The sequence below is a fragment of the Micromonospora sp. DSM 43699 genome (assembly GCF_055517075.1).
Genome location: NZ_JBTMMT010000038.1, coordinates 1 through 57,289, shown reverse-complemented (window position 1 = coordinate 57,289; position 57,289 = coordinate 1). Strand labels below are relative to the sequence as shown.

The window sequence follows — 57,289 nt, the reverse complement described above, 5'->3', positions numbered from 1 at the left end:
ACCGGGAGGTGCGTTCCGGGCCGTACCCGCCGGTGCTGCGGGTGGTGACGTCCCACCTCTCGCCGTCGACCGGCTCCACCCGGACCACCTCGGTGCCGAACCAGATGTGCCGGCGCAGGTCGAAGTGGTCGGCGTACCGCTCGAAGTAGGACAGCAGCTGGCTGTGGTGCGGGTAGTCCGGCCAGGAGTCCGGCATCGGGAAGTCGGGGAACTGGGTGAACGGCCGCGACGAGATGAGGTGGGTGCTGGCGTACACCGGGCTACGGTCGTGCCGCCAGTTCCAGCCGCCGCCGACGCCGGTCTCCCGTTCGTAGCAGTCGACGCCGAAGCCGTGCTCGGTGAGGTTCTTGACCGCGGTGAGGCCGCTGGCCCCGGCACCGATCACGCAGACCGTGTCGCCCCGGTCGGAGACCGGACGGCCGTCCCGGCTCGGGGCGAGCGTGCTGCTCTCCGGATCGGGCCGGCCGTGCTCGGTGGAGGGGGGCACCGGAATCTCCTTTTGTGCGGCCAGGTACGCCGGTTCGACGGGCATCCTCCCCGGACCCGCGGCCCGTTGTCCAGCCCGGCTCGCGGGGGCCGTCGCGGGTCGGCGTGGACCCGGCCCGGCGGGCCGACCGGAGCATGCCGGTCGGCGAGCCGGTGCCTCGCCGACGGTTCAGCCGGCGGCCGGTAGCAGCAGGTCCACCAGGACCGGGAAGTGGTCGCTGGCCCGGCGGGTCGTAGGGGTGTCCACCACGTCGTAGCCGACCACCTCGACCCGGGGGTCGACGAAGAGCGCGTCGATGCGGCGACGCGGGTTGGCGCACGAGTAGGTGTGCCGGTCCGCCGCGTCGGCGGCGATCGCCGCGTCGGTCAACCCGGCCGCGACGGTACCCCAGGCCGGGCCGTCCGGCCCCTCGTTGAGGTCGGCCCCGAAGACCACCGGCAGGTCGCTGGCGGACAGTTCCCGCTTGAGCAGGGCGGCCTGGCCGGGGCGTTCGACCGGGTCGGTGGCCAGGTGCGAGCCGGCCAGCAGGAACCGGGCCCTGCCCACCTCACAACGGGCGTACGCCGCGCCGCGCAGGTGCCGGCCCGGGGTGAGCGGGAACCGCTGGCAGTGCGTCCCGGTCACCCGGACCCGCAGGCTGGTCAGCAGCAGGTTGCCCAGCGAGGGCAGGCCACCGGCGGCCACCACCAGCCCGAACGAGTCGGCCAGCGCGGCGGACTTCTGCCGCCACCGGAACCGGCGCGGCGCCTCCTGCACGATCACCACGTCCGGGGCGGCCTCGCGGACCACGCTGGCCAGCGCCGCCGTGTCGTCGCGCTGACTGTGGATGTTGTACGAGACCACCCGCAGCGGCACCCGCCTGCCGTCGCCCGCCGGGCCCGGGGTTCCCGCGTCGGTGTCGGCGGATGCGGCAGCGGCCGGGCGGGGAGCCGTCGATCCGGCGCTCACCGGCGGCGGGCCAGGTCGGCGGCGCCGATGACGCCGGCGCTGTTGCCCAGCTCGGCGGGGCGCACCTCGGCCACCGGGAGCCGGCTGCGTTGGGCCAGCGCGTCGGTGAAGGACCGCCGGGTCGGGCCGAGCAGCAGGTCGCCGGCGTCGATCACGCCACCGCCGACCACAAGCACCTGCGGGTCGAGGATCTGGGCCATGTCGGCGAGGCTGGTGCCCAGCCAGCGGCCGATCTGGGCGAACGCCTCGGCCGAGATCGGATCGCCGGCCTGCGCGGCGGTGGTGACCATCGGGCCGGTGATCGCCTCGGCCTCGCCGCCGGCCAACTCCAGCAGGGCGGTGGCGCGCTGCGGCTCCTGCCGGGCACCGGCGCGGGCGAACCGGACCAGGGCGCTGCCGCTGGCGTACTGCTCGATGCAGCCGAGCCGGCCGCAACCGCACTGGTGGCCGTCGGGGACGGTGAGCATGTGGCCCAGCTCGGCGGCGATGCCGTGGGCGCCGCGGACCAGCTCACCGCCGAGCACGATGCCGCCGCCGACCCCGGTGCCGATGGTGAACATGACCATGGAGTCGTCGGCGTCCCGGGCCGCGCCGTGCCGGAACTCGGCCCACGCCGCCACGTTGCCGTCGTTCTCCACGATCACCGGCAGCCCGGTGGCGGTGCTGACGTAGTCGCGCAGCGGCTCGTCGCGCCAGGCCAGGTTCGGGGCGAAGAGCACGGTGGAGCGGGAGGCGTCGATCCAGCCGGCCGCGCCGATCCCCACCGCGTCGACCTGGTGGCCGGTGGCCAGCTCGGTGACCAGCTCGATGATGACGTCGCGGGTCTTGCCGACGTCGTCCGCGGGGGTGTCCCGCCGGGCCTGCACGAGCACCCTGCCGGTGTCGTCCACGACACCGCCGGCCACCTTCGTGCCACCGACGTCGACTCCGATGGTCAGCGTCACCGCGGCCACTCCCCTCTGCATGTGCGTCCCGACATCGGCCGATCCGGCCGTACGCCGCCGGGATGTCCGGTGGTCAGGCCCCGTCGCCTGGTGCGTCCCCGCCCGCGCCGCCCGGCGCTCGCGAGGCGGGCACCACGGGGCCGTCGGCCGTGGGCCGGACCTGCTGGGCCGGCGCGGCCGGCCCGGCGTCGTCGACGGGCGGTGCGGCGACGGTCGGTGCGGCCGCGTCCTCCGCCCGGGTGGCGGCGGACCAGACGTCCCGCTCCGGCGCCGACGCAGAATCATGCCCGGTACGGGTGGCCTCGCGCCACACATGATCGGCGTCGGAATCGGAAGGTCCGTCCCCGCCGGTCGTCGCGCTGGCGTCAGCGGGCGTCGCGTGGGATGCTTCCCCACCTCCGGGCGTACCGAACGCACGCATCAGGCTGGCGACGCCGGCTGCCAGATCTCCCGCACCGGTGGCGAGCCGCTCGGCGAACTCCGGACTCGGGTCACGCAACGCGGCGATAGCCCGGCAGACCGGACAGATGCAGCACTCGGGCGATGCGGTGCCGAAACCGTCGACCCGGTGGGCGCCGCCGGTCGGGCGGGACGGACCGGCACTGTGACCGAGGACACCCGAGACGATCCCACCGAGCGGACCCCACGGTCCCGCCCCCGGGCCGGTGCCTGCGGACGCCAGTCTGGCCGTCGCGAGCAGCGTGGCGACCAGCCGTTCCGCTTCCTCCCGGGCCGAACCCGGTTCCGTTGCGCCCATGGTCGGCTCCTCCGTCGTGTCGCCGGCCGCCGCGCCGCTACGCCGCACCGGTTGCTTCTACCCGGTGCTTGAGCTGCTTCAACGCCGTATCCATGATCATTTTCTCGGCCTTGCGGCGGAACATGCCGAGCATGCCCACCGACAGCTCGACCTCCAGGGTGTAGGTCACCGTGCAGGTGCCGTCCGGGTTGCCGGCCAGGTCGTACGAGCCGCGCTGGGCCTTCTGCATCTTCGACGGCGCCACCAGGTGCCACTCGACCCGGGACAGGTCCTCGGCGTACTCGTAGGCCAACACGTACTCGTCGGCCATCACCCCGGCGTCGATGGTGAACCGGACCTGGCTGGCGTAGCCGTCCTCGTACTCCTCGACGATCTCGGTCCGACGCACCGCCTCGGTCCACTCCGGGTAGCTCGCGAAGTCGCAGATGACCGCGGCCACCCGGTCCGGTGACGCGCCGATGATGATCGACTGGGTGGAGGAGTCCGCCATGGGGGGAGGCTACCCGCCGCAGCCGGCGGACGCCCCGCTCCACCCCCGAAGGGCGGTCCGGGCCGGTGGGCGGGCAACCTGCCTGGCGCATCCGCCGGGGTGGGCGGGTAGGTTTCGACAATGCCGGTCCGTGGTCGGCCCGGCCAGTGCGAGCACGAGGGAGTGCAGGTGCGCGAGTTCTCCGTTCCGCCGATCGTCAGCATCGGCGACGCGGCAAGCCTGACCGACCCGGTCTGGGACAACGCCGAGGCTGCACCGGACGCGGTGCAGTTCGTCCGGCCCGCCGCCGAGGGCCGCGCCGGGGTCGACGTCACCTGCCGGCAGTTCCGCGACGAGGTGGTCGCGGTCGCCCGGGGCCTGGCCGGCGCGGGGATCAACCCCGGCGACCGGGTCGCCCTGATGAGCCGCACCCGGTACGAGTGGACCCTGCTCGACTACGCCATCTGGGCCGCCGGCGCGGTCACCGTGCCGATCTACGAGACCTCCAGCGCCGAACAGGCCGCCTGGATCCTCGCCGACTCCGGCGCGGTCGCGGTGGTGGTGGAGACCAACAGCCACGCCACCCTGGTCGCCGGGATCCGGGACCGGCTGCCCGAGCTGCGCGAGGTGTGGCAGATCGAGCTGGGCGGGGTGGACGAGATCGTCGCCGGCGGCACGTCGGTCGACCGGGACGAGATCGAGCGCCGGCGCACCTCGGTCCGCGCCGCCGACGTCGCCACGATCATCTACACCAGCGGCACCACCGGCCGCCCCAAGGGCTGCGTGCTGACCCACCGCAACATGTACGCCGACATCGCCAACGCGGTGCCGGTGCTGCCGAACCTGTTCCGCCCGGGGGCCTCGACCCTGCTGTTCCTCCCGCTGGCGCACGCCTTCGCCCGGCTCATCCAGATCGGGGTGGTGCAGGCGCGGACCACCATGGCGCACTGCGCCGACACCCGGGACCTGGTCGCCGAGCTCCAGGAGTTCCGGCCCACCTTCGTGCTCTCCGTACCCCGGGTCTTCGAGAAGGTCTACAACGGCGCCCGGCAGAAGGCCGAGGCCGACGGCAAGGGCGCGATCTTCGACCGGGCAGAGAAGGTCGCCATCGCCTGGAGCGAGGCGCAGGAGACCCCGCAGGGTCCGGGGCTGGCGCTGCGCGCCCAGCACGCCGTCTTCGACAGGCTGGTCTACCGCAAGCTCCGGGCCGCCCTCGGTGGCCGCTGCCGGGATGCGATCTCCGGCGGCGCGCCGCTCGGCGCCCGGCTCGGGCACTTCTTCCGGGGCATCGGGGTGACCATCTGCGAGGGGTACGGCCTCACCGAGACCTCCCCCGCCGCCGCGGCCAACCTGCCCACCGGCACCAAGATCGGCACCGTCGGCCGACCACTGCCCGGCGTGACCATCCGGATCGCCGACGACGGCGAGATCCTGATCGCCGGCGACCTGATCTTCCAGGGCTACTGGAAGAACGACGCGGCCACCGCCGAGGCGCTCGCCGACGGCTGGTTCCGCACCGGCGACCTGGGGCACCTCGACGACGACGGGTTCCTCAGCATCACCGGCCGCAAGAAGGAGATCATCGTGACGGCCGCCGGCAAGAACGTCGCCCCGGCCGTGCTGGAGGACCAGGTCCGGTCGCACCCGCTGGTCAGCCAGTGCGTGGTGGTCGGCGACCGGCAGCCGTTCATCGCCGCCCTGGTCACCATCGACGAGGAGGCGCTGCCGAAGTGGCTGGCCGGGCACGGGCTGCCCGCTGACACCCCGGTCGACCAGCTGCTTACCCACGACGGGCTGCGGGCCGAGATCCAGGGCGCGGTGGACACCGCCAACCTGGCCGTCTCCAAGGCCGAGGCGATCAAGGTGTTCCGCATCCTGCCGCACGACTTCACCGAGGCGACAGGCGAGTTGACCCCCTCCCTCAAGGTCAAACGGCAGGTCGTGCACAAGACGTACGCGGCCGAGATCGCGGACATCTACCAAGGCTGACTACGATCCGTCACGTGTCCGCCTCCACAGCCGTCCGCCCCCAGACGCGTCCCCTCGCCGCCGCCGCGCGTGCGGTGATGCTCGCGCTGGTCGGCGTCCTGACCCTGATCGCCACCCGCGATCCCGCCCAGCTCTGGTGGATCGCCCTGCTGGCCGCCGCCGGAGCACCCGCCCTGCTGGCCCCCGAACACCGGCTGCTCGGCCCGCTGAGCCGGCTCGCCGAGGCGCTGGTGATCGGGCTGGCCGCCAGCCAGGTCGCCGTCGCCTCCGCCCTCGGCTCGTCGGTCGGCGGGCTGGGCGCGTCGGCGGTGCTGCCGTACCTGGCGGTGCCGGTGACCGTCACCGCGCTGCGCCGGCAGTTCCGCGAGGGCGCGGTGCTGCTCGGCGTCACCGCGGCCACCCTGCTGGTGGCCGGTGGATTCACCGAGGTCGACGGCGGACGGCAGCTCGGCCAACCGGGCTACCTGGCGGTCTGCGCGCAGTGGCTGATCCTCGCCGGGCTCGGCCTCTACGCCGCCGGCACGTTGCACCAGGTGATGCAGGTCCGGGCCGAGAGCAAGCCCCAGCCGTACGCCGAGGCGACCCGGCTGCTGACCCAGCTGCGGACGGTCGCCCGGCAGCTGCCCGGGGCCACCCTCGACCCGGGCGGCATCTCCGAGCACCTGCTGGAGGAGCTGCGGACGGTCGCCCCCGGCAACCGGGGCGCGGTGCTGTCGGCAAGCGGCGGCGGGCGGCTGGTGGTGCTCGCCCAGGTCGGCGTGGACCGGGTCGACTGGGAGACGACGCTGGACGCCGACTCGGCGATCGCCGACGCCTGGGCCAGCCAGCAACCGCAGACCTCGGCCCGCTCGCAGGCCCGCTCGCACACCGGCGGCGACGTCTCGGCGCTGATCGTGCCGTTGGTCGCCGGGGTCCGTACCGTCGGCCTGGTGGTGCTGGAGGCGGACGCGGCGCACGCCTACCCACCGCCTGTGGTGTCCCGGGTGACCGCGTTGACCGGCCCGGCCGCGCTGCGGCTGGAGGCGGCGCTCCTCTTCGACGACGTACGCTCGCTGGCGACCAACGAGGAGCGGCAGCGGCTGGCCCGGGAGATCCACGACGGGGTGGCACAGGAGCTGGTGATGGTCGGTTACGGCATCGACAACGCCCTGGCCTACGTCGACGAGGACCCGAAGGAGACCGCCGAGGCGCTGCGCACCCTGCGCGGCGAGGTGACCCGGGTGATCACCGAGCTGCGGTTGAGCCTGTTCGAGCTGCGCAGCGAGGTGGACCGGCACGGCGGCCTGGCGGCGGCGATCGCCGAGTACGCCCGCACCGTGGGCGCGTCCGGCGGGCTGCGGGTGCACCTGTCGCTCGACGAGTCGACCGCCCGGCTGCCCGCCGCCACCGAGGCCGAGTTGCTGCGCATCGCGCAGGAGGCGGTGACCAACGCCCGCAAGCACGCCGGGGCGTCGAATCTCTGGGTCACCTGTGAGGTGGACCCCCCGTACGCCCAAATTGAAGTGTCGGATGACGGTCACGGCATCGGTGACCAGCGCACCGACGGTCACTACGGTCTTGCGATCATGGCAGAGAGGGCGGAACGTATCCGGGGCCGGCTGGAGATCAGTCCCCGGCAACCCAGCGGAACGACCGTGGCGGTGGTGGTGGGTTCGTCGCCCCGGCGCGATAACGTGCGTGGCAGCGCAGCAGCAGAAGTGGAGTAATTCGAGGATGACCACAAGCCCGACACCGGCCACCCGTACCAAGGTCCTCCTTGTCGACGATCACGACCTGATCCGCAAGGGGCTGCGGCACGCCTTCGAGCGTGACCGTCAGTTCGAGGTCGTCGGCGAGGCCGCCACGGCGGCGGAGGGCGTGCGCCAGGCCGGCGCGCTGCAACCGGACGTCGTGATCATGGATCTGCGGCTGCCCGACGGCAGCGGCCTGGAGGCCACCCGGGCGCTGCGCAAGTCCAGCGCCTCGATGGGCATCGTGGTGCTCACCATGTACGCCGGTGACGACCAGCTCTTCGGCGCGTTGGAGGCCGGGGCGAGCGCCTTCGTGCCGAAGACCGCGCCGGCCGACGAGGTGGTCGCCGCCGCCCGGCACGCCGCCTCCTCCCCCAGCGCGTTCACCGCCGCCGACCTGGCCGAGGCGATGAAGCGCCGGCTGGCCCCGTCCGGCCCGCAGTTGTCCCCCCGCGAGGGTCAGGTGCTGCGGCTGCTCGCCGACGGCATGAGCGTGGCCGGCATCGCCAAGCAGCTCTTCGTCAGCGAGTCCACCGCCAAGACCCACATCTCCAAGCTCTACGAGAAGCTGGGCGCGGCCAACCGGGCGCAGGCGCTGATGACCGCCCTGCGGCTGGGCCTGCTCGAGGCGCCGGACGCCCCGAAGTTCTGAAGGCGGGTCGCACCCGCCGGGCCACAGGCCCGGGTCCACCGCCGGACCCGGGCCTGACCACCCCAACCGCCGGCTCCGACTGCGCGCGGTGAGGGGACGATCGCGCACTGATCACTCTCTTTGCACCTGCGCAGCGGAGGGGCACAATACCCGGGTGAACCGCGCAGGTGACGACCCTCGTGGTGCTACTCGACAAAGGGGTTGGGGATGCAGCGACCGGACTGGGCACCCGACGACATCGACATCGAGCGCCCCAGCGTCGCCCGCATGTACGACTACTATCTCGGCGGTTCGCACAACTTCGCCGCCGACCGGGTGGCCGCCCGCGCGATGGTGGAGGCGGTGCCCGACGCGCCGCTGATGGCCCAGGCCAACCGGGCGTTCCTGCGCCGGGTGGTGCAGCACCTGGTCGACTCCGGCATCCGCCAGTTCCTCGACATCGGCTCCGGCATCCCCACCGTCGGCAACGTGCACGAGATCGCGCAGCGGGCCGCCCCGGACACCCGGGTGGTCTACGTCGACGTCGACCCGGTCGCCGTGGCGCACAGCCAGGAGATCCTCGCCGGCAACCGCAACGCCACAGTCGTCCGGGAGGACCTGCGCCGCCCGGAGGCGATCCTGCGGCACCCCGAGGTCAACCGGATGATCGACTTCTCCCAACCGGTGGCCGTGATGGTGGTGGCGGTGCTGCACTTCATCCCGCACGCAGACCATCCCGAGGAGACCCTGCGCATCCTGCGCGCGGCGCTGGCCCCGGGCAGTTACCTGGTCCTCTCCCAGGCCAGCGACGACAGCCGCAGCGGCGCGGAACGGACCGAGGCGGAACGGGTCTACCGCCGCACCGACAATCCGCTGTGCATCCGCAGCCGGGCCGAGCTGACCGCCTTCTTCGACGGTTTCACCCTGGTCGATCCGGGGGTGGTCTGGGTGCCGCAGTGGCGGCCCGAGACGCCGGAGAGCGCCGAGGACGCCGAGCAGGCCGTCTTCCTCGGCGGCGTCGGGCGTCTCGATGGGTGAGCCGGCGACCCCCGGCGCGTCCCGCCCGGGCACCTTCGCCCGTGCCTGGGCCAAGGCGGTCTCCGGCACCAGCTACCTGCCGATGACCCAGGCCCAGCTGGAGGCGCTGCTGCAACGGCTCACCGTGCGGCTGTCCGCCGCGCTGCGCGCCGAGCCGTTCGACCCGCGCGTCGGCCACCAGGTGGGCGCCGAACTGGTGGCCGCGCACATCGCCTCGGCCGAGGGCCTGGGCCGTACCGTCGAGGTCATCCAGCTCCGGCTGCTGCGCGACCTGGGCCTCGTCGGCGACGACGTCTCCGACCGGCTGGCCCGGCTCCTCGCCACCGTCACCACCGGATACGCCCGCGCGCTGCGCGACCGGACGCTCGACGAGCAGGAGTCGATCCGCCGGGCCGCCATGGTGGCCCGCGCGCAGGCCGAACGGGCACTACGCGACAGCGAGTCCCGGTTCCGCCACCAGGCCACCCACGACCCCCTCACCGACCTGCCCAACCGCACCCTGTTCACCGAGCGGCTCGCCGCCGCCATCGCCGAGCCGGCGCGGGGGGCCGACCGGGTGGGCGTCTGCTTCCTCGATCTCGACCGGTTCAAGGTGGTCAACGACTCCCTCGGCCACCAGCTCGGCGACGCGCTGCTGGTGCAGGTCGCCCGGCGGCTGCGCCGGGCGCTCGGCGAGCACCTGGTGGCCCGGCTCGGCGGCGACGAGTTCGTCATCCTGGTCGAGCGGACCGACGGCACCGACGACGTGGTCAAGGCGGCCGAGGCGGCGCTGGCGGCGGTCGGCGAGCCGGTCCTGGTCGACGGGCACGAGCTGAGCGTCACGGCCAGCGTCGGCATCGTGGAGCGGCCGGTGGCCGGCACCACCCCGGGCGAGCTGATGCGGGCCGCCGACAGCACCCTGCACTGGGCCAAGGCGGCCGGTGGTGCCCGCTGGGCGCTGTTCGACCCGGCCCGGCACCGCACCGAGCTGGCCCGGTACGCCCTGTCGGCGGCGATCCCCGCCGCCCTGGACCGGGGCGAGTTCTTCCTGGACTACCAGCCGTTGACGTCGTTGCGCGACGGCACCCTGCTCGGGGTGGAGGCGCTGGTCCGCTGGCGGCACCCCGAGCTGGGGGTGCTCGGCCCGGACAGCTTCATCGGGCTGGCCGAGGAGACCGGGCTGATCGTACGACTCGGCGGCTGGGTGCTCGCCGAGGCGTGCCGGGAGGCGGAGAGCTGGGCGGCCGGCGGCCGGCCGGCGCCGTTCGTCAGCGTCAACCTCGCCGTCCGGCAGGTGAACCGCCCGGATCTGGTGCAGGAGGTACGCGGGCTGCTCGCGCAGACCGGCCTGCCGCCGGAACGGCTCCAGCTGGAGATCACCGAGAGCACCATGATGAGCGCCGGCGCGGAGGACCCGGTGCGTGCCCTGCGGGTGCTCAACGACCTGGGGGTCCGGATCGCCATCGACGACTTCGGCACCGGCTACAGCAACCTGGCCTACCTGCGGGATCTGCCGGTGACCGAGCTGAAGATGGCAGGCGAGTTCGTGACCGGGCTGCGTACCCCGCAGGTCGACCCGGCCAGCCGCACCGACGAACGGATTCTGGCCTCGCTGGTGTCGCTGGCCCACGCGCTGGACCTGACCGTCACCGCCGAGGGGGTGGAGACCGCCGACCAGGCGGACCTGCTCCGGGCCATCGGCTGCGACGCCGGCCAGGGCTGGCACTTCGGCCGACCCGCCCCCGCCGCCCGCATCCTCGAGCAGATCCGCTGATCCGCCGACCGGGCTGACCGGCACGGCACCGGACGCTGTGGGGACGCATGCCGGGGCGGTGCCGCCCGGCGAGGTCGGGTCAGCGGCCGCTCAGCCGGATGAGGTGGTGCCGGCGAGCAGGTCGGTCAGCCGTCGGGCCTGGGTCTCCCAGCGCCATTCCTTCTCCACCCAGGCCCGCCCGGCCGCGCCGAGCTGCCGGGCCAGGTCCCGGTCGGCGAGCAGGGTGGCCACCCGGTCGGCGAGCAGGGCGACGTCGCGGCCCGGCACGACGTACCCGGTCTCGCCCTCGCGGACCGCATCGGGTGCGCCGCCGGAGTCGCCGGCCACCACGGGCAGCCCGGTCGCCGACGCCTCCAGGTAGACGATGCCCAGCCCCTCGACGTCCAGGCCCCGGTTGCGGGTGCGGCACGGCATCGCGTAGACGTCACCGGCGGCGTAGTGGGCCGGCAGCTCGGACCACGGCACCGAACCGGTGAACACCACGTCCCGTTCGACGTCGGTCTGCCGGGCCAGCTTCTCCAGCGTCGCCCGGTAGGGACCACCGCCGACCACCAGCAGCGCCGCGTCGGGCACCCGACGGCGGATCGTCGGCAGCGCCCGGATCAGCATGTCCTGGCCCTTGCGCGGGACCAGCCGGGAGACGCAGACCACCACCGGCCGGTCGGTCAGCCCGAGCCGGGCCCGCACCGGTGCGCCGTCCACCGACGGGTGGTAGATGTCCACGTCGACCCCGGGGGCGAGCCGGTGCAGTTCGGTGACGCCGTGCAGGGCGCGTTCCAGCCGTACCCGGGTGTAGTCGCCCAGGTAGGTGACCACGTCGGTGTCCCGGCCGATCCGGCGCAACGCGGCGCGGGCCCCGGGCAGGGCCGCCCAGCCGGCCTCGTGGCCGTGGGTCAGCGCGACCGCGCGGCGGATGCCGGCGCGCCGCCGCAGCCCACCGGCGAGCAGACCCAGCGGGGCTGCGGCACCGAACCAGACGGTGTCGCAGCCGTGCTCGCGGGCCAGCCGGGCGGCCCGGCGGGCGACCCGCGGGGTGGGCAGCAACACCCGGGTGGCGTCCCGGACCACCGGGAAGGGCTGCGCGGCGTCGAACTCGGCGGCGTCCCGCCAGCTGGAGGCGTAGACGACCACCGACCCGGGCGGCTGGCGGACGGCGAGCTGGTGCACGAACGACTGGATGCCGCCGGGGCGCGGCGGGAAGTCGTTGGTGACCAGCAGGGTACGACTCACCGGCCCGCCTCCCGGGCGTACGCGCGGGCGGCGGCCATCCGCTCCACCGTGGACGGATGCGACGCCGCCCAGAGGTATTCCCAGCGGGGCGGGTCCGGGTCGGCCAGGTTGACCCCGGCGAGCCGGCGTTGCATCGCCTCGAAGGTGGCCGGGTCACCGGTGAGCGCCATCGCGTGTGCGTCGGCACGCGCCTCGACCCGGCGCGACATCAGCGCCTGCACCGGACCGGCGACCAGCCCGACGACAGTCACCAGGGCGATCAGCAGCGCGAACGCCCGGGGCTCGGCTATCGAGTCGACGCCGGCCCGGCGCAACAGCGGCGTCCAGGAGCCGAGCAGGTAGAGCGCCACGACCGCGGCGGCGGCACCGAGCGCGCCGGTCACCGTGCCGGTCCAGACGTCCCGGTCCTTGGCGTGGCCCAGCTCGTGCGCGACGACGCTCGTCACCTCGGCAGGGGTGGCCTCGCGCAGCAGGGTGTCGTAGACCACCACCCGCCGGGTCGGCCCCAGACCGGAGACGTACGCGTTGACCGCCGTGGTCCGCCGGGAGGCGTCCGCGACCAGCACGTCTCGCACCGGTACGCCGTCGCGGGCAGCCAGCGCGGTCAGCTCGGTGCGCAGCGGGCCCTGCTCCATCGGGGTGAACCTGTTGAACACCGGCTCCACCAGCACCGGCAGCACGAAGGAGAGCAGCACGACCAGCCCGGCCGCGCCGACCGCCCCGAACGCCCACCACCAGCGTGGGGCGAGCCGGGTGACTGTGTAGAAGCCGAGCAGCACCACTGCGGCGACGACCGCGCTGAGCGCGTACGACTTGAGCAGGTCGACCGTCCAGCCGCCCCAGCCCTGGGTGCTCAGCCCGTAGCGGGTCAGCACCGACTGCCGCCAGGCGGCGAAGGGCAGGGTGAGCAGGTCGGCGACGAGCACCACGGCGATCCCGCCGAGCACGGCGCGGGCGATCCAGTGGTCGCCGAAGGGCCGCCCGGCCAACTCGACCAGCCGGGCGCCGAGCGGGGTCAGCCCGAGCAGCAGGGCCACCAGCAGCCCGACGGCCAGCCCGGTGTAGCGGCCGGGGCGCAGGGCCGCCTGCAACGCCCGCCCCCTGGCCACCTGGTCGGTGGGCAGGTCACGCAGCGCGGCGAGCTGATCGGCCCGGGGCGCCGGGGGGCGGTGCCACGGGACCAGCAGGACCCCGACCACGAGCAGGGCCAGCACCAACGCCGTCAGGGTGAGCACCGCCCAGCCGCGCGGGGTCACCTCGACGCCCCGCGAGCGGGCCTGCGGGTGTGGCGTCGTACCCGTGTCATGCCGCCGCTCCTCCCGCCGTGAGCGCCCATCCTATGGCCCGCCGACGTGGCTCCGGCGCGGTGTGTGCCCCGGGCCCACCCGAAATGACCGTCGACTCCCAGGCCCCGGCCGGTGGGCTCCCGGGCCGGGGCCTGGGGGCCGGGCCGGCGGGCTCCCGGACCGCAGACCGGCAGCCGGCGGGCCAGCGGGCCGGCGGGCGCGGCGGCCCGCGGCGCGGCCTCCTCCGGCGGACGGCGGCGGTCAGGCGACCCGGCGGTGGGTGGGCCGGGCGCGGTGGGTCTCGTGGGCCAGCACCTCCACCTCGAAGCCGGAGCGGGTGAGCACCTCGATCGCCCGGTGCTCGGCGACACCCAGGCCGGCGGCCGGCGAGTCGGTGTCGAGCAGGGCCGTCACCAGGCAGCCGGCGCAGCCCGCGCCCCGGACCCGGCAACCGTCGCAGTCGATGAGCATCGTGCCTCCTGACGCAGTGCGGCGTCAGGCGGAAGACCCTCGTCACCACCCGAGCACCGTCGGTCAGGTCGGACACTAGCCATCGGGTACGACACAATCGGACAACCGGTGATCAACTCCTCGGGACCGACCGTCCCCATGCCGCGCGCACCGACAGCTCGCAGATGGCGAAGGCCCACTGCCGGGGGCCCTCCCCGCCCGGCTCGGCCTGCCGGGAGACCTGACCCCGCCTGCCGGCCGCGGCGGCGCGGCGGCGCGGCGCGCGGCGGCGATGACCCACCACTTCGAGAGGGTGGTATGCCTGTCAGGCATATTTATGCCCGACAGGCATACCGGTACGCGCGGGTATCACCCTCCCCGAGGCAGCGGCACGGTTCGCCATCGTCGGAAGCACCAGCGCCCCGGCCCGACACCGTCGCTCCTGACCGGCCCGCACCACCCTGACCTTCGCAGGAACCACACCGCAGGTGGTTCCATGCGATCGGTGATGCGGCCTCAGGAGCGGGACAGCCGGCGCAGCAGCGAGTCGGCGCCCAGCGGGTACGCCCCGTGCCGGCGTACCCCGTCGGCGACCTCGCGGTCGGAGGAGACCACCACCACCGGGCGGCCAGGTGGCTCGGCCCGGACCAGCCGGCGGATCAGCTCGTCGGCGGTCTCGCCCTTGCGGGAGAAGAGCACCCGCACCCCACGCGGGGTGGGCGGCAGGCCGTGCATCCGCTCCGCCCCGTCGAAGACCACCGTCACCTCGTCACCGGTCTGCGCGGCGATCCCGCCCAACCCGGTGATCAGCCGCTTCCGCTGCTGTTCCAGGGACATCTCGCCGAATCCGCGCTTGGTGACGTTGTAACCGTCGACGACCAGGTGCGCCCGGGGCAGGGCGAGCAGCTGGTCGAGTCGGGCCGGGTCGTCGGTGTCCCGGGCGCGCGTCGCCGGCCCGCTCTGGGCGGTGACCGGGGCATCGGTGAAGGCGTCGGCCACGAAGTCGGCGGGGAGCTTGTCCACCGGGTCCAGGGCCAGTTCCCGGCGCAACCCCACGGCGGCCTGGCCGATCGTCTCCAGCAGCAGCCACAGCCGGGCGTCGTCGACCGAGCGGGCCTCCTTGGCGCTGGCCTTGGCCACCCCGGCCGCCGCCTCGGCCTCGGCCAGTCGGGCCCGGGCCCGGCGCAGCTCGGCGTCGCTGTCGGCGGCGGCCCGGGTGGCCCGGCCGCGTTCGGTGGCGAGCAGCTCGTTGGCCCGGCGTTCCCGGGCCTGGGTCTCCCGCAGGTTGCGCTGGAGCTGACGGCTCTCCTCCCGGAGCTGGCCCAGCTCCTCGCGGACCCGGGCCAGTTCGTCGCGGAGTTTCTCCGCCTCCACCCGGGCCACCGCCCGGTCGTGCTCGGCCCGGGTGGCCCGCTGCTCTGCCTCCCGGACCAGCTCGGCGACGACCGCGCTGTCCGCCTCGGCGCGGACCGCCGCGCCACTGGCGTCGATCAGCTCCCGCCAGCCCCGGGGGCGGACCAGGTAGGCCAGGGCGGCCACCTCGACCGGGTCGGCGGCGGCCGGCGCGGTGCCCTCGACCACTGCCGCGCCGAGGTCACCGGCGTCGGCCAGCACCCGGGCGGTGACCCGCTGCCGGAACAGCGGATCGGCGGTGAGCTGGGCGGCGATGACCGAACCGCCAAGTCGGGCCCGGCGGTTCGGGGCGAACTTCGCCACCCGGCGCAGCGGCACCGGCACCTCGTCGCCGGGCAGGCCGGGCAGGACCGCGGCGGTGAGCGCCACGATCCGCTGCCGGACCGGCTCCGGCAGCGTGGGCTCCGGCTCCGGCAGCGTGGGCTCCGGGTCCGGGAGGGTGGGCTCCGGGTCGGGCAGGGTGGGCTCCGGGTCGGCCTCGGGCGCCCCCGCACCCAGGTCCCCGCCGGCCTCGGGCGCGGCGGCGGACGACCCCTCCTCCGGGAGGTGGTCGTCGTACGGCTCGGTGAGGGGCATGGGGCAAGTCTCCCACCGCGACCGGGCCCACCGCCGGATGAGTGAGCCGATCTCTCATCCTATGCCGGCAGGGGCCCCTGGGGCTGCGGTGACGGGAGTGTCGCACCAAACGGTTAGCCTGCCGCCCGTGGCACCTGGGGAGTACGTCCAGCAGACCCTGGCCGGTCTGGACCAGTCGGCCGGCGGCGTCGATCCGGCCCTGCCGCTGTACGCGACGACGTTCGTGGTGGTCGACCTGGAGACCACCGGCGGCTCACCCGACGGCGGGGGCATCACCGAGATCGGCGCGGTCAAGGTGCGCGGCGGCGAGGAGCTGGGGATGCTCGGCACCCTGGTCAACCCGGGGGTGCCGATCCCGCCGTTCATCACCGTGCTGACCGGGATCACCCAGGCCATGCTGGTCCCCGCCCCACCGGTCGAGCAGGTGCTGCCGAGTTTCCTGGAGTTCCTCGCCGACGCCGTGCTGGTGGCCCACAATGCGCCCTACGACGTCGGGTTCCTCAAGGCCGCCTGCGCCCGGCACGGCTACCGCTGGCCCAACCCACGGGTGCTGGACACGGCGGCGCTGGCCCGTCGGGTGCTCAGCCGCGACGAGGTGCCCAACCGCAAGCTCGGCACCCTGGCCGCCTACTTCCGCACCACCACCCAGCCCACCCACCGGGCGCTGGACGACGCCAAAGCCACCGTGGACGTGCTGCACGGGCTGATCGCCCGGCTCGGTGGGCACCGGGTCGACACGGTCGGCGAGGCGATCGAGTTCGCCCGTGCGGTCACCCCCACCCAGCGGCGCAAGCGGCACCTGGCCGACGGGCTGCCCAGGGTGCCCGGGGTCTACATCTTCCGGGCCGCCGACGACCGGCCGCTCTACGTCGGCACCTCCGGCGACATCGCCACCCGGGTCCGCAGCTACTTCACCGCCGCCGAGAAGCGGGCCCGGATGTCGGAGATGCTGGCCGCCGCCGAACGGGTGGAGGCGGTGGAGTGCGCCCACCCGCTGGAGGCGGAGGTACGCGAGCTGCGGTTGATCGCCGCGCACGCGCCGCCGTACAACCGCCGGTCGAAGTATCCGGAGCGAATGGTGTGGCTCAAGCTGACCGACGGGCCTTACCCCCGGTTGTCGGTGGTGCGCGGCCTGGCCCCCGGCGACACCGCCTACCTGGGTCCGTTCCGCTCCAAACAGGCCGCCGAACTGGCCGCCGCAGGGTTCCACGACGCGGTGCCGCTGCGCCAGTGCACGCACCGGCTGTCGCTGCGCACGGTCACGCCGGCCTGCGCGCTGGCCGAGCTGGGCCGCTGCCCGGCACCCTGCGAGCACAAGATCACCCCCGAGGAGTACGACGACCGCGCGGTCGCGCCGTTCCGCACCGCCACCACCAGCGACCCGCAGGTGGTGGTGGACGCCCTGCTGGCCCGCATCGAGGCACTGGCGGCGACGCACCGTTACGAGGAGGCGGCGGTGGTGCGGTCCCGGCTGGCGGCGGTGCTACGGGCCGCCGTCCGGATGCAGCGGCTGGCCGCGCTGACCCGGATCGGCGAGCTGACCGCCGCCCGGCCCGCCACCGGGGGCGGTTGGGAGCTGGCGCTGGTGCGGTACGGACGGCTCGCCGGTGCCGGGGTGTCCCCGCCGGGCGTCCACCCGCGACCGACGATCACCGCGATCCGGGCCACCGCCGAGACGGTCGAACCGGGTGGGCACGGGCCGGTGCCCCGGGCCACCGCCGAGGAGACCGAGCGGATCCTGTCGTGGTTGGAGCGACCGGAGACCCGGCTGGTGGAGATGACCTCCGTCTGGTCCTCCCCGGTGGCCGGCGCGGGGCGGTTCCGTGACCTGTTGGCGAAGGCCGAGGGCGGCGGGTCGCACCAACTCTCGACCGAACGCTCATGAGCAAGTGACCGATCGGACTACCCCGCCTCGCTTAGGCTGTTAAGGGAGTGCAGTCCTGCCCGTTTCGTGGGCCTGCTTCCGGTTGCCGGGTACGGTGGCCTGGAGCCGGGGTGAGGAGGTGTCCCACGTGGACGTCGACGCCGGACACGGCGCCGCCCTGGGGGGTGCGCTCCCGGCCCAGCCGGGCGAGTTGCCCCTGACCCGGCGGCTCCGGTCCCTGTTGAGCTGGCCGGCCAACGACGCCGACCCGGTGACGCAGCTGGTCCGCAGCCACCGTGGCATCCACTCCAGCGCGGACTCGTCGGTGCTGCGCCGGGCGTACACGATCGCCGAGAACATGCACCGCGGTCAGTTCCGCAAGAGCGGCGAGCCGTACATCACCCATCCGCTGGCGGTCGCCCAGATCTGCGCCGACCTCGGGATGGACACCACCACCCTGGTCGCGGCGCTGCTGCACGACACGGTGGAGGACACCCGCTACACCCTCCAGGCGCTCAGCGAGGACTTCGGCCACGAGGTGGCGCACCTGGTCGACGGGGTGACCAAGTTCGACAAGGCGTTCTACGGCAAGGCGGCCGAGGCGGAGACGATCCGCAAGATGATCATCGCGGCCGGCAAGGACGTCCGGGTGCTGATCATCAAGCTGGCCGACCGGCTGCACAACATGCGTACCCTCGGGGTCCGCTCGGCCGCCTCCCGGGAGCGGATCGCCCGCAAGACCCAGGAGGTGCTGGTCCCGCTCTGCGACCGGCTCGGCATCCAGACCCTCAAGCGGGACCTCGACGACGTGGTGCTGCTGCACCTGGAGCCCGACGAGCACGCCCGGCTGGCCCGGCACGTGCACGACCGGTCCGGCTGGGACGCCTACCTCGACGACGTGGTGGCCCAGGCCAAGGTGGCACTGCGCCGCAGCCGGGTGGACGCCGAGGTGAGCGTCCGCCCCCGGCACCTCTACTCGATCTGGAAGGACACCGTGGCCGGCGGGCACGCCGTCCCGTACGACCTGCCCCGGATCGTGATCGTGGTGGACGGCCCGGCCACCGACTGTTACGCCGCCCTCGGCGCGGTGCACGGGAGCTGGCGACCGGTCCCCGGCCGGTTCAAGGACTTCATCGCCTCGCCCAAGAACAACCTCTACCGTTCCCTGCACACAAGTGTCTGCGGCCCGCAGGACCGCACGGTCGAGGTGCTGATCCGCACCCGGGAGATGCACCGCTGCGCCGAGTACGGGGTGGCCGCCGACTTCCGCTTCCCCCGCGCCGCCACCGGGGCCAGCAACACCGACCAGCTCTCCTGGCTGCGCCGGGTGCTCGACTGGGAGCAGGAGGCGCCCGACCCGGCCCAGTTCCTCCAGTCGCTGCGGTGCGACCTGGCCGAGGCGCAGATCCAGGTGGTCGCCGACGGCCGGCAGGTGCTGCTCCCGGCCGGTGCCACCCCTGTCGACCTGGCGTACGAGCTGGGCACCGAGCGGGGTGACCACTGCCTCGCCGCGCGGATCAACGGCCGGCTCGCGCCGCTGGCGTCCGAACTGGACGAGGGCGACGTGGTGGAGATCTTCTCGGAGAACGACGCGGAGAGCGGCTTCGAGGCGGACGCCGCCCCCCGCGGCCCCCGTCGCGAGTGGCTCGACTTCGTGAAGTCACCACACGCGCAGATGCAGATCAGCCGCTGGTTCACCGACCACACCGAGCCCGGCATCTCGATCGCCGACAAGGTACGCCTGGGTCGGGCCACCATCGGCCTGGCCCTGCGCAAGCACGACCGTGGGCTGGCCAGTGACCTGCCGCTGCTGCGGCTGTCGGAGGAGCTGGGCTACCCCGACCTGGAGACCCTGCTGGTCGCGGTCTTCGACCGGGCGGTCGAGCCGGACACCGTGGTACGCCAGCTCATCGACCTGGTCGACCATCAACAGTGAGCCCGGTCGGGTCCGACCGTCGCCCGCCCGGCGACCGGTGCGGCTGGTCGCCCTGCCCGGGTGACCGGTCGCCCCGCATCCCACGGCAGCGCGCCGACGGCCTAGCCTGAAGCCATGATCCTCCGTTCCCGCGCCACCGGCCGGGCCGTCGCCTACAAGGTCTTCTACCGGCTGCCGGTCACGGTGCGCCGCCGCCTGGTCCGGCTCGCCGGGCCGAAGTACGTCGTCGGCGCGGTGACCCTGGTCCGGGACAGCGAGGCCGACGGGGCGGGCCGGATCCTGCTGCTGCGCCAGCCCCCCGGGCACAGCTGGACGCTGCCCGCCGGGCTGCTCCAGCGCGGTGAGACCCCTGTCGTCGGCGCGGCCCGGGAACTGCACGAGGAGTCCGGCGTGCGGCTCCCCCCGGAGCAGCTCCGCCCGGCCGTGCCGAACGCCCTGGTGCACACCCGGGGCTGGGTGGACATGGTCTTCGAGGCGGAGGTGCCGGCCGCCGGCACCACGCTGAAGGTGGACGGCGCGGAGGTCTTCGAGGCGGCCTGGCACCCGCTCGACGACCTGCCCCGGCTGAGCCGGGCCACCGCCAACCTGCTCGGCCACTACGGCATCGGGCCGCAGGCCGGCCAGCCCACGACGTGAGCGCGCCGGAGGGCCTGTGCGCGGTGGTGCTCGCCGCCGGCGAGGGCACCCGGCTGCGCCCGCTCACCGCAGGGGTACCCAAGGCGCTCTGCCCGGTCGGCAACGTGCCGCTGCTGGACCGGGCGCTGGAACGGCTCGCCGGCCTCGGGTTCACCGGGCCGGACCGGGTGGCGGTGAACGCCTGCTACCTGGCCGACCAGGTGGTGACGCACGTCGGCGACCGGGCGCACCTGTCGGTGGAGCCGGGTGATCCGCTGGGCACCGCCGGTGGCCTGGGCAACCTGCGGGACTGGATCGCCGGCCGGGGGGTGCTGGTCGGCAACGCCGACGCGTACCTGGCCGATCCCCTGGCCGTGCCGGGCCCGGACGTCGCGGCGCTGCTGGCCGGCTGGGACGACCGGTCCGTACGGCTGCTCGGCCGGCCGGCCCCGGACCCGACCGCCCCCGGCACCTTCGACGGGCACGTCTTCACCGGCTTCTCGCTGCTGCCCTGGCACCGGGTACGCGAGCTGCCGGCCAGCTTCGGCGACCTGGTCCGCGCGGTGTGGCGGCCGGCGGAGGCGGCCGGTGAGCTGACCGTGGTGGCGTACCCCGGCACGTTCTTCGACACCGGCACCCCGGCCGACTACCTGGCGGCCAACCTGCACGCCGCCGGCGACGACACCCTGGTCGCCCCGGACGCCACCGTGACGGGCCGGGCACGGCGCGCGGTGGTCGGTGCGGGCGCGGTGGTGCGCGGCGACGTGGAGCGGGTGGTGGTCTGGCCCGGCGCGACGGTCGGCCCGGACGAACGGCTCCGCGACGCGATCCGGGCCGGCGACGGCCTCACCGTGACGACCGTTCCCGGAGGTAATTGACCAATCCTGCCACAATCGCCACCACGCAACCGCTCGCGCCCCGGATCACGCTGTCGGTCGGATACCAGTCGGGCACCCGCGCCGTCGTCGCGTTCCTGATGTTGGGTGTCGTCCTGACGATCACCTGCGGCGGTCTCTGCGGCGTCACCGCCAGGTCGGTGCTCGCCGGGCTCCTGGTTGCCGCGCCCGTCATGCTCTTCTACGGCCTGCTGATGAGGAGCATCCTTCGGGCCGGGGGCTGGCTGGAGGGCAGCCGGCTCACCGTGGTCAACGTCGCCACCCGGACCGTCGACCTGCGGGCCGCCCGGTCGGTGTCGCTGCGCGCCACCGGCTCCGTCAAGCGGACGCCGCTGCTCACCGTCACCACGGACGCCCGCACCGTCAAGCTCATTCTGCGCAGCGGGGAGGGGGTTCTCCTCCCGCCCGGCGAGTTGGTCGCGCTGGCCGCCGCACTCGACACGGCCCGCTGCCCCGGCGCGGCGGAGACGGCAGGCTGGCTGCGCGCCGTCGCGGCGGGTCCCCGCACCATGCTCTGACGACCCCGACCCGAAACAACCTGCACGCCGCCGGCGACGACATCCTGATCGCCCCGGACGGTGGCGGCCGTACCCGGCGGAGATTGATCACCGCTGCCACAATCACCACCATGCAACCGCACCCGCCCCGGATCGCCCTGTCGGTCGGCTACCAGTCCAGCCGCACCAGCCGGATCGTCTCGTTGCTGGTGCTGGGCACCATCTTGACGATCGGCTGCGGATGTGTCGGCGCCGTCGCCGGGACCGGCCTGAACGCGTCGGTCGGCGACACCGGGGGCAACCCGGCGGTACCGGCGCTCGTCGCGCTCCTGGTGGCCGGGCTCGTCATGCTCCTCATCGGCCTGCTGGTGACGAGCATCGTCCGGGCCGGGGCCCGGCTGGAGGGCAGCCGGCTCACCGTGGTCAACCTCGCCGCCCGGACCGTCGACCTGCGGGCCGCCCGGTCGGTGACACTCCGCGCCGCGGCCATCGCGCAGACCGGCGTGTCCAGCGACGGCGGGCTGGTCGCCACCGGCGCGGTCACCCGGACGCCGGTGCTCACCGTCAGCGCCGACACAGGCACGGTCAAGCTGGGGCTGCGCAGCCGGGAGGGCCTGCTCATCCCACCTCCCGAGATGTACGCCCTGGCCGCCGCGCTGGACACCGCCCGCTGCCCGGGGGCGGCGGAGGCCGCCGGCTGGCTGCGCGCCATGGCCGCCGACCCGCGCACCATGCTGCTCTGACCCGCGCCGCCCGGGCGGGGACGACCGGGAGACGCCGGGGGTGCGGCACTAGCATGGTCAGCGACGCCAGGCCGGCATCGCGCCGGGCACGACGAACGGAGAATCGTCAAGTGATCACCGCGATCGTCCTGATCGACTGCGCCACCGACTCGATCCCCGAGGTGGCCGAGAACCTGGCCAACCTGCCCGGAGTCAGCGAGGTCTACTCGGTGGCCGGGCACGTCGACCTGATCGCCATCGTCCGGGTCCGGGAGTTCGAGCAGATCGCCCAGGTCATCGCGGGCAGCATCTCCAAGGTGCCCGGGGTGCTCGGCACCGAGTCGCACATCGCCTTCCGTGCCTACTCCCAGCACGACCTGGAGGAGGCGTTCGCGATCGGTCTGGCCAGCGCCGACTGACCCGCACCGCCGGCGGTCGCCGGCACCGACCGGCCATGCCGCCGGCAACCGGCCCACACCGCCGGCAACCGGCGCGCACGATGGTGGCCGGCCCGCTGGGGACCGGCCACCATCAGGTGGTACGAGACGTCAGCTGTTGCCTGGCGCGGGCGTCTCGGTCGGGCCGCCCGGAGCCGGGGACTCGGTGCTGGTGCCACCCGGTGCCGGGGACTCCGTGGTGCCACCCGGGGCCGGCGTGCCGCTGCCACCGGGGCTCGCGGTGCCGCTGGCGCTGGTCTGCGGGACCGGGATGCCCAACTCCTGGGCCAGGGCCACCAGCGCGTCGTAGTGCGCCTGCAACACCGGCAGCGCGTCCTGCGCCAGCTGGACCACCGACTGCTCGGAACCCTGCGAGATCTCGGTCTGGGTGGCCTGGATGGCCTGCACGTGACCGGCCAGCTCAGCGGTCACCCACGCCTTGTCGAACGCGGCGCCGTTGAGGCCGTTGAGCTTGTCGATCACCTTCTGCTGGTCGGCCGTCGGCGCGTTCGGCAGGGTCACGTTCAGCTGCTGCGCGGTGTTCTGCACCGTCTGGTCGAGCTGGGTGTGATCCGTGACGAACTGCTGCCCCAACTGCTTGACCTGCTCGTTCTGCCCCTTCTTCTGGGCCAGGTTCCCGGTGACGATCTCCGCCAGGTTCACCTGGTGCACCGCCTGCAGGTACTGGGTGTCCTGCGCCGACGGCTGTGCAGCGGCCTGCGCGGTGGCCGCGGGCGCCAGACCGACCACCACCAGCGTGGCCAGCAGTCCCAGGCGTTTGATACCCAACATGTTCCCTCCCCGTTTCCGTTGGACCGCACGGATACCCGACTGGCGGGGGTTAATCCTGTGCTTCCACCCATTGGGGTCCGGTCACTCCGGCCCGCCTGCCCGGGAAACGGACGAGGCGCCCGCCGGAGGATTCCGGCGGGCGCCTCGGTCGAACGGATCGGGGAGGTCAGCGGCGGGACTCGCCGCTGCCGATCTCCTCCCGCTCCGGGCGGGGTTCCACAGGCGGGTGCCCCGGCGAGACCGGCGCCTCGACCGGCTTCTCGATCGGGTAGAAGAAGCCCCGGATCGCCGGGCCGAGCGCCCCGAGCCGGTTCATCTTCTTGGGTACCACCCAGCCGACGTAGTCCAGTTCGGCGTGTCCGTGGTCGTCGGTCGCACTGAGCGGCTGGTGGATCTCCTCGAACCGGCCGTCGGGCAGGCGCCGGATGATGCCGGTCTCCACACCGTGGGCCAGCACCTCCCGGTCGTGCTGCTGGAGCCCGAGGCAGATCCGGTACGCGACGTAGTACGCCAGCGGCGGGATCACCAGCAGGCCGATCCGGCCCGCCCAGGTCATCGCGTTCAGGCTGATGTGGAACTTGTCGGCGATCACGTCGTTGGCACCGGAGAGGGTCAGCACGATGTAGAAGGCGACCGCCATCGCGCCCACCGCCGTCCGGGCCGGGACGTCCCGGGGCCGTTGCAGCAGGTTGTGGTGCCGGTGGTCCTTGAGCTGCCGTGCCTCCACGAACGGGTAGAGCGTGGAGAGCCCGACCAGGATGCCCGGCAGCACGACAGTCGGCCAGAACAGCGGCGGGATGACGTACCCGTCGCCGATCGGGATGTTGATCTCCCAGGCGGGCATCAGCCGGGTCGAGCCGTCGAGGAACATGACGTACCAGTCGGGCTGGCTGGCGGCCGAGACCACCCATGCCTCGTACGGGCCGAAGTACCAGATCGGGTTGATCTGGAACAGACCACCCATCAGCGCGATCACGCCGAAGACGACCATGAAGAAGCCGCCCTGCTTGAGCGCGTAGCGGGGGAACATCCGCTCGCCGACCACGTTGTCGTTGGTCCGGCCGGGGCCGGGCCACTGGGTGTGCTTCTGCTTGAACACCAGGCCCAGGTGGGCGCTGATCAGCGCGACCAGCAGACCCGGGATCAGCAGCACGTGGGCGATGAAGAACCGGCTGATGATGATCTCACCGGGGAACTCGCCACCGAAGATCGACGAGGTGACCCAGGAGCCGACCACCGGGATCGACAGCATGATGCCGGAGGCGATCCGCAGACCGGTGCCGGACAGACCGTCGTCCGGCAGGGAGTAGCCGGAGAAGCCGGCCAGGAAGCCGACCCAGAACAGCAGTGAGCCGATGATCCAGTTGGTCTCCCGCGGCTTGCGGAACGCGCCGGTGAAGAAGACCCGCATCATGTGCACCACGATCGCGGCCATGAACAGCAGCGCGGACCAGTGGTGCATCTGCCGCATGATCAGACCACCCCGGACATCGAACGAGATGTCGAGGCTGGAGGCGTACGCGGCGGACATCGGGGTGCCCCGCAGCGGGGCGTAGCTGCCGTTGTAGACCACCTCGGTCATCGCCGGCTCGTAGAAGAAGGTCAGGAAGACACCGGTCAGCAGCAGCACGACGAACGAGAAGAGCGCGATCTCGCCGAGCAGGAACGACCAGTGGTCCGGGAAGACCTTGTTGAGCAGCTTGCGTAACGGGGTGGCGACCTGGAAGCGGTCGTCCACTCCCCCGGCGGCCTTGCCCGGCACCGCTGCTACGTCAAACTTTCGGCGCTTCATGGCCGCTCCCAGAAGTCGGGGCCGACGGTTTCGGTGTAGTCGGACTTCGCCACGAAGAAGCCTTCCTCGTCCACCTCGATCGGCAGCTGGGGAAGCCGCCGGCTCGCCGGGCCGAAGACCGGGCGGGCGTTGTCGGTGATCAGGAACTGGCTCTGGTGACACGGGCAGAGCAGCCGGTTGGTCTGCTGCTCGTAGAGGCTCGCCGGGCAGCCGGCGTGGGTGCAGATCTTGGAGTACGCCGCGTAGTTGCCCCACATGAAGTCACCGTGACCGACCCGCGAGTTGGCCTGCCGGGACTTCTCCGCGTCGGTCTCCCGCAGGTGGATCAGCAGCGTCGGCGAGTCGGCGTGCTTGTTGCTCACGCCGTGCTCGATGCCGGGGAAGACGGTCAGCTGACCGCCGGCGCTGACGTCGGCCGGGCGGATCGGCCGACCGTCCTCGCGGACCAGCCGGATCTTCTTGCCGTCGGCCGGCGCGAAGCCGGTGGTGAACATCTGGTTGTTCTTGTGCGGGTTGGAGATCAGGCCACCGACCAGCGGGGCCGCCGCGACCGCACCGACCGGCAGCAGACCGGCGACCAGCGAGACGCCGAGCAGCGGACGACGTCGTACCCCCATCTCGTCGGCGAGGTACCGCATGGTCTCACCGGTGATCTTCCGGTCCTCCGGGGACCCGGGACCGTCGTGCCGGTCCTGGATCGAGACCTCCTTGGGCAGCAGCTTCTTGCCCCAGGTGAGGATGCCGAAGCCGACGCCGAGCAGGGCGAGGCCCAGGGTGAGGCCGAGCAGCGGGGTGTACCACTTGTCGCCACCACGGCCCGGCTCGTACTCCCAGGGCCACCAGATGTAGACGACCAGGAACGCGGTGGCGGCCAGGCCGGTGAGCAGGAACATCGCCGCGACCGTACGGGTCAGCCGGCGCTCGGCCTTGCTGCCCGGGACGACCTGCTCCTCGTAGTGGACGATCTCGATGTCGTCCCGCCGGGCCCCCTCGGTGACGATGTCGAACCGGGAGAGTCGGGGGTCGTGGACGTCGAGCGGCTCCCGACCCTGCGGGGCGTGCTGCTCGGTCTGGGTGCTCATGCCGTCACCTCGCTACGGGCGGTGCCGGCGCCCGGCACCACGGCAATGCTGTTGACGATCCGGTCGGTCACGACTTGCCCGCAATCCACAGGCTCGCGAAGACCAGCGCGACGATGCCCACCAGGAAGATCGCCAGACCTTCGGTGGACGGGCCGTACCGGCCGAGGTTGAAACCGCCCTGGTCCTGGTCGGCCTTCAGCGACTCCTGGATGTAGGCGATGATGTCCGCCTTCTGCTCCGGGGTGATCTGGTTGTCGCCGAACACCGGCATGTTCTGCGGGCCGCTGAGCATCGCGGCGTAGATCTGCGCGTCGCTGGCCGGCGCCAGGCTCGGGGCGTACTTGCCGGAGGAGAGCGCGCCGCCGCCGCCACCGAAGGCGTGGCACTGCGAGCAGTTGATCCGGAACAGCTCGCCGCCGGTGGCCAGGTTGGCGCCCTCGCGGAGGTTGCCCTGCGGGACCTGCGGGCCGCCGCCGAGCTCCTGGATGTACTGGCCGAGCTGGCGAACCTGCTCGTCGGTGAAGACCGGCGGCTTGCGCATGGCCTGCGCTTCCTGCCGGGCCATCGGCATCCGGCCGCTGCCCACCTGGAACTCCACCGAGGCGGAGCCGACACCGATCAGGCTCGGGCCACGACCCTCGACGCCCTGGGCGTTACGGCCGTGGCAGGTCACGCAGCTCACGTCGAACAGGGCCCGGCCCTCGGCCGCGGCACCGGTCAGCGGCGGGTTTTCCTGCGCCTGCACGCCCGGGGCGAAGACGGTGTAGGCGCCGCCGGCCAGCGTCAGCGCGGCGATCAGCCGGAACGCCGCGCCCAGCCGGCGGCGGCCCCTGCTGCGCGCTGCGGGCCGCCCGCGCAGGCGCGCGAGCAGACCGCGTCGGCGGTCGTTGTCAGAAGTCATGACCTGTGTCCTTAACCGGTTGGACCTTGTCTCAGGGGACGGAGCAGCGGCGCGGAACGTGACACGCCAAGATCACTGAAGCCAGTAGATCATGGCGTAGAGCCCGATCCACACGACGTCGACGAAGTGCCAGTAGTACGACACGACGATCGCCGACGTGGCCTGGGCGGGGGTGAACCGGCCCATGGTGGTGCGGACCATGAAGATGATGAAGGCGATGAGACCGCCTGTCACGTGCAGGCCGTGGAAGCCGGTGGTCAGGTAGAACATCGACCCGTAACCGTCTTCGTTGATCTTCACGCCTTCGTGGACCAGGGTGAGGTACTCGTTCGCCTGGCCGAGCACGAAGATCAGGCCCATCACGAAGGTGAGCGTGAACCAGCGTCGCAGGGCGTGGACGTCACCCTTCTCGGCCGCGAAGACACCGAGCTGGCAGGTCACCGAGGACAGCACCAGGATCACCGTGAAGGTGGTCGCATAGGGGATGTTGAGTACCTCGGTGTGCTTCTCCCACTGCTCCGGCGCCGCCGCGCGGATCGAGAAGTACATCGCGAACAGCGCCGCGAAGAACATGAGTTCGCTGGAGAGCCACACGATCGTCCCGACGCTGACCATGTTGGGCCGCGTCAGAGAGTGGATCCGGCTCTTGTCAATGGCTGGGGCCGCAGTCACGCGGTCATTATTGCCCCTGACCGGGGCGGGCGATCAGCGGGGGGCCAAAACCCGGGTGAGGGATGGCCCGATCGTGGAGGTCCGGTTCGCCTGGCCTAGCCTGAAAAGCGTGCTGCACGTCGATTCGATCTTCGCCGCCACCTCGGCGACCCCGCCCACCAGCCTCGCGGCGGGCGGCGTCGAGGTACCGCCGCCGTTCGACATCACCCGGGTCTTCACCGAGACCCGGCTGGACAGCTGGCTCGCCCTGGGCCTGGTCCTCGCCGCCGGCCTCTACCTCTACGGGGTCTACCGGCTGCGGCTGCGCGGGGACCGCTGGCCGGTCGTGCGTACCGTCTGCTTCCTCGGGCCGGGCCTGGGCGGCATCGCCGCGGTCACGGTCAGCGGGCTGCACGCCTACGACACCGCCCTACTCTCGGTGCACATGGTGCAGCACATGGTGCTGTCGATGATCGCGCCGATCTTCCTGGCCCTGGGCGCACCTGTCACCCTGGCCCTGCGCACCCTGCCGGTCGGCCCCCGCAAACGGCTGCTGGCGGTCGTGCACAGCCGGATCGCCCGGGTCTACAGCTTCCCGCTTGTGGCGTTCACCATCTTCGTGGTCAACCCGTTCGCGCTCTACTTCACCGACCTGTACCGCTACACCCTCGAACACGCCTGGGCGCACGAGCTGGTGCACGCGCACTTCATCATGACCGGCTGCGTCTTCTTCTGGCCGCTGCTCGGCCTGGACCCGCTGCCCGGCCGCTGGCCGTACCCGGCGCGGGCGCTGCTGATGCTGCTGTCGGTGCCGTTCCACACCGTGCTCGGGCTCACCATCATGCAGAGCACCACCCTGTTCGGCGGCGACTGGTACCCGTCGCTCGGCCTGGCCTGGTCAGACCCGCGCAACGACCAGGTGGTCGCCGGGGGCATCCTCTGGGCCGGCGGCGAGTTCGTCAGTGTGACGATGATCGCGGTGCTGGTGGTGCAGTGGGTCAAGCAGTCCGAGCGGGAGGCCCGCCGGGTGGACCGCGAGCTGGACCGGCAGGAGGCCCGCGACCGCGCCGCCGAGGCCGAGGCCATCCCCACCGCCGCCACCCCCGCCGCCACCCCCGCCGCCGTGGCCACCGCCAGTCCCGACGCCGGGACCACCCCGCCGGCAGGTCCGCCGGCCGCCACCGCCGCGACCCCCGGAAACCCGCTCTGAGCTGCCGCGACGGCCGGTCCGCCGGGAGCCGGCAGGCGGGATGTCGGGTACGCCACACCGCCCGGTAGGATCAGCGGGCAGCAACGAGGAGTACAGCCCATGAGTGTGCGCAGCGAGCGAGTCAGGCTCAGTGCGACGGTGCCTCATCACGGCACGGAGCGAAGCGGAGTGTCGGCATGAGCGAGCGTCTCTGCACCGTCCTGCTCTACAGCGACGACGCGCAGGTCCGGGACCGGATGCGGCTGGCCGTCGGCACCCGCCCCGCGCCCGGGCTGAAGATCGAGTTCGTCGAGGCGTCCGACTATTTCGGCTGTGTCCGGCTGGTCGACGACTACGAGATCGACCTGATGCTGCTCGACGGCGAGGCCAGCCCCGGCGGTGGCCTGGGCATCGCCCGTCAGATCAAGGACGACCGGGAGGACGCCCCGCCCACCTGCGTGGTCATCGCCCGTGCCGCCGACCGATGGCTCGCCTCGTACGCGCAGGTCGACGGCGTGCTGATGCACCCGCTCGACCCGGTGACCACCGGCACCACGGTCGCCGAGCTGCTGCGTACGCACGCCGCCGCCTGAGTCGGACGCACTCGGCGGCGCCCAGGCGCCCGGGGTGACGGGCGCACCGTCCACCCGCACCCCCACGCCCGCTCGGGAGGCCCATCATGGGCGAACGGACCTGGCCGCACCTGCTCAACGCGCTGCTGCGCGGCGACGAGCTGTCCACCGCCGACACCACCTGGGCGATGAACGAGATCATGGCCGGTGCCGCCGGCCCGGCGCAGATCGCCGGTTTCGCGGTCGCGCTGCGCGCCAAGGGTGAGACCTCGGCCGAACTGGCCGGTCTGGTCGAGGCGATGCTCGACAACTCGGTGCCGGTGACCCTGCCGGAGGAGCTGCGGCGCACCGCGATCGATGTGGTGGGCACCGGGGGTGACCTCGCCCACACGGTCAACATCTCGACCATGACCGCACTGGTGGTGGCCGGTGCCGGCGTCCCGGTGGTCAAGCACGGCAACCGGGCCGCCTCGTCGCTGTGCGGCACCGCCGACCTGCTGGAGTTCTTCGGCCTACCGCTGGATCTGGGCCCCGAGCAGGTGGCCCGGTGCGTGACCGAGGCCGGCATCGGCTTCTGCTTCGCGCCCCGGTTCCACCCCGGGTACCGGCACGCCGGCCCGGTCCGCCGGGAGATCGGCGTGCCGACCGCGTTCAACTTCCTCGGCCCGCTGACCAACCCGGCCCGGCCACACGCCGGCGCGGTCGGCTGCTTCGACGCCCGGATGGCCCCCGTGATGGCCGAGGTCTTCGCTCGCCGGGGCGACTCGGTGATCGTGATGCGCGGCGAGGACGGCCTGGACGAGTTCACCACCGCCGCGCCCACCCGGGTCTGGGTGGCCCAGCAGGGCACCGTACGGGAGGCCGTGCTGGACGCGGCCGATCTCGGGGTACCCCGGGCCACCCTGGCCGACCTGCGGGGCGGTGACGCCGCGCACAACGCCGCAGTGGCCCACCGGCTGCTGGCCGGCGGGACCGGTCCGGTACGCGACGCCGTCCTGGTCAACGCCGCCGTCGCGCTGGCCACCCAGACCCCGCTGGACGGCGACCTCACCGAGGCGGTACGCGCCGGCATGGCCCGCGCCGCGGAGTCAGTCGACTCGGGGGCGGCAGCGGCGGTCCTGGACCGCTGGGTCGACGTCGCCCGCTCCCTCTGACCCACTCCCTCCGCCCACCCACCTGCCCCGCCCACCCCGCGCGCCCAGCGCCGGGGGTGCGGCATGGCGGGATGACCAGTGGCGCACAGGCCCGGTGCCACGGTGGCGGGGTGGCGGGGTGGCGGGGTGGCGGGGTGGCGGGGAAGTGTCGTAGGGGCGTGGGAAACTACATGGGAGTAATTTTCCGTTTCCGGTGATGGCGGCGATGTCCATCGGCGGGTTCCGGAGCGAGAGGAGACGCCCGTGTCGGACCGCGAGCTCTACTGCGACACCTGTGAGGGCGTCCAGCCGTTCGAGATGCCGCCGTGCCCCGATGGTCACGGCGTCGACTGCCCTGAACTGCTCTGCACCGGTTGCGGCACGGCGGTGCTGATCGCGACCTTCGCCTTCCAGGCCACCCGCCTGGCCAGCCGTCGTCGCCGCCCGCCAGCGCCCGGTCGCCACGCCGCCTGACTGGCTCCCCGGCCCCCTCGGTCCCGCCACGCCGCCTTAACTGGCTCCCGGCCCACCTCGGTCCCGCCACGCCGCCACGCCGCCGAAACTGGCTCCCGGCCCCCTCGGTCCCCGTCCGACCGCCACAACGATGGCGCACCGCCCCGGCCACTGATTCGCGCCTGCGAGCCGGGGCACCCCACTGTGCACCATTCCTGCCGACCGCTCGTGCTCGGTCGGCGCCCGTCCGGTGGTCGGGTCGACAGTGATATCAACCGGCGCACCGTGCTTCTCCCGGCGTCGCCGTCGACCGGTGCCTGTCGCCGATCGACAGCACTCGGGCGCGACGGTCGCCTGCGACCTGCGTGTTCCGGCCAGGTGATGGGATCACACTCGCGTCCTTTGGACCTGATGACGTAGACGCATCACCCGCCTGGCGATGGGTTCCTGACCGTCGATCCCGTGATGCTCTCCCATATTCCACCGGGCCGGCGCGCATCAGTCTCCCGGACCGGCGCGGAAGGGCCCCGCAGCACGGCAGGGTGCACCCACGGGCAGCGGCACGCCTAACGGATCCCGTGGTTGCTGCTGAGTCGTCTACGTCATCAGCTCTACAGGACGCGAACGAGTACTCCCTACCCCGCAGTCTTCGAGACGCCGCGCGCGAGGTGTGGTTGATCCACTCGCATGAGCCGAAACAGCGGTATCACGTCACGGGAATACCGCTACGTCGACCCACCGGAGTCGATCATCTTGCGGGACAGCGAAAACAGGCCCGCTTCCCAGGTGGGAGGCGGGCCTGTCCGAAGTTCGGACCGGTGCGCGACGGGGCGAGCAGGACAAGCGGGACCGGTGCGCGACGGGGCGAGCGGGGGTCAGTGCTCGGCGGTGCGGCGGGTACCGGAGTAGTACTCGAAGAGCAGGCCACAGGCGGCGAAGATGACCAACACCAAACCCAGTCCGAGCAGCCAGAACTGCCAGAACACCAGACCCAGGCCGGCGAGCGCGGCAGCCAGCGCCAAGCCGAAGGGCCAGTAGCTGCCGGGGCTGAAGAAGCCGATCTCGCCCGCGCCGTCGGCGATCTCGCCGTCCGGCCGGTCCTCGGGGCGCAGGTCGATGCGGCGGGAGACGAACCAGAAGAAGCCACCGCACATCGCGCAGAGCAGGAAGGACAGCAGCAGGGCCACCGTGCCGACCCATTCGACCTGGCCGCCGGAGTCGCCGTACGTCCAGGCGCCGTAGAGGATCGTCGCGCCGAAGAGGAACCCGGCGATGATGAGGAAGATACGCCACTCGGTCTTCATGCCGGATACCTCAGTTTCCCGCGCCCGCGGACGCGCCGTCCGGGTTGAAGTTGTCCTTGTTGCGACGGGTGTCGAACGGCTGGGTGGTCTTCGCGTAGGGGTCCTGGCCGATGGCGGTCAGCGCCTCCTGCGTCGACTTGCCGTCCCGCTTGGCCGCCAGGAACTGGTCGTACGCCTCGGGGGAGACCACCCGCAGCTCGAAGTTCATGAAGGCGTGGTAGCTGCCGCACAGCTCGGCGCAGCGGCCCACGTACGCGCCCTCGGACTCCAGCTTGGAGACCTCGAACACGTTACGGATCTTGCCGGGCATCACGTCGCGCTTGAACAGCAGCTCCGGCACCCAGAAGGAGTGGATGACGTCGCGGCTGGTCTCCTCGAACCGGATGGACCGGTCGGTCGGCAGCACCAGCACCGGGATGACCTCGCTGGTGCCCAGCACCGACGCCACGGTGTTGGCCTCGGTGCCCTGGCCGTCGCGGTAGTTGAACTGCCAGTTCCACTTGAAGGCGACGACCTCGACGGTGACATCCGGGTTCTTCGTCGTCCGCACCACGTCGGTCTGGACCACCGCCGTGTAGTAGAAGAGGACCGAGACGATCAGGATCGGCGCGATGGTGTAGAGGAACTCCATCGGCAGGTTGTAACGGGTCTGCACCGGCAGCTCGTTGCCGCGCTTGCGGTAGCGCACCACGCACCAGAAGATCAGGCCCCAGACGAAGACACCGACCGCCAGGGCGGCGATGCAGGAGGCGATCCACAGGTCGTACATCCGGTGCGCTTCGGGGGTGATGCCGCCCTGCGGCCAGCCGAAGCCGTCGACCGAGCGGCCGACGTCACACCCGGTGAGCAGAACCAGCAGCGCAGCTCCGCCGAGACCGAGCCCGGCGAGCCGGCCAGCACCACGCCGCCGACGCTCACCGGCTCCGGGGGAAGCGCTGTGCCGTACGGCCGACGGCCGTACCTCCGAACTCCTTGCGACCACCTGGTCCTGCCTCCCTAGCGCGCCGCGGTGGGGCTTTCCATCAGCACCGACGGCAAAGGCGTCACCGACGGTCGCAGATTACTCGACCATGGCGGGCTCGACCGTCTTGGGGTCGCTGTCCGACCCCATCGGGGGGATCTTGCCGATCCTGACGCGATAGCGTCATCAGCCGTGAGTGCCCACCCGGTCTACCTGGACGCGGCCACCGCCGCGCCGCTGCACCCGGTCGCCCGGCAGGCGTTGCTGGCGGCCCTCGACGACGGCTGGGCCGACCCCGCCCGCCTCTACAGCCGGGCCCGCCGGGCCGCCCAACTCCTCGACGCGGCCCGCGAGGCCACCGCCGCCACCCTCGGCGTCCGCCCCGACGAACTCTCCTTCACCCCCAGCGGTACGCACGCAGCGCACTCCGCCGTGCTCGGTGGCCTGGCCGGCCGGCAGCGCAGCGGCGACACCCTGGTGCACTCGGCGATCGAACACTCGGCGGTGCTGCACGCCGCCGAACGGCACGTGGCGACCGGCGGCACCGCGACCTCCGTACCGGTGGACCGGCTCGGCCGGCTCGACCTTGCCGCCTGGTCGACGGCGGTGCACTCCCCCGGGGTGGCGCTGGCGGCGTTGATCGGGGCCAGCCACGAGGTGGGCACCGTCCAGCCGGTCGCCGGGGCCGCCGCCGCCTGCGCCGCCGCCGGGGTGCCGCTCTACGTGGACGCGGCCCAACTGGTCGGCCGGGTGCCGGTGCCGGACGGGTGGTCGGTGCTGACCGCCAGCGCGCACAAGTGGGGCGGTCCGCCCGGCGTCGGGCTGCTGGTGGTCCGCAAGGGCACCCGCTGGGAGTCGCCGTGGCCGGCCGACGAGCGGGAGTTCGGGCGTACCCCCGGGGTGGTGAACCTGCCGGCGGTGGTGGCGGCAGCGGCGAGCCTGCGCGCGGCGGCGGCCGACGCGGCGGCCGAGGCGGCCCGGCTGACCCCGCTGGTGGACCTGATCCGGGCCCGGGTCGCCGCCGAGGTGCCGGACGTGGAGGTGGTCGGCGACCCGGTCGACCGGCTCCCCCACCTGGTGACCTTCTCCTGCCTGTACGTCGACGGCGAGGTGCTGCTGCACGCGCTGGACCGGCGCGGCTTCGCCGTCTCCTCCGGTTCCTCCTGCACGTCCTCGACGCTGCGCCCGTCGCACGTGCTGGAGGCGATGGGGGTGCTGTCGCACGGCAACGTCCGGGTCTCGCTGCACCGGGACACCACCGAGGCGGACGTCGGGCGGTTCCTCGCCGAGCTGCCCGGGATCGTCGCCGACCTGCGCGCCGACGCCGGCGTGGTGGGCCTGTGACCGTCCCGACCGACCCGGCCGGGACGGACAGCACCCCGGCCGGACCGCACAGGGCAGCGACCGGGTCGGGTGCCGCCGCCTCCGGGCCGGATGGCCGTCCGACCGGGACCGGCGGCGGCGGGGCCGGGGCGGTGGAGGTGCTGGACTGTCGGGGGCAGCGGTGTCCGCTGCCGGTGATCGCGCTGGCCCGTCGGCTGCCCGAGCTGCCCATCGGCGCGGTGCTGCGGGTGCTCGCCGACGACCCGGCCGCCGCCGTGGACATCCCCGCCTGGTGCCGGATGCGCGGCCAGGAGTTCGTCGCCGCCGTCCCGGACGGACCGGGCTACGAGGTACGCCGCGCCCGCTGACCCGTCAGACGCAGGTGTCGACCGGCCTCGCGTCGATCCAGATCAGCCGGAGGCGGCGACCGGTGCGGCTGAGGAGCCGCACCGCGCTCTCGGCGGTGGCGAAACGCCCGGCCGGAACCTGCTGGTCGCCGCAGAGCAGTGCCCGGTCGGGGAACGCCAGGCCCCAGGCGAGGATCCCTCCGTCGATCCGGTCGCCGTGCTCCTCACCGATCGCGAACCGGCGTGGGGCGAACTCGTTCGCCAGGTCGACGAGCATCTGGTGGAACTCCTCGGGCGTACCGAGCGGCGGGAGCACGGGGTCGGACATGACCACCTCCAAGAGTCGTTGCTATACGTATAGCCGCGATCCTTGCTCTTTGGAAGGCCTGTCGCCATGATGTTCTCGTCGGTACACGAATCTGGAGGCAATCATGGGTAGGCGAACGGATCCGTCCGCGCTGCGCTGGCTGATCGGCGCCGAGCTGGGTCGGTACCGCCGCGAGGCACCGATGACGCTCACCGAACTGGCCGCCAGCACCGGCATCGGCAAGCCGAAGCTCGGTCACATGGAGACCGGCCGCTACCAGCAGTTCCCCGAGGACATCTCGGCCGTGCTCCGCGCCTGCGGGGCCGACCAGCCGGCGATCGACCGGCTGACCGCCCTGGCCGGCCGCTCCGACGCCAAGACCTGGTGGGCGCCCTGGGCCGCGGTGATGCCGGACTGGTTCAAGACGTACGTCGGGCTGGAAGGGCTGGCCGACGGCGCATTCGTCTTCGAGTCCATGGTCATCCCCGGCCTGCTCCAGACCGAGGAGTACGCCCAGGCGCTGACCCTGGGCACCGGGTTCGTCCGCCCCGACCACACCGAACGCTTCGTGTCCTTCCGGCAGAACCGGGCCCGGCGGCTCACCGACGACGACCCGCTCACCCTGCACGCGGTGATCGGCGAGGCGGCACTGCGGCTGCGGGTCAACGGCGACGAGACCCGGCGGGCGCAGCTCCGGCACCTGGCCACCATGTCAGAGCTGCCGAACGTCACCGTGCAGGTGCTCCGCCCCGAGGACGGCCCGCACGCCGCGACGCCCCTGGGCAAGTTCGTCCTGCTGGACTTCGCCAACGTCCGGCCGATCGCCTACACCGAGGTGCTGGACGGGGCGATGTACGTGCAGGACCCGGACGGGGTCCGGACCTATAGCATGGTGGCAGACAACCTGCGCCAGGTCGCCCTCTCGCCCGCCGAGTCACGCGCGCTGATCAGGGAGTTGGCCGGCGCGGCCTGACCCCCTGGAGGCCACCGTGTCCCCCCTCGACGACCTCACCACCGCCCGCTGGCACACCAGCAGCCGCAGCGCCAACAACGGCGACTGCGTGGAGTGCGCCGTCCTGCCCGACCGGGTGGCCGTACGGGACAGCAAGGACCGCTCCGGCCCGGTGCTGCTCTTCCCCGCCCGCCAGTGGTCCGCGTTCGTCGCCGCGCCGCCCGCACCCCGCTCCCCCGGTCGAGCCGACTGACCTCCCGGCACCGCCGACCGGGATCAGGTGCCCGGGACACGGCCTGCCGGCTCAGGTGCCCGGGACACGGCCGACCGGCTCAGGTCAGGTAGGACAGGATGCCGGGGAGCGGGTCGATCGCGATGGTGGTGTCGACCACCAGCCGGGGGCCGATCAGCGGCTCGTACTCCTCGCCGCGCTGTCGGACCTGCTCCCAGGTCGGGGCGAGCGGGTCGGCCCCGTGCCGGGCCTCGACCCGGCGGCGCAGCTGCGCCTCGTCACCGCAGTAGACCTCGATCAGCCGCAGCGGCACCCCGGCCCGCGCGGCCAGGTCGAGCCAGAGCCCCCGCGCGCCGGCCACCGGGTTCACCGCGTCGACCACCACGCTGGTCCCCAGCCCGAGCTGCACCTCGGCCAGCCCGGCCAGCGCGTCATAGCCGACCAGGCCCGAACCGTGGCCGGTCAGCCCATGCCGGGCCAGCGCCCGCTCGATCGGGTCGACCGGCAGCACCGGGGCACCCAGCGCCACGCCGACCTGCCCGGCGAGGGTGCTCTTGCCCACCCCGGGCAGGCCGGCGAAGACGACCAGGAGTTGCGTCATGGCACCAGGTGCTGCCGAACGTCCTCGGCGGCGTCGTCCCCGTACGACTCGGCCAGCCGCTTGACGAACAGGTCGCGGCGTACGTCGTACTCCTGGGTGCCGACGGTCTCCAGGACCAGGGCGGCCAGCAGCGAACCGACCTGGGCGGCGCGTTCCAGACCGAGCCCCCAGGACAGGGCGGCGAAGAAACCTGCCCGGAAGCCGTCGCCGACCCCGGTCGGGTCGACGGCACGGGCGTCCCGGACGACCGGCACCCGGAACGGCTCCACCCCCCGGCCGGCGATCTCGACGCCGTCCTTGCCCAGCGTGGTGACCCGGACCTTCACCCGCTCCAGGAGCTGGGCGTCGGTGAGGTCGGCCTTGCTCTGGAGCAGCGACTTCTCGTAGTCGTTGGTCATCAGGTACTCGGCGCCGTCGATCAGCGAGACGACGTCCGCGCCGTCCATCCGGGCGAGCTGCTGGGACGGGTCGGCGACGAAGGCGTAGCCGCGGTCCCGGCACTCGGCGGAGTGCCGGATCATCGCCTCGGGGTCGTTCGCGCTGACCAGGACCAGGTCCAGGCCGCCGAGCCGGTCCGCGACGGGGCCCAGCTCGATGTTGCGGGCCTCGCTCATCGCGCCCGCGTAGAACGAGGCGATCTGGCACATGTCGGTGTCGGTGGTGCAGACGAAGCGGGCGGTGTGCGCCACCTCGCTGACGTGCACCGAGTCGCAGTCCACGCCGTGCCGCTCCAGCCAGGAGCGGTAGTCGGCGAAGTCGGCGCCCACCGCGCCGAGCAGGACCGGGCTCAACCCGAGCTGCCCCATGCCGAAGGCGATGTTGGCGGCCACCCCACCCCGGCGCAACACCAGGTCGTCCACCAGGAAGGAGAGCGACACCTTGTGCAGCTGGTCGGCGATGAGCTGGTCGGCGAAGCGACCCGGGAAGCTCATCAGGTGGTCGGTCGCGATCGAGCCGGTCACGGCGATCTTCATGTCAACCCTCGGGGTCGGGAGCACGGCGCGGGTCAGCCTACCGGTCCGACGCGCACGACGAGGGGGCCGTCCCGTGCCGGGACGGCCCCCTCGGACGCGACGGATCGCGACTCAGCTGAACGAGTCGCCGCAGGCGCAGGAGCTGCCCGCGTTGGGGTTGTCGATGGTGAAGCCCTGGGCGTCGATCCGGTCGGCGAAGTCGATGGTCGCCCCGGACAGGTAGGGGGCGCTCATCCGGTCGACCACGACGCCGACGCCGTCGAAGTCGGTGACGACGTCACCGTCGAGCGAGCGCTCGTCGAAGAAGAGCTGGTACCGCAGGCCGGAGCAGCCACCCGGCTGCACCGCGACCCGGAGCCGCAGGTCGTCGCGGCCCTCCTGCTCGATCAGGGCCTTGACCTTCTGCGCCGCGACGTCGGTGAGGACGACGGAAGTAGGGGCCTGGGCCTCGGTCGAGTCGGTCTGCGCTGGCGTGGTCACGTGGAAATCTCCCTGCGCGGTATGGGTCCGGACACCCTGGTCAACAGCACGCGTCGCCCAGTGATTCCCGGTGTGGTCCAGCTCCGATGGTACGCCGCCCCGGCCGACCCCACCCGGCCGGCGTGATCGCCGCCCCGGGCCACCCACGCCCGACCCACGCCCGACCCTGCCACCTGCTTGCCCGGTCAGCGGCTCCACTGGCGGGCCAGCCGGGCACCGAGCGCGCGCAGCCCCTCGGCGGGTCGGCCCATCGCCGCCGCCACCCCGCCGCGTTCCTCGCCGCCGAAGTGTTCCACCAGGCTGTACGCCTCGGTCACCCCGGCCGAGGCGGCCTCCCGCCGGCCGGTGCTCACCCGGCCCGCCAGCACCACGCAGGGCACCCCCCGGTCGCGGGCCGCCCCGGCCACCCCGGCGACCACCTTGCCGCGCAGCGACTGGTGGTCGAACGACCCCTCCCCGGTGATCACCAGATCGCAGTCGTCGAGCGCGGCGTCCAACCCGATCGCCCGGCCGACCAGGTCGATGCCGGATTCGCAGCGCCCGCCGAGGGCCAGGATCGCCGCGCCGAGGCCGCCGGCCGCGCCGCCGCCGGGCAGCACACCCAGGCCGGGCGGGCAGCCGGGCAGATCCCGCTCCAGCACCGCCGCCCAGCGCTCCAGCGCGGCGTCGAGCAGCAGCACGTCGGCCCGGTCGGCGCCCTTCTGCGGGCCGTAGACGCTGCTCGCACCGTGCAGGCCGAGCAGCGGGTTGTCCACGTCGGTGGCGGCGACCAGGGTGGCCCCGCGCAGCCGGGGCACCCCGTCGAGGGCGTCGACGGCGGTCAGCGCCGCACCGCCGTACGGCAGGGCCCGACCGGCGTCGTCGAGCGGGGTCGCGCCGAGGGCGGCGAACAGGCCGGCCCCGCCGTCGTTGGTGCCGGAGCCGCCCAGCCCGATCACCACCGTCCGGGCCCCGTGTTCGACGGCGGCGGTGACCAGCGCGCCGAGGCCGTACGAGGTGGTGGCCTTCGGGTCCCGCTCGGCGGCGGCCAGCAGGTGCAGCCCGCACGCCTGGGCGCTCTCCAGGTAGCCGACGCCGTCGGCGGTGAGCAGGATCTCACCACCGACCGGGCGGCCCAGCGGGTCGACGGTCGGCACCGGGATCCGCCGGCCGGCGAGTGCGTCGGCGAGCACCGTGACGAAGCCCGGCCCGCCGTCGGCGAGCGGACGGATCAGCAGCTCGTCCGCGTCGGCCACCTCGCGCCAGCCGGCGGCGACGGCGGCCGCCACCTCGGGGGCCTCGAGGGTGCCGGCGAACTTGTCCGGACAGAGCAGCACGCGCATGCCCAGAGTGTGGCAGGCCACATCGGGGCGGAGCAGTGTGGCAGCCCACACCGGCAGCGGTCGTGCGGGCGGCCCGCTGTGGGACCATGAAGGCGTGACTTCGACCTGGGTGGAACCCTCCAACACGGCGACCGCGCTGCTGCTCCTCGGCCGCGGCAGCGACCCCGCCACCGAACGTGGCGTGGAGTGTCCGGGAGACCTGCCGGCGCCGAGCGACCCGGACCTGGTGGCCCGGGCGACGGCGGCGAAGGCCGCGCTGGGCACGAAGGTGTTCGTCCTCGGCCACCACTACCAGCGCGACGAGGTGATCCAGTTCGCCGACGTCACAGGCGACTCGTTCAAGCTGGCCCGGGAGGCGGCGGCCCGCCCGGACGCGGAGTACATCGTCTTCTGCGGTGTGCACTTCATGGCCGAGAGCGCGGACATCCTCACCACCGACGCGCAGCGGGTGATCCTGCCCGACCTGGCGGCCGGCTGTTCGATGGCCGACATGGCGGTGCTGTCGCAGGTCGAGCGGGCCTGGGAGGTGCTGACCGACCTGGGCGTCGCGGCGGACACCGTGCCGGTGACGTACATGAACTCCTCGGCGGACATCAAGGGCTTCGTCGGCCGTAACGGCGGCGTGGTCTGCACCTCGTCGAACGCGAAGCGGGCGCTGGACTGGGCGTACGCGCAGGGCTCCAAGGTGCTGTTCCTGCCCGACCAGCACCTGGGCCGCAACACGGCGGTGCTGGAGATGGGCTACTCGCTGGACGACTGCGTGCTCTACGACCCGCACAAGCCGAACGGTGGGCTCACCGCCGCGCAGCTGCGCGACGCGAAGATGATCCTGTGGCGCGGGCACTGCTCGGTGCACGGCCGGTTCACCCTGGACAGCGTCACCGACGTCCGGACCCGGGTGCCCGGGGTCAACGTGCTGGTGCACCCGGAGTGCCGGCACGAGGTGGTCACCGCCGCCGACCAGGTCGGTTCGACGGAGTACATCATCAAGGCGATCGAGGCGGCCCCGGCCGGCTCGGCCTGGGCGGTCGGCACCGAGTTGAACCTGGTCCGCCGGCTGGCGCTGGCCCACCCGGACAAGCAGATCATGTTCCTGGACAAGGCGGTCTGCTACTGCTCCACGATGAACCGGATCGACCTGCCGCACCTGGTCTGGGTGCTGGAGGAGCTGGTCGCCGGCCGGGTGGTCAACCAGATCACCGTCGACGCGGACACCGCGCACCACGCCCGGGTGGCGCTGGACCAGATGCTCGCGCTGCCGGGTGCCGACACCCCGCCGCCCGCCGCCACCTGATCACCTAAGGTCACCACCGAGGTACGGAAACGTACCGGATTCCCCGGTTCGTTCCCTAACCCGTGCGGTGACCGATTCCCATTTCGTCACGGAGGGCTATGCTGCCGGGGCGACGTACCACGGGGGACCGTTTTGAGCCGGCCCCGCTCCGGGTAGCTGACAGCTCGAACCGGACAGCTGGACAGCATGCCCCACCATCGACTTTCACCCGGCACCACCTGACACGCGCTGGAGGTTGCGTTGACGGACGACGTCCTGGTCGTACACGGAGGTACTCCGCTCGAAGGGCGGATCCGCGTGCGCGGCGCGAAGAACCTGGTCTCCAAGGCGATGGTCGCGGCCCTGCTGGGCGACTCGCCCAGCCGGCTGTTCGACGTCCCCAAGATCCGTGACGTCGAGGTGGTCCGCGGGCTGCTCGGCCTGCACGGGGTGAAGGTGACCGACGGCACCGAGGACGGCGAGCTGGTCTTCGACCCGTCCAACGTCGAGAGCGCCAGCACCGACCAGATCAACGTGCACGCCGGATCCAGCCGGATCCCGATCCTGTTCTGTGGCCCGCTGCTGCACCGGCTCGGCCACGCCTTCATCCCCGACCTGGGTGGCTGCCACATCGGCCCCCGCCCGATCGACTTCCACCTCCAGGCGCTGCGCGAGTTCGGCGCGACTGTGGAGAAGACCCCCGAGGGTCTGCACCTGTCCGCGCCGAACGGGCTGCACGGCACCAAGTTCGCCCTGCCGTACCCGAGCGTCGGCGCGACCGAGCAGGTGCTGCTGACCGCGGTGATGGCCGAGGGCGTCACCGAGCTGCGCAACGCCGCCGTCGAGCCCGAGATCATCGACCTGATCTGCATCCTGCAGAAGATGGGCGCGATCATCAAGGTGCACACCGACCGGGTGATCGAGATCCAGGGCGTCAAGCGGCTGCACGGCTACAGCCACCGCCCGATCCCGGACCGGATCGAGGCGGCGAGCTGGGCGGCGGCGGCGCTGGCCACCCGCGGTCACGTCGAGGTGCTCGGCGCGCAGCAGGCCGACATGATGACCTTCCTGAACATCTTCCGCTCCGTCGGCGGCGAGTACGAGGTCACCGACGCCCGGCCGCCGAAGCTCAGCGACCCGGGCCAGGAGGGTGGCATCCGGTTCTGGCACCCGGGCGGCGAGCTGCACGCGGTGGCGCTGGAGACCGACGTGCACCCCGGCTTCATGACCGACTGGCAGCAGCCGCTGGTGGTGGCGCTGACCCAGGCCCGGGGCCTGTCGATCGTCCACGAGACGGTCTACGAGCAGCGGCTGGGCTACACCGAGGCGCTGAACAAGATGGGCGCCAACATCCAGGTCTACCGGGACTGCCTCGGCGGCACCCCGTGCCGGTTCGGCCGCCGCAACTTCAAGCACTCCGCGGTGATCGCCGGCCCGAGCAAGCTGCACGCCGCCGACCTGGTCATCCCGGACCTGCGGGCCGGGTTCAGCCACCTGATCGCGGCGCTCGCCGCCGAGGGCACCTCCCGGGTGTACGGCGTCGACCTGATCAACCGGGGCTACGAGGACTTCGAGGCCAAGCTGGCCAGCCTCGGCGCCCACACCGAGCGCCCGTAACCCCGGTCCGGGCCGCCGGTGACCCCGGTCCGGGCGGCCCGTGACCCCGGGTCCGGCCCGCTCCCGCCGGCAGCCGTGACCCCGTCCGACCCGTTCCACCGAGCGCCCGGTGCACCCGTGATGTGCACCGGGCGCCGTCGGGTGGCTACCCTTCACCTCGTGCCGTCGCTGTTTCGCCGCAAGCCTGCCGACTCCGACTCCTCCGCCACCGCTGCCGTGGTGACCGAGGAGCCATCCGCCGCGCGCCCCCGGGGCTACACCCCGAGCAAGAAGGAACTGGGCGTCGAGACCCCGAAACGGCCGGTCGCCGGTCGCCGGCCAGCCGGCCCGACCCGGCCGCTGACCAAGGAGGAGGCCCGGGAGCAGCGCCGCAAGGCGCGCACCGAGGCCGCTGCCGAGTTCCGCCTCGAGGGCGGCCCCCGGGACCGGGGGCCGGAACGGCTGCTGGCCCGCAACGTGGTCGACTCCCGGCGGACGGTAGGCACCTGGTTCTTCGGCGGCGCGTTGATCGTGCTGATCGGGTCGAACGCCGCGATGCCACAGGCGATCCGGCTCGCCTCCAACGTGGTGTGGGGCGCGCTCGCGCTCGGCGTGCTGATCGACTCGGTGCTCATCTCCCGCCGGATCAAGAAGCTGGTACGCGAGCGCTTCCCCAACAGCGGGGAGCGGATGGGCTCGCTCTACCTCTACGCGATCATGCGGTCGATCACCTTCCGCCGGATGCGTGCCCCGGCTCCCCGGGTGAAGATCGGCGAACGGATCTGACCCACGGTCAGGCCGGGCCGCGCGGATCGGGGACTGGGGTCCGGTAGAGCCGGGCCACCACGTCCTCGATGTCCGGTTCGACGATCGAGACGTCGCGCAGTGCGGCCACCCCGGCCAGCGCGGACACCACCTCCGCCACCCCGGCCGACTCCAGCGTGTAGACAAGCCGTCGGCCGTCGGCCTCGACCCGGTGCAGCGGCGCCCCCACCGGCTGCGGCGGTGCCGCCAGCGGGACGTCCAGCTCGGCGACGACCAGCCGGCGGGAGCCGTACCGGGCGTGCAGGGCGGCGATCGACCCGTCGTGCACCACCCGGCCGTGGTCGACCACCACCAGCCGGGCACAGAGCCGCTCGATGTCGGCCAGGTCGTGGGTGGTCAGCACCAGCGTGGTGTCGCCGGCCCGGCCCAGCTCGGCCAGGAACCCCCGGACCGCCTGCTTGCTCACCACGTCCAACCCGATGGTCGGCTCGTCGAGGAAGAGCACCTGCGGGCCGTGCAGCAGGGCGGCGGTCAGCTCGCCGCGCATCCGCTGCCCCAGCGAGAGCTGCCGTACCGGGGTGTCCAGGAAGGCGTCCAGGTCGAGCAGGTCGCGACAGCGGCGCAACCGGGCGGCGTGGTCACCGGCCGGCACCCGGTAGAGGTGACGCAGCAGGTCGAACGAGTCACCCAACGGCAGATCCCACCAGAGCTGGGACCGCTGGCCGAAGACCACCCCGATCCGCAACGCCAGCCGGGTCCGGTCGGCGACCGGGCGCAGCCCGCAGACCCGGGCCTGCCCCGCCGACGGGCTCAGCACCCCGGTGAGCATCTTCAGGGTGGTCGACTTGCCGGCGCCGTTCGGGCCGATGTAGCCGAGCAGCTCGCCCCGCTCCACCCGCAGGTCGATGCCGTCCACGGCGGTGACCGTCCGCTTCTCGCGGCGCAGCCGGCCCGCCTTCACCCGTACCGTGAACTCCTTGCGCAGCCCGTCCAGTTCGATGACGCTCATGACCCCGTACTCCGGTAGTGGCGGACACCCGTGCGCCAGGCCGTCGCCGCGAGCGCGGCGGCGACCAGCGCCACCGCCGGCGCGGCCCAGCCGGCCCACGACGGCAGGCCGAGCGGGTCGGCGCGGCCCAGCAGCGCCAGCGCCGGCTGGTAACTGACGAAGGCGAACCCCAGCCCGTACGCGAAGGCCGCCCGGAACCACCCGTCGAAGACGGTCACCGGGTACGAGGTGAAGTCCCGCCCGCCGTAGGTGACCGAGTTGGCCAGCTCGCCGGAGTCCACCCACCAGAACGACACGGTGGCGGTGGCCACGAAGACCGACCCGAAGAAGACCACCCCGGCCAGCGGGGCGACCACCGCCAGCGCCACCCGGGCCGGGGTCCAGTCGATCCACGCCGAATCCAGCGCCACCACCAGCACGCCCACCCCGAACACGCCCCGGGAGACCTTGCGCAGCGGCAGGTTCATCAGCAGCAGCTGGGGCAGCGCGCCGAGCGGCCGGAGCAGCACCGCGTCGAACAGGCCGGTCCGCACGTGACCTGGCAGCCGCTCGATGTTGCCGACCAGCAGGTCCGCCACGGCGAAGGCGCTTGCCGACAGGCCCACCATCACCAGCGTCTCGCGCAGCGTGAACCCGCCCAGCTCCCGGGTCACCCCGTAGATCACCAGGACGGTGACCACGTCGAAGACGGTGGCCCCCACGTTGCCCAGCAGGTCCAGCAGGAACGACGCCCGGTAGGTCGTCTGCGAGCGGGCCTGCGCCCCGAGCAACGCCCGGTACGCCGCGAACGTCCCACCCGGCCCGTCCCCCCGGCCCGCTCCGGTCACCGGCTCGCAATGCTCAACCACCCTGCACCACCAGGCGGCGTTCGGCGCGGCGCTGCACCAGCCGGCAGGCGGCCAGCACCAGCACCGCCCAGCCGAGCTGGAGGGCGACCAGGCCGACCTGGGTGGCCGGTGGATCCCGCTCGACCAGCACGTCGAGCGGGGTCTGCAGCAGGCTCGGGAACGGGGTGGCGCACCACAGCACGAGTTGCAGCCACTCCGGCAGGAACCGCAGCGGGAAGTAGAGCCCGGCCAGCACGCCCGAGCCGAGGGTCCACAGCAGCAGCGGCCCCCGGGCGTCCTGCCACCAGTAGGCGGTGGCGTTGACCAGGAACCGGCAGCCGAAGCAGAGCACCACGGCGGTCACCACGGAGACCGCGAAGAGGCCGACGGTGGGCCACCTCGACGGCAGGTAGACGTCGAAGAAGAGCGGCCCGACCAGGACCGGCGGGACCAGCCGGGCCAGTGCGGCGTACCCGGCCCGACCCAGGTCGGTGGCGAGGTAGCTGGTCACCGGGTGCACCGGGCGGAGCAGATCGGCAGCCACGTCGCCGGTGCGGATCCGGTCGGCCAGATCGGTCCAGCCCCAGAGCAGCACGACGGCGAGCAGCCCCTGCCCCACCCAGACGAAGGTGGCGAGCTGGTCGCGGTCGTACCCGCCGACGGTACCGGCCCCGGCGGCGGCCAGCAGCACCGCGCAGCGCAGGAAGCCGAACACGGTGTTGGTCACGGCACCGGCGAGAGCGGCCTGTCGATAGGTGGCGTACCGGTGGAATCCGTCCCGGGATATGGCCCCGAATGTCCGGAACCATCGGGTAACCTTTGCGCTCGTGGGCGTTGCCACAGTGGCGGTGACCGAACCCACGCCGCTACCCTCCTTCCGCAGCCCCGCCGTGCCGGACGGGGGACTCTACCGGCATCCCGGGGCGCGGGGCACGACAATTTCCAACGAGGTGACACCGCCGTGAGCGAGCGACGCGAGCCGGGCATCGGACCGCGCCGCACGCGTGGCCACGGAGGCCCCCGATGACGGGCGGATGGTCCGACCGCTGGGACGCCCCGGCGGAACCGTCCTGGGTGATCGAACCGACAAGCGAATGGCACCCCCAGTTCCGCGGCCAGCGCTACCCCGGCGACATCGGCAACCGGTACGCCGACCCCCGGGGACGGGCGCTGGGCCGCGCCGGGGTGCCCCCGCTCGCCCCGACCCGCCCCGACGGCACCTACCTCGGCCGTTCCTGGGCCGACCAGCAGGACGACGAGACGACCCGCCGGGACGACCCGCACGACGGGCGGCGCACCGACCACGACGCGTACCGCCGTCCGGTCGACGAGCCGATCTGGCAACGGGAACGACGTCGACCCGTGGCGGACCGGCCCGACGACCGGGCCGAGCCGGACCGGTACGACGGCCGCCCGGAAGCCGACCAGCGCGCCGGTCGGACCAGCTGGTCCGACCGGCGACGCGGCGACGCCGAGCCGGTCCCGACCGGCTGGCACCGCGACCGCGCCGCCCCCGACCGGCACCGCACCGACCGGTCCGACACCCCACCCCGTCGGGATCACACCGCTCCCGGTGTCACTCCGGTCTCCCCCGGCCGGTCGCCCGTCTCCCCCGCCCCCCGGCACGAGCCGCCCCGTGACCACCGCCCCGACCGGTTCGCCGAACCGGGTTGGATGCCCGAGCCCGACGAGACCATGCCCCGTCGACGCACCACCGGCGAACGCCCCGCCGGCATGGCCCGTCCCGACCGCAGGAGCGCCGAGGACGGCTACGACCGCCCCGCCGCCGACTCCGTGGCCGGCTACGACCGCAAGGGCACGGAGGACGGCTACGACCGCCGGGGCATCGGGGACGGCTACGACCGCCGGGGTATCGGGGACGGCTACGACCGCCGGGGCTTCGAGGACGGCTACGACCGTCACCCCGCCGGCGACTCCGCCGCTCCCGGCAGTCGGGCCGCCGACGAGTCCCGGCACTACGCCGCCAGCGGATACGACCCGTACCCGGGCCGGCCCGGACGGCCCGAGCGGGACCTCCCGACGCGGTTCCGGGAGGACGAACCACCCCGGTCGACCCGCCGGGCGGCCGACGGGCGACCCGCCGCGCACGGCCACGACGACCAGCGACGCCGACCCGTCGACGACGGCCGGGGGGTCGTCTCCCCCATCCCCGAGGAGCGGTGGCAGCACCCGCGCGGCCAGGACGAGCACCGGCCGCCGGCTCCACGCGAGGCGGCGGCCCGGGCGGAGACGTACCCCGACCTGCGCTCGCGCGAACCGGCTCCGCCGGTCACCCCGCCCCGCGAGCCGTGGAGCCGCGCCGACGCAGGCCGGGCGGGAACGGTCCGGCCCCCGCAGGAGGCGGGAACGGTCCGGCCCCCGCAGGAGACCGACCACGGCCGCGACGGCCGACAGCCGTACCCCCGGCCGGAGCGCCGTCCGGCGGAACCACAACGGCCGGTCACCCCGCCCGCCCGCTACGACGACCGCCCGGCCGCCCAGGTCTCCCCGGAGCGGACCCCGGACCACCTCCGGGACCGTCGGGCCGGTGCGGCACGGGCCCCCGGACATCCGGTCCCCGGTACGCCGTCCTTCGGTCCGCCGCCGGGTCGCCCGGTGTCCGGGACTCCGGTCTCCGGTCCCCCGGTCTCCCCGGCACCGGTTCCGCCGGCCCAGACCTCCCCGGCACCCAGCGCCCCGGCACCGGTTCCGCCGGCCCAGGTCTCCCCGGCACCGAGCGCCCCGGCGGCGGCCCGGCCCGCAGTCGTGCCGCCCCGCACCCCCGTACCGCCCGCCGACCCGCCGACCCGGGACCGCGGCACCGAGGGGCGGCCCTCCCCGGCCGACCCGGACGACGTCACCCCGATCTCCGCGCCGCCGGCCACCCGGCTGCACATCGAGTTCCGTCAGCCTCCGCAGGACGACCGTCGGGCGGCCGCGCCGCCACCCCTCGACCGACCCGCCTTCACTCCCCCGAGCAGCCGATCCACCGGCCTGGAGATCACTCCCGACAAACCACGCCGGTACGTCCCGCCGGCTCCGGAACCCGACTCCACCGGGCACCCGGACACCGCGCCCCAGGCGACGCCGAACAGTTCGGCGGCCTGGTTCCGACCCCGGCCGGCCCCCGTGCCGCCCACCCCGCCCACCGGCACCACCGACGGCAGCGACCTGCCCGGCACCACCGCCACCACGGCCAGCGGCACCGACACCGGTACGACCGACACCGGGGCCACCGCCGACACCGGGGCGAGGAGCGTGGACCCACCGGTCCGCTCCGGGTCCTCCGCCGACTCGCCCGATACCGCTCCCCGGCCGGGCGCGGTCCCCGACGCCGGGACCGCCCCGGCCCGGGAATCCGCCCCGGCACAAGAACCCGTCCCGGTCGACACCGTCGGAAGTGACCCGCTCCCGTCCGGGAAGAACGCGGGGAACGGGACTCCCCCGCCCGGCGACAGCGCCGGGCCCACGGCTGCCCTCGGCAGGACCGTTTCGGCACCGCCAGCGACCGGCACCGTCGGCACCGACGCCGGCCGGAGCACCGACGCCGGTACGGAGCCGACCGACACCGGCACCGGACCCGCCGACACCCGCACCACAGCGACAGGCGCCCTCGTCGGAGCGACAGATCCCGGACCGGCCGGCACCCTCGTCGGAGCGACAGATCCCGGACCGGCCGGCACCCTCGCCGACGCGGTCGGTGCCGGAGCGTCCACCACCACCGACCGGACCGGCACCACCGACCGGACCGGCACCACCGACCAGACCGGCACCGCCGACCGGACCGGCACCGCGACAGAGCCGACCGCCGACGGGACCGACCTGGGCAACACCGGTTCGGCCCCGACGGCGGCCACCGTCGGGGAGCCGGACGGGTCGGTGCCGACGGCGGCGGCAGTGCCCCTGGACGATCCGGAGCAACTACTGGCCGGCTACCGCTGGCGGCTGGACCCGCAGACCCTGCGCGAGGTGGCCGACGACCCGGCGGAGCTGCGGATTCTCCGACGCCGGCTGACCGAGAAGCTCGCCTCGGCACTGGACAACCGGGCGCGGGCCCGGCTGCTCAGTCTGCGGGCGGTGATCTCCCGACTGGTCGACGACCTGGACGACGCGCTGGCCGACGGCCGGCTCGCCCTGACCTACGCCGAGGCGACCGGCGAACTACGCCGTACCGCGCTGGCCCGGGCGCGGCTGGCCGAGGCGCTGCGCTGGAAGGGCGAGTTCGCCGAGGCAGACCGGCTCTTCACCGAGGCCAACTCCACGGAGCTGCCGGACCGGCTCCGGTCGGCGCTGCACGAACACGCCGGCCGGTCCTGCTACGACCAGGGCCGGTTGATCGAGGCGTGCGGGCACTTCGAGCGGGCCCTGGACCTGCGCCGGGCCGAGGACCCGGAACTGACCGGGCGGATCGGGGTGGCGCTGGACGCGGTGCACGCCCGAGCGGTGGCCCGGGGCGGCTTCGGGCCGTACCCCCGCAGTGGGGACGAGGTGCGGCACGGCCGCCGGTCCCCGCGGCCCACCCACGACGGCCAGGACCGCTGGGGGTACGCGGACGCCGAGGGTGACCTCGTCGTCGACTACCGGTACGCCGAGGCACAGCCGTTCCACGAGCAGCTTGCCTGGGTACGTCGCCCCGACCAGGACGGCTGGGAGCTGATCGACGAGTCCGGCGCTATCATGCTCGACCCCGGGTACGCCCGGGTGCTGCCCTTCTCCGACGGCCTGGCGTGGGTGTCGCAGGGTGGCGACGCGGACTGGTCGGCGATCGAGCCCGACGGCACCGTGCTGGTGCCGGCGGGTTTCGAGGAGGTCCGACCGTTCCGGGCCGGCGTGGCGGCCGTCCGGCAGGGCGGCTGGGGGGCGACGGACCGGCGCGGCCGGTTGGTCGTGCCACCGCGCTACCACGGGATCCGCACGACGCTGTCCGACGGCAACCAGCTCGACGGGTTCACCGACGAGGGGCTGGCCGTGGTGGAGCTGGCCGGTCGGCGGGGCGTGGTCGACCGCACCGGCACGGTGCTGGTCCGGCCGGTGCACCCGGCCCTGGTGATCCACCCGGTGGCGTTCCTGGTCGGCGACGGGATGAGCCACTGGGGGGCGTTGGACCGGCGGGGCGAGCCGCTGATCCCGCCGGTACACCCCGACAGGGACACGGTGGTGGCGGAGATCGACCGCCTGCTCGCCGACACCCACCCCGTGCTCTGACGCGGCACCGGGCCGCGCCGGCACCCGCCCGCGCCACCCGCCCGCGCCCGCCGGACCGCACCGACGGGTGCAGGGGACGGGACGGGGCTAGGGTCGTCACATGGAATTCCGTCACCTTGGCCGCTCGGGCCTCATGGTCAGCGAGATCTCGTACGGCAACTGGATCACCCACGGTTCCCAGGTGGAGGAGGATGCGGCACTGGCGTGTGTCCGGGCCGCCCTGGACAACGGCATCACCACCTTCGACACCGCCGACGTCTACGCCGGCACCCGCGCCGAGACGGTGCTCGGCAAGGCCCTGGCCGGGGAGCGCCGGGAGGGGTTGGAGATCTTCACCAAGGTCTTCTGGCCGACCGGGCGCGGCCGCAACGACCGTGGCCTGTCCCGCAAGCACATCATGGAGTCGATCGACAACTCGCTACGCCGCCTCCAGACCGACCACGTGGACCTCTACCAGGCCCACCGGTACGACTACAGCACGCCGCTGGAGGAGACGATGGAGGCGTTCGCCGACGTCGTACGGGCCGGCAAGGCGCACTACATCGGCGTCTCGGAGTGGAAGGCGTCGCAACTGCGCGAGGCGCACACCCTCGCCCGGGAACTGCGTATCCCGCTGGTCTCCAACCAGCCGCAGTACTCGATGCTGTGGCGGGTCATCGAGGCCGAGGTGGTGCCCGCCAGCGAGGAGCTGGGCATCTCCCAGATCGTCTGGTCGCCGATGGCCCAGGGCGTGCTGTCCGGCAAGTACCTGCCGGGTCAGCCGCCACCGGCCGGTTCCCGGGCCACAGACGAGAAGTCGGGTGCGAACTTCATCGCGGAGTGGCTCAACGACGAGGTGCTGACCCGGGTGCAGCAGCTCAAGCCGCTCGCCGAGCAGGCCGGACTGACCATGCCGCAGCTCGCCGTCGCCTGGGTGCTCCAGAATCCGAACGTCGCCTCGGCGATCATCGGTGCGTCCCGCCCCGACCAGGTCCACGACAACGTCAAGGCCGCCGGGGTGACCCTGGAGGCCGACCTGCTCAAGGCCATCGACGACATCGTCGCCCCGGTCACCGAGCGGGACCCGGGCAAGACCGAGAGCCCGGCCCAGCGCCCCTGAGCGGCGCCGACCGCACCCCACCCCGGTTCCGCGGGGTGGGGTGCGGTCAGGTCTGCCAGAACCGGATCAGGGACAGCGCGGTGCTGTAGAGCCAGGGCGGCAGGCCCAGCAGGTCGCTGAGCCAGAAGACGGCGGTGAAGAACCAGTTGCCGATGCGCGGGTTCCACAGCAGGGCGAAGAGCAGGATGAAGCCGAACGGCGCGAACATGTCGTACATCCGCCGCCACTGCGGGTTGAGCCACGGCTGGATCATGTTGCCGCCGTCCAGGCCGGGCACCGGCAGCAGGTTGAGCACGCTGGCGGTGAGCTGGAGGAACGCCAGCAGCGCCACCCCGGCCCAGAACTCCATCGGGCCACCGGCGTCGATCCCCACCCGTAGCACCACCACCAGCAGCAGGGTGAACAGCACGTTGGTGGCCGGGCCGGCGAGGCTGACCAGGGTGTGCCGCAGCCGCCCCGGGATCGCGTGCCTGTCCACCCAGACCGCCCCGCCGGGCAGGCCGATGCCGCCGAGCAGCACCACCACCACCGGCAGCACGATCGACAGCAGCGGGTGGGTGTACTTGAGCGGGTTCAACGTCAGGTAGCCCCGGTGGGCGATGTCCCGGTCGCCGGCCCGGTAGGCGACCACCGCGTGGGCGTACTCGTGCAGGCAGAGCGAGACCAGCCAGCCCGAGACGACGAAGAGGAACACGTCGAACCGGACGTTGCCCACCCCGTTCCAGATCAGCACACCACTGGTCACGAAGAGCGCGACCAGGGCCAGGAAGATCGGGCTGGGTCGGAACGCCGCCCGGGGCACGCCGAGCACCAGCGGCTCGCCCCCCGGGCGGTCGTACGCCATCACTCCGCCGTCGGCAGCAGGCTCATCCGGTAGTCCACCCGGTCGTCCTCGACGAGCGTGACCGAGGTGACGCCGGACGCCGCGAGCTCCCGCCAGGTCTGGCCGATCCAGGACTCGGCGTCCGCCTGACTGCTGAACGTCTCCGCCGGCCCGTCGACCGCCGCACCGTCCGTGCCCTCGTACCGCCAGCTCCACGCCATGCCGCGTCTCCCCTCGCCGCTCCACCGCCCCCGGGGGACGGACCCCCGCAAGCGTAGTCGGCCGCCGCCGGACCGCACCGGACGCACGCCCCGGGGCCGCACCGGTGACGCGCCGTCACCTCCACCGGTCCGACGCGGCCCGACCGGCCACGACGACACCCTGCGCGGCCGGGCCGGCGGGCGGGGCCGGGCCGGGCGGCTCTAAGGTACGGGCATGTCCGTTGACGGGTGGAACACGGTCCTGGTGCTCGGCGGTATCCGTTCGGGCAAGTCGGAGTTCGCCGAGTCCCTGGTGGCCGACTCGCCCACGGTGCGGTACGTGGCGACCTCCGCCGCCGCCGACCCGGACGACACCGAGTGGGCCACCCGACTGGCCGCCCACCGGGAACGCCGGCCGGGCAGCTGGACCACCGAGGAGACCGCCGAGGATCCGCGCCGGCTGGCCGACGTGCTCGCCTCGGCCGGGCCGAACGAGACGCTGCTCGTGGACGACCTGGGCGGCTGGGTGACCGTACTGCTCGATCCGGCCCACCAGCCGGCCGACGACGTCGCCACGATCGCCGAACTGGCCGACGCGGTGCGCGCCAGCGAGGCACGGATCGTGCTGGTCAGCCCGGAGGTGGGGCTGTCGCTGGTGCCGACCACCCCGCTGGGGCGGGCGTTCACCGACGCGCTTGGCGCGGCCAACCGGGCCGTCGCGGACGCCTGCGACGCCGTGGCACTTGTGGTCGCCGGCCAGCCGGCCTGGCTCAAGCCGTCCGCCCCGGCCTTGCCGCTCGGCGTGCCCACCCAGGCCACCCCGAACACCGGCACGGCCACCCCGACCAGTGGCGCGGCCGGCTCGACCGGCGAAGGGTCGGCCCCGGCCGACGGATCGCCGCCGCCGCTGCCGGAGGTGCTGACCCCCAGCGTGCCGGCGGCCCCGGCCGCGCCGGCCACCGACGGCACCGGCTGGGCGGCGCCGACCATGGCGCTGCCGGTGGTCGCCACCGGGCTGGTCATCCAGCCCGGGATGGAACTGCCGATGCCCGACGAGTACGCCGGCCCGCAGGCGGTGCAGCGGCTCGGCACCCTGGACCTGCCGGGGGCCGGGCTGGGCGTGCTGGAACGGGTGGTCGAGTTCGCCGCCGCCACCCAGGGCACCCCCACCCCGACGCCGTGGGCCGATGTCCGGGTGCTGCTGCTGCACGGTGACCACGCCGGTGGTGCGGCGGCCGGGGCACCGGCCGGGGAGTCGGCCCGGTTGGCCCGGCAGGCACGCGCCGGCCGGGGGGCTTTGGCCCGGTTGGCCGCCGAGAGCGGGGCAAGTCTCCAGGTGGTGGACGCCCCGCCGTCCGCACCTATCGAACACGGGCCGGCGCTGGACGTCGACGCCGTCGAGGCGGCGCTGCGCTACGGCTGGCGGCTGGCCGAGGAGGCCGCCGACGCGGGCGTACGGCTGCTGGTGCTGGGGGCGTGCGGCGCGGGCGCCGAGGCCGCCGCCGCCGCGGTGCTGGTCGCGACCGCCGGCGCGGAGGCCCCGACGGTGCTGGGCCGGGTGCACACCGCCGACGGCGAGATCGACGACGCGGCCTGGATGGTGCGCTGCGCGACGGTCCGGGACGCGCTGCACCGCACCCGTCGCTCCCCCCGCGACGCCAAGGACGTCCTGGCCGAGCTGGGTGGCGGCGACGTGGCGGTGGCCACCGGCGTGCTGCTCGGCGCGACCGCCCGCCGGGTGCCGGTGCTGCTCGACGGGCCGGTCGGGCTGGCCGCCGGCATGATCAGCCGGGACCTGGCCGGTCAGGCCCGGCACTGGTGCCTGCTGGTCGACCACGGCGGCCACCCGGCGGTCCGGCTCGCCGCCGACGTGCTCGGCCTGACCCCACTGCTGGACCTGCGGCTCGACCTCGGTGAGGGGGCGAACGCGCTGGCCGCCCTGCCGCTGCTGCGCTCGGTGCTGGCGCTGGCCGGGTCGCTGCCCGCACACCCGCACCACGGCGGCGTCGACGACCCGCCGGACGGCACCACCCCGGAGCCCGCCGACCCCGTGGTCCCCGGGGACGACGTGCCCGACGCCACCCCGGAGTTCGCGGAGCCGCAGCCGGCCGGCCCGGGTCCGACCACCACCGCACCCGACCCGACCGGCAGCACGTCGCGCCCGGGTGAGGACTCCGGGGAACAGGGCACCGGGGAGCAAGGCACCGGGGAGCAAGGCACCGGGGAGCAAGGCAGTCCGGAGCCCGGCGCACCGAACGGCACCGGCCCCGGGTCGGGCACCGCCGACGCCGGGCCGGAGCGCGACCCGTCCGGCCGGCGTGCCGGCTGAGTCGGGGCGCGGCGACGGGTTCCGACTGGCGCTGACCACTTTCACCACCGTCCCGCTCCGGTCCGGCCGGGTCGACCGGGCGACGGCGGGCACCGCGATGGCGCTCGCCCCGCTGGTCGGGGCATTACTCGGGGCGGTGCTCGGCGCGGTGCTGCTGCTGTCTGCCGCGCTCGCCCCTCCCCTGGTCGCCGCAGGGGTGACCGTCGCAGTGGCGGCCCTGCTCACCCGGGGGCTGCACCTGGACGGGCTGGCCGACACCGTGGACGCGCTGGGGTCGTACCGGCGGGGGGCGGCGGCGCTGGAGATCATGAAGAAGCCGGACGTGGGACCGTTCGGCGTGGTCGCCCTGGTGGTCGTACTGCTGCTCCAGACGGTGACGCTCGCGGAGCTGGCCGGGCGGCCGTGGCCGGCGACCCTCGCGGCGGTGGTGGCCGGCACCGCCGCCGGTCGGCTCGGGGTGACCCTGGCCTGCCGGCGCGGGGTGCCGGCGGCCCGTCCCGACGGGCTGGGCGCGCTGGTCGCCGGGACGGTCGGGCCGGTCACGGCGGTCGTCGGCGCGGTCGCCGTCGCGCTGGCGGCGGTGCCGGCCGTGCCGGACCGTCCGTGGCAGGGGCCACTGGCCGTGCTGACCGCCCTCGCCGTCGCCACCGCCCTGCTCCGGCACCTGGTACGCCGGCTCGGCGGGATCACCGGTGACGTGCTCGGGGCCACCGTCGAGGTGGTGACCACGCTGGTCTACCTGGGCTTGGTACTGTCCGGCTGAGGACCACGCGGCGCGGCGGGTAGCGTTTGCCCCGACAACACCGGCACGGCCTTCCGGGGGACGACTTGCTCATCACGGACGACTTCCTGCCCGTACCGGTCCCGGAGTCGCTCAGTGCGACCTATCTGGTGCCGATGGCGGGGTTGCCGCCGGTGAGCCCGAAGACCGCGGTACGAGGGCTGGCCGGCCGCCTCGCCGACCCGGTGTACGGCCTGGCCACGCAGATGCTGGACAGCCCGCTGATGTCGGTGGACACCCGGTCGATCGACGAGTTCCCGCAACTGCCACCGGACCTGCTCACCGCGTTCGGCGCCACGGAGGCCCAACTGGGTCGCCTCGCCGCGGCCAGTCACCTGGTGGTGGTGCGGGCCGAGTACCGGCCGGGGTGGCCACCGGCGCACGAGTGGGCGGCCCGCGCGGTGGCCGCCGCCGTCGCCGAATCCGTCGACGGCGACGTGGTGGACGTGTTCGGGTTGCAGTTCCTCGACCCGGCCACGGCGCTGAAGTCGCTGCCGGACGCGCAGGGCCGGATCCGGCTCGTCGACTGGGTGCTGGTCCCCTATTCCTCGGACACCGAGGGACTGTGGTTCACCACCAAGGGGCTGCGCCGGTTCGGGCTGCTGGAGTTGCAGACCCAGGGGGTGCCCGACCACCTCACCCGGGCCTGGGGCGCGGTGCTGACCGGTGCCGCCCGCCGACTGCTGCGGGACTGGACCGACGGGCTCGCCGGCGACGAGGTGCCCGCGTTCGTGCAGCTGCCGGTGCTGGCCACGGTGACCGGGCACGACATCGCGGTGGCGTACGGCAATCCGGAGCAGCACGGCGCGACGGCCCCGGTGCTGCTGCGGCTGGAACTCGACCCGGCGACCGACCCGGAGGCCGACTCGTTCCTCAGCCTGCGTCCCCCGCCCGGCCACCCCGGGCCGGACGGCCGCTACTACGCGGCGGCCTGCGCGACCCTCTTCTCCGGCATCGAGCCGGACGTCCGCTACGCCCGGTCGGGCGACGCGATGAGCCGGGCGGTCGCCACCGCCCGCGCCGGGCTGGACGACATCCGGGCCCGGTTCCTCGCCGACGGGCTGCCATCGGAGGCACAACTGGTGGTCAAGTACGGCCTGCCCGGCGACGACGGCCCCGAGTACGTCTGGGCCGGGGTGAACTCGTGGGACACCCCGGAGCGGATCGTCGGCGCGAGCGCCAGCGATGCCAACACCGATCCCACCGTCCGGATCGGCTCCCCGGTCGTGGTGCCGGTCACCGAGGTCGTCGACTGGGCGATCCTCGACGGCACCGGCGTCATCGAGGGCGGCTGGACCCAGGCCGTCCTAGACGCCGGCGAACGCCCCCACCCCACCCACTGACCC

The 57,289-nt window shown here is 73.5% G+C and carries 53 protein-coding genes and 1 pseudogene (1 of these 54 cut by a window edge); 28 read left to right on the top strand and 26 right to left on the bottom strand.

Translation table 11 applies throughout. The annotated features are described in order from the left end of the window. The 5 genes from AC0AIB_RS19050 to AC0AIB_RS19030 form a co-directional block, all read right to left on the bottom strand. Positions 1-487, bottom strand: the start of a protein-coding gene (locus AC0AIB_RS19050; RefSeq protein ID WP_328344293.1) for a flavin-containing monooxygenase. It extends 920 nt beyond the left edge of the window; the window shows 487 of its 1,407 coding nt (coding positions 1-487); its start codon is at positions 485-487; its stop codon lies off the left edge, out of view. 168 nt (positions 488-655) lie between these two features. Next, the gene (locus tag AC0AIB_RS19045) at positions 656-1,342 is read right to left on the bottom strand and encodes an endonuclease/exonuclease/phosphatase family protein (protein WP_465097172.1); all 687 of its coding nucleotides are present in this window, start codon (positions 1,340-1,342) and stop codon (positions 656-658) included. Between the two features lie 89 nt (positions 1,343-1,431). Beyond that, a complete protein-coding gene (locus AC0AIB_RS19040) occupies positions 1,432-2,379 on the bottom strand; it encodes an ROK family glucokinase (protein ID WP_328344291.1) in 948 nt (315 codons plus the stop codon). Positions 2,380-2,452: 73 nt separating this feature from the next. Further along, positions 2,453-3,136, bottom strand: a complete 684-nt coding sequence (locus tag AC0AIB_RS19035) for a hypothetical protein (protein WP_328344289.1) — start codon at positions 3,134-3,136, stop codon at positions 2,453-2,455. 37 nt (positions 3,137-3,173) lie between these two features. Then, positions 3,174-3,626 (bottom strand): SRPBCC family protein, encoded by a 453-nt coding sequence (locus tag AC0AIB_RS19030; protein ID WP_465097170.1) that lies wholly within the window; start codon positions 3,624-3,626, stop codon positions 3,174-3,176. A gap of 168 nt (positions 3,627-3,794) precedes the next feature. Here AC0AIB_RS19030 and AC0AIB_RS19025 point away from each other — a divergent pair, with 168 nt between their 5' ends. From AC0AIB_RS19025 to AC0AIB_RS19005, 5 genes are all read left to right on the top strand, one after another. Further along, complete coding sequence (locus AC0AIB_RS19025) at positions 3,795-5,594, top strand: AMP-dependent synthetase/ligase (RefSeq protein WP_328344285.1); 1,800 nt, start codon at positions 3,795-3,797, stop codon at positions 5,592-5,594. Between the two features lie 14 nt (positions 5,595-5,608). After that, positions 5,609-7,300 (top strand): GAF domain-containing sensor histidine kinase, encoded by a 1,692-nt coding sequence (locus tag AC0AIB_RS19020; protein WP_328344283.1) that lies wholly within the window; start codon positions 5,609-5,611, stop codon positions 7,298-7,300. A gap of 7 nt (positions 7,301-7,307) precedes the next feature. Next, a complete protein-coding gene (locus tag AC0AIB_RS19015) occupies positions 7,308-7,976 on the top strand; it encodes a response regulator transcription factor (RefSeq protein ID WP_007072219.1) in 669 nt (222 codons plus the stop codon). A 207-nt stretch (positions 7,977-8,183) separates the two neighbouring features. Continuing rightward, positions 8,184-8,993 carry an SAM-dependent methyltransferase gene (locus tag AC0AIB_RS19010; protein WP_328344281.1) on the top strand — a complete coding sequence of 270 codons (810 nt, stop codon included), beginning with the start codon at positions 8,184-8,186 and terminating at the stop codon, positions 8,991-8,993. Continuing rightward, positions 8,986-10,746, top strand: a complete 1,761-nt coding sequence (locus tag AC0AIB_RS19005; protein ID WP_328344279.1) for a putative bifunctional diguanylate cyclase/phosphodiesterase — start codon at positions 8,986-8,988, stop codon at positions 10,744-10,746. The genes AC0AIB_RS19010 and AC0AIB_RS19005 overlap by 8 nt, the downstream gene beginning before the upstream one ends. Before the next feature lie 90 nt (positions 10,747-10,836). On the opposite strand, the gene AC0AIB_RS19000 is transcribed toward AC0AIB_RS19005, so the two are convergent. The 4 genes from AC0AIB_RS19000 to AC0AIB_RS18985 form a co-directional block, all read right to left on the bottom strand. Next, complete coding sequence (locus AC0AIB_RS19000) at positions 10,837-11,976, bottom strand: glycosyltransferase family 4 protein (protein WP_328344277.1); 1,140 nt, start codon at positions 11,974-11,976, stop codon at positions 10,837-10,839. Continuing rightward, positions 11,973-13,232 (bottom strand): M48 family metallopeptidase, encoded by a 1,260-nt coding sequence (locus tag AC0AIB_RS18995; protein ID WP_328344275.1) that lies wholly within the window; start codon positions 13,230-13,232, stop codon positions 11,973-11,975. Before AC0AIB_RS18995 ends, AC0AIB_RS19000 begins: the two co-directional genes overlap by 4 nt. Positions 13,233-13,523: 291 nt before the next feature. After that, positions 13,524-13,733 (bottom strand): hypothetical protein, encoded by a 210-nt coding sequence (locus AC0AIB_RS18990; RefSeq protein ID WP_328344273.1) that lies wholly within the window; start codon positions 13,731-13,733, stop codon positions 13,524-13,526. Positions 13,734-14,228: 495 nt separating this feature from the next. After that, entirely contained in the window at positions 14,229-15,701 is a 1,473-nt protein-coding gene (locus tag AC0AIB_RS18985; protein ID WP_465097169.1) for an NYN domain-containing protein, read from the bottom strand. A gap of 127 nt (positions 15,702-15,828) precedes the next feature. On the opposite strand from AC0AIB_RS18985, the gene AC0AIB_RS18980 reads away from it, so the two are divergent. The 7 genes from AC0AIB_RS18980 to AC0AIB_RS18950 all read left to right on the top strand — a co-directional run bounded on the left by AC0AIB_RS18980 (position 15,829) and on the right by AC0AIB_RS18950 (position 22,650). After that, a complete protein-coding gene (locus AC0AIB_RS18980) occupies positions 15,829-17,586 on the top strand; it encodes a DEDD exonuclease domain-containing protein (RefSeq protein WP_465097168.1) in 1,758 nt (585 codons plus the stop codon). Positions 17,587-17,713: 127 nt separating this feature from the next. After that, the gene (locus tag AC0AIB_RS18975) at positions 17,714-19,501 is read left to right on the top strand and encodes a RelA/SpoT family protein (protein WP_328348709.1); all 1,788 of its coding nucleotides are present in this window, start codon (positions 17,714-17,716) and stop codon (positions 19,499-19,501) included. A 114-nt stretch (positions 19,502-19,615) separates the two neighbouring features. Beyond that, positions 19,616-20,137: an NUDIX hydrolase gene (locus AC0AIB_RS18970; protein WP_328344267.1), complete on the top strand. Its 522-nt coding sequence runs from the start codon at positions 19,616-19,618 to the stop codon at positions 20,135-20,137. Further along, a complete protein-coding gene (locus AC0AIB_RS18965; RefSeq protein ID WP_465097167.1) occupies positions 20,134-20,994 on the top strand; it encodes a nucleotidyltransferase family protein in 861 nt (286 codons plus the stop codon). The genes AC0AIB_RS18970 and AC0AIB_RS18965 overlap by 4 nt, the downstream gene beginning before the upstream one ends. Then, positions 20,991-21,530 carry a hypothetical protein gene (locus tag AC0AIB_RS18960; protein WP_465097166.1) on the top strand — a complete coding sequence of 180 codons (540 nt, stop codon included), beginning with the start codon at positions 20,991-20,993 and terminating at the stop codon, positions 21,528-21,530. The genes AC0AIB_RS18965 and AC0AIB_RS18960 overlap by 4 nt, the downstream gene beginning before the upstream one ends. Positions 21,531-21,640: 110 nt before the next feature. Beyond that, positions 21,641-22,252: a hypothetical protein gene (locus AC0AIB_RS18955; RefSeq protein WP_328344261.1), complete on the top strand. Its 612-nt coding sequence runs from the start codon at positions 21,641-21,643 to the stop codon at positions 22,250-22,252. 110 nt (positions 22,253-22,362) lie between these two features. Continuing rightward, complete coding sequence (locus AC0AIB_RS18950; protein ID WP_067314680.1) at positions 22,363-22,650, top strand: Lrp/AsnC family transcriptional regulator; 288 nt, start codon at positions 22,363-22,365, stop codon at positions 22,648-22,650. A gap of 129 nt (positions 22,651-22,779) precedes the next feature. Here the strand turns inward: AC0AIB_RS18950 and AC0AIB_RS18945 are convergent, their stop codons facing one another. The 5 genes from AC0AIB_RS18945 to ctaE all read right to left on the bottom strand — a co-directional run bounded on the left by AC0AIB_RS18945 (position 22,780) and on the right by ctaE (position 27,907). After that, complete coding sequence (locus AC0AIB_RS18945; RefSeq protein ID WP_328344259.1) at positions 22,780-23,460, bottom strand: DUF4142 domain-containing protein; 681 nt, start codon at positions 23,458-23,460, stop codon at positions 22,780-22,782. Between the two features lie 166 nt (positions 23,461-23,626). After that, the gene (gene qcrB / locus AC0AIB_RS18940; RefSeq protein ID WP_328344257.1) at positions 23,627-25,252 is read right to left on the bottom strand and encodes a cytochrome bc1 complex cytochrome b subunit; all 1,626 of its coding nucleotides are present in this window, start codon (positions 25,250-25,252) and stop codon (positions 23,627-23,629) included. Then, entirely contained in the window at positions 25,249-26,334 is a 1,086-nt protein-coding gene (gene qcrA, locus AC0AIB_RS18935) for a cytochrome bc1 complex Rieske iron-sulfur subunit (protein WP_465097165.1), read from the bottom strand. Before qcrA ends, qcrB begins: the two co-directional genes overlap by 4 nt. Before the next feature lie 67 nt (positions 26,335-26,401). Further along, a complete protein-coding gene (qcrC, locus tag AC0AIB_RS18930) occupies positions 26,402-27,235 on the bottom strand; it encodes a cytochrome bc1 complex diheme cytochrome c subunit (protein WP_328344255.1) in 834 nt (277 codons plus the stop codon). A 72-nt stretch (positions 27,236-27,307) separates the two neighbouring features. Beyond that, on the bottom strand, positions 27,308-27,907 hold the full coding sequence (gene ctaE, locus AC0AIB_RS18925; RefSeq protein ID WP_328344253.1) for an aa3-type cytochrome oxidase subunit III: 600 nt from the start codon (positions 27,905-27,907) through the stop codon (positions 27,308-27,310). A 109-nt stretch (positions 27,908-28,016) separates the two neighbouring features. Between ctaE and AC0AIB_RS18920 the strand changes: the two genes are divergently transcribed. The 4 genes from AC0AIB_RS18920 to AC0AIB_RS18905 all read left to right on the top strand — a co-directional run bounded on the left by AC0AIB_RS18920 (position 28,017) and on the right by AC0AIB_RS18905 (position 31,254). Next, on the top strand, positions 28,017-29,096 hold the full coding sequence (locus tag AC0AIB_RS18920; RefSeq protein ID WP_465097164.1) for a cytochrome c oxidase assembly protein: 1,080 nt from the start codon (positions 28,017-28,019) through the stop codon (positions 29,094-29,096). Positions 29,097-29,272: 176 nt separating this feature from the next. Further along, complete coding sequence (locus AC0AIB_RS18915) at positions 29,273-29,668, top strand: hypothetical protein (protein ID WP_328344251.1); 396 nt, start codon at positions 29,273-29,275, stop codon at positions 29,666-29,668. A gap of 86 nt (positions 29,669-29,754) precedes the next feature. Continuing rightward, complete coding sequence (gene trpD / locus AC0AIB_RS18910; RefSeq protein ID WP_328344249.1) at positions 29,755-30,801, top strand: anthranilate phosphoribosyltransferase; 1,047 nt, start codon at positions 29,755-29,757, stop codon at positions 30,799-30,801. 243 nt (positions 30,802-31,044) lie between these two features. After that, positions 31,045-31,254 carry a hypothetical protein gene (locus tag AC0AIB_RS18905; RefSeq protein WP_328344247.1) on the top strand — a complete coding sequence of 70 codons (210 nt, stop codon included), beginning with the start codon at positions 31,045-31,047 and terminating at the stop codon, positions 31,252-31,254. 854 nt (positions 31,255-32,108) lie between these two features. Here AC0AIB_RS18905 and AC0AIB_RS18900 read toward each other — a convergent pair. Together AC0AIB_RS18900 and ctaC are read right to left on the bottom strand one after the other, a co-directional pair. After that, the gene (locus AC0AIB_RS18900) at positions 32,109-32,537 is read right to left on the bottom strand and encodes a cytochrome c oxidase subunit 4 (RefSeq protein ID WP_328344245.1); all 429 of its coding nucleotides are present in this window, start codon (positions 32,535-32,537) and stop codon (positions 32,109-32,111) included. A gap of 10 nt (positions 32,538-32,547) precedes the next feature. Then, complete coding sequence (gene ctaC / locus AC0AIB_RS18895) at positions 32,548-33,519, bottom strand: aa3-type cytochrome oxidase subunit II (protein WP_328344243.1); 972 nt, start codon at positions 33,517-33,519, stop codon at positions 32,548-32,550. A 171-nt stretch (positions 33,520-33,690) separates the two neighbouring features. Between ctaC and AC0AIB_RS18890 the strand changes: the two genes are divergently transcribed. Further along, positions 33,691-34,842: a cysteine desulfurase family protein gene (locus AC0AIB_RS18890; RefSeq protein WP_465097163.1), complete on the top strand. Its 1,152-nt coding sequence runs from the start codon at positions 33,691-33,693 to the stop codon at positions 34,840-34,842. 131 nt (positions 34,843-34,973) lie between these two features. Next, positions 34,974-35,189: a sulfurtransferase TusA family protein gene (locus tag AC0AIB_RS18885; protein WP_465097171.1), complete on the top strand. Its 216-nt coding sequence runs from the start codon at positions 34,974-34,976 to the stop codon at positions 35,187-35,189. A 4-nt stretch (positions 35,190-35,193) separates the two neighbouring features. On the opposite strand, the gene AC0AIB_RS18880 is transcribed toward AC0AIB_RS18885, so the two are convergent. Further along, positions 35,194-35,496 carry a hypothetical protein gene (locus tag AC0AIB_RS18880; protein ID WP_465097162.1) on the bottom strand — a complete coding sequence of 101 codons (303 nt, stop codon included), beginning with the start codon at positions 35,494-35,496 and terminating at the stop codon, positions 35,194-35,196. A gap of 103 nt (positions 35,497-35,599) precedes the next feature. On the opposite strand from AC0AIB_RS18880, the gene AC0AIB_RS18875 reads away from it, so the two are divergent. Both AC0AIB_RS18875 and AC0AIB_RS18870 read left to right on the top strand, forming a co-directional pair. After that, entirely contained in the window at positions 35,600-36,448 is an 849-nt protein-coding gene (locus tag AC0AIB_RS18875; protein ID WP_465097161.1) for a helix-turn-helix domain-containing protein, read from the top strand. Positions 36,449-36,464: 16 nt separating this feature from the next. Continuing rightward, on the top strand, positions 36,465-36,680 hold the full coding sequence (locus tag AC0AIB_RS18870) for a DUF397 domain-containing protein (protein ID WP_465097160.1): 216 nt from the start codon (positions 36,465-36,467) through the stop codon (positions 36,678-36,680). A gap of 79 nt (positions 36,681-36,759) precedes the next feature. On the opposite strand, the gene AC0AIB_RS18865 is transcribed toward AC0AIB_RS18870, so the two are convergent. The 4 genes from AC0AIB_RS18865 to AC0AIB_RS18850 all read right to left on the bottom strand — a co-directional run bounded on the left by AC0AIB_RS18865 (position 36,760) and on the right by AC0AIB_RS18850 (position 40,036). After that, positions 36,760-37,260 (bottom strand): P-loop nucleotide/nucleoside kinase family protein, encoded by a 501-nt coding sequence (locus AC0AIB_RS18865; RefSeq protein ID WP_465097159.1) that lies wholly within the window; start codon positions 37,258-37,260, stop codon positions 36,760-36,762. Further along, complete coding sequence (locus tag AC0AIB_RS18860) at positions 37,257-38,234, bottom strand: carbohydrate kinase family protein (protein ID WP_328344231.1); 978 nt, start codon at positions 38,232-38,234, stop codon at positions 37,257-37,259. The genes AC0AIB_RS18865 and AC0AIB_RS18860 overlap by 4 nt, the downstream gene beginning before the upstream one ends. A gap of 111 nt (positions 38,235-38,345) precedes the next feature. Next, a complete protein-coding gene (gene erpA, locus AC0AIB_RS18855; RefSeq protein WP_091237771.1) occupies positions 38,346-38,714 on the bottom strand; it encodes an iron-sulfur cluster insertion protein ErpA in 369 nt (122 codons plus the stop codon). Between the two features lie 185 nt (positions 38,715-38,899). Beyond that, on the bottom strand, positions 38,900-40,036 hold the full coding sequence (locus AC0AIB_RS18850; protein ID WP_328344228.1) for a glycerate kinase family protein: 1,137 nt from the start codon (positions 40,034-40,036) through the stop codon (positions 38,900-38,902). A gap of 94 nt (positions 40,037-40,130) precedes the next feature. Between AC0AIB_RS18850 and nadA the strand changes: the two genes are divergently transcribed. From nadA to AC0AIB_RS18835, 3 genes are all read left to right on the top strand, one after another. Next, positions 40,131-41,330, top strand: a complete 1,200-nt coding sequence (gene nadA, locus AC0AIB_RS18845) for a quinolinate synthase NadA (protein WP_328344225.1) — start codon at positions 40,131-40,133, stop codon at positions 41,328-41,330. 240 nt (positions 41,331-41,570) lie between these two features. Next, on the top strand, positions 41,571-42,926 hold the full coding sequence (gene murA / locus AC0AIB_RS18840; RefSeq protein ID WP_328344223.1) for a UDP-N-acetylglucosamine 1-carboxyvinyltransferase: 1,356 nt from the start codon (positions 41,571-41,573) through the stop codon (positions 42,924-42,926). A 159-nt stretch (positions 42,927-43,085) separates the two neighbouring features. Then, complete coding sequence (locus AC0AIB_RS18835; protein WP_328344222.1) at positions 43,086-43,691, top strand: DUF3043 domain-containing protein; 606 nt, start codon at positions 43,086-43,088, stop codon at positions 43,689-43,691. A 7-nt stretch (positions 43,692-43,698) separates the two neighbouring features. Here the strand turns inward: AC0AIB_RS18835 and AC0AIB_RS18830 are convergent, their stop codons facing one another. From AC0AIB_RS18830 to AC0AIB_RS18820, 3 genes are read right to left on the bottom strand one after another with little or no spacing between them, the layout of a single operon-like run. Beyond that, positions 43,699-44,679: an ABC transporter ATP-binding protein gene (locus AC0AIB_RS18830; RefSeq protein WP_328344221.1), complete on the bottom strand. Its 981-nt coding sequence runs from the start codon at positions 44,677-44,679 to the stop codon at positions 43,699-43,701. Beyond that, positions 44,676-45,506, bottom strand: coding sequence for an ABC transporter permease (locus AC0AIB_RS18825; RefSeq protein WP_465097158.1), 831 nt, complete (start codon positions 45,504-45,506; stop codon positions 44,676-44,678). The genes AC0AIB_RS18830 and AC0AIB_RS18825 overlap by 4 nt, the downstream gene beginning before the upstream one ends. A gap of 13 nt (positions 45,507-45,519) precedes the next feature. Next, complete coding sequence (locus AC0AIB_RS18820; protein WP_465097157.1) at positions 45,520-46,368, bottom strand: ABC transporter permease; 849 nt, start codon at positions 46,366-46,368, stop codon at positions 45,520-45,522. 161 nt (positions 46,369-46,529) lie between these two features. Here AC0AIB_RS18820 and AC0AIB_RS18815 point away from each other — a divergent pair, with 161 nt between their 5' ends. Together AC0AIB_RS18815 and AC0AIB_RS18810 are read left to right on the top strand one after the other, a co-directional pair. Continuing rightward, on the top strand, positions 46,530-50,711 hold the full coding sequence (locus AC0AIB_RS18815) for a WG repeat-containing protein (protein WP_465097156.1): 4,182 nt from the start codon (positions 46,530-46,532) through the stop codon (positions 50,709-50,711). A 100-nt stretch (positions 50,712-50,811) separates the two neighbouring features. Then, positions 50,812-51,810: an aldo/keto reductase family protein gene (locus AC0AIB_RS18810; RefSeq protein ID WP_328344216.1), complete on the top strand. Its 999-nt coding sequence runs from the start codon at positions 50,812-50,814 to the stop codon at positions 51,808-51,810. A 46-nt stretch (positions 51,811-51,856) separates the two neighbouring features. Here AC0AIB_RS18810 and AC0AIB_RS18805 read toward each other — a convergent pair whose 3' ends face one another. Then, positions 51,857-52,654, bottom strand: a complete 798-nt coding sequence (locus tag AC0AIB_RS18805) for a site-2 protease family protein (RefSeq protein ID WP_328344215.1) — start codon at positions 52,652-52,654, stop codon at positions 51,857-51,859. Then, positions 52,654-52,854, bottom strand: coding sequence for a hypothetical protein (locus AC0AIB_RS18800; RefSeq protein WP_328344214.1), 201 nt, complete (start codon positions 52,852-52,854; stop codon positions 52,654-52,656). Before AC0AIB_RS18800 ends, AC0AIB_RS18805 begins: the two co-directional genes overlap by 1 nt. A gap of 214 nt (positions 52,855-53,068) precedes the next feature. Between AC0AIB_RS18800 and AC0AIB_RS18795 the strand changes: the two are divergent. The 3 genes and pseudogenes from AC0AIB_RS18795 to AC0AIB_RS18785 all read left to right on the top strand — a co-directional run. After that, positions 53,069-55,012: pseudogene (locus AC0AIB_RS18795) on the top strand (bifunctional adenosylcobinamide kinase/adenosylcobinamide-phosphate guanylyltransferase); the annotation flags it as partial. Between the two features lie 139 nt (positions 55,013-55,151). Next, positions 55,152-55,925: an adenosylcobinamide-GDP ribazoletransferase gene (cobS, locus tag AC0AIB_RS18790; RefSeq protein ID WP_465097155.1), complete on the top strand. Its 774-nt coding sequence runs from the start codon at positions 55,152-55,154 to the stop codon at positions 55,923-55,925. 65 nt (positions 55,926-55,990) lie between these two features. Then, the gene (locus AC0AIB_RS18785) at positions 55,991-57,286 is read left to right on the top strand and encodes a DUF2314 domain-containing protein (RefSeq protein WP_465097154.1); all 1,296 of its coding nucleotides are present in this window, start codon (positions 55,991-55,993) and stop codon (positions 57,284-57,286) included. The last annotated feature ends 3 nt before the right edge of the window (positions 57,287-57,289 follow it).

Excerpts from the sequence above, each read along its gene's own strand:
- AC0AIB_RS18900 (WP_328344245.1), bottom strand. The coding sequence starts at position 32,537 with ATGAAGACCGAGTGGCGTATCTTCCTCATCATCGCCGGGTTCCTCTTC.
- AC0AIB_RS19005 (WP_328344279.1), top strand. The coding sequence starts at position 8,986 with ATGGGTGAGCCGGCGACCCCCGGCGCGTCCCGCCCGGGCACCTTCGCC.
- AC0AIB_RS18880 (WP_465097162.1), bottom strand. The coding sequence starts at position 35,496 with ATGTCCGACCCCGTGCTCCCGCCGCTCGGTACGCCCGAGGAGTTCCAC.
- AC0AIB_RS18805 (WP_328344215.1), bottom strand. The coding sequence starts at position 52,654 with ATGGCGTACGACCGCCCGGGGGGCGAGCCGCTGGTGCTCGGCGTGCCC.
- AC0AIB_RS18800 (WP_328344214.1), bottom strand. The coding sequence starts at position 52,854 with ATGGCGTGGAGCTGGCGGTACGAGGGCACGGACGGTGCGGCGGTCGAC.
- trpD (WP_328344249.1), top strand. The coding sequence starts at position 29,755 with ATGGGCGAACGGACCTGGCCGCACCTGCTCAACGCGCTGCTGCGCGGC.
- AC0AIB_RS18810 (WP_328344216.1), top strand. The coding sequence starts at position 50,812 with ATGGAATTCCGTCACCTTGGCCGCTCGGGCCTCATGGTCAGCGAGATC.
- AC0AIB_RS19010 (WP_328344281.1), top strand. The coding sequence starts at position 8,184 with ATGCAGCGACCGGACTGGGCACCCGACGACATCGACATCGAGCGCCCC.
- AC0AIB_RS18985 (WP_465097169.1), bottom strand. The coding sequence starts at position 15,701 with ATGCCCCTCACCGAGCCGTACGACGACCACCTCCCGGAGGAGGGGTCG.
- AC0AIB_RS18865 (WP_465097159.1), bottom strand. The coding sequence starts at position 37,260 with ATGACGCAACTCCTGGTCGTCTTCGCCGGCCTGCCCGGGGTGGGCAAG.
- qcrC (WP_328344255.1), bottom strand. The coding sequence starts at position 27,235 with ATGACTTCTGACAACGACCGCCGACGCGGTCTGCTCGCGCGCCTGCGC.
- qcrA (WP_465097165.1), bottom strand. The coding sequence starts at position 26,334 with ATGAGCACCCAGACCGAGCAGCACGCCCCGCAGGGTCGGGAGCCGCTC.
- AC0AIB_RS18860 (WP_328344231.1), bottom strand. The coding sequence starts at position 38,234 with ATGAAGATCGCCGTGACCGGCTCGATCGCGACCGACCACCTGATGAGC.
- AC0AIB_RS18970 (WP_328344267.1), top strand. The coding sequence starts at position 19,616 with ATGATCCTCCGTTCCCGCGCCACCGGCCGGGCCGTCGCCTACAAGGTC.
- AC0AIB_RS18830 (WP_328344221.1), bottom strand. The coding sequence starts at position 44,679 with ATGAGCGTCATCGAACTGGACGGGCTGCGCAAGGAGTTCACGGTACGG.
- AC0AIB_RS18945 (WP_328344259.1), bottom strand. The coding sequence starts at position 23,460 with ATGTTGGGTATCAAACGCCTGGGACTGCTGGCCACGCTGGTGGTGGTC.
- AC0AIB_RS18815 (WP_465097156.1), top strand. The coding sequence starts at position 46,530 with ATGACGGGCGGATGGTCCGACCGCTGGGACGCCCCGGCGGAACCGTCC.
- AC0AIB_RS19035 (WP_328344289.1), bottom strand. The coding sequence starts at position 3,136 with ATGGGCGCAACGGAACCGGGTTCGGCCCGGGAGGAAGCGGAACGGCTG.
- AC0AIB_RS18850 (WP_328344228.1), bottom strand. The coding sequence starts at position 40,036 with ATGCGCGTGCTGCTCTGTCCGGACAAGTTCGCCGGCACCCTCGAGGCC.
- AC0AIB_RS18875 (WP_465097161.1), top strand. The coding sequence starts at position 35,600 with ATGGGTAGGCGAACGGATCCGTCCGCGCTGCGCTGGCTGATCGGCGCC.
- AC0AIB_RS18915 (WP_328344251.1), top strand. The coding sequence starts at position 29,273 with ATGAGCGAGCGTCTCTGCACCGTCCTGCTCTACAGCGACGACGCGCAG.
- AC0AIB_RS19030 (WP_465097170.1), bottom strand. The coding sequence starts at position 3,626 with ATGGCGGACTCCTCCACCCAGTCGATCATCATCGGCGCGTCACCGGAC.
- AC0AIB_RS18955 (WP_328344261.1), top strand. The coding sequence starts at position 21,641 with ATGCAACCGCACCCGCCCCGGATCGCCCTGTCGGTCGGCTACCAGTCC.
- qcrB (WP_328344257.1), bottom strand. The coding sequence starts at position 25,252 with ATGAAGCGCCGAAAGTTTGACGTAGCAGCGGTGCCGGGCAAGGCCGCC.
- AC0AIB_RS19015 (WP_007072219.1), top strand. The coding sequence starts at position 7,308 with ATGACCACAAGCCCGACACCGGCCACCCGTACCAAGGTCCTCCTTGTC.
- AC0AIB_RS18990 (WP_328344273.1), bottom strand. The coding sequence starts at position 13,733 with ATGCTCATCGACTGCGACGGTTGCCGGGTCCGGGGCGCGGGCTGCGCC.